64 protein-coding genes, 2 tRNA genes and 2 pseudogenes (1 of these 68 only partly in view) are annotated in these 54772 nt (G+C 68.7%); 44 read left to right on the top strand and 24 right to left on the bottom strand.

The features are described 5' to 3' along the window. The 13 genes from AC1VNH_RS06595 to AC1VNH_RS06535 form a co-directional block, all read left to right on the top strand. Positions 1-732 carry the 3' portion of a TadA family conjugal transfer-associated ATPase gene (locus AC1VNH_RS06595; RefSeq protein WP_483110453.1) on the top strand. 309 nt of this gene lie to the left of the window's left edge, so only the last 732 of its 1041 coding nucleotides appear in the window; its start codon lies beyond the left edge, outside the window; the stop codon is at positions 730-732. Next, positions 723-1604 carry a type II secretion system F family protein gene (locus tag AC1VNH_RS06590; protein ID WP_483110451.1) on the top strand — a complete coding sequence of 294 codons (882 nt, stop codon included), beginning with the start codon at positions 723-725 and terminating at the stop codon, positions 1602-1604. The genes AC1VNH_RS06595 and AC1VNH_RS06590 overlap by 10 nt, the downstream gene beginning before the upstream one ends. Positions 1605-1646: 42 nt before the next feature. Then, the gene (locus AC1VNH_RS06585) at positions 1647-1865 is read left to right on the top strand and encodes a DUF4244 domain-containing protein (RefSeq protein ID WP_483110449.1); all 219 of its coding nucleotides are present in this window, start codon (positions 1647-1649) and stop codon (positions 1863-1865) included. Then, positions 1862-2194 carry a TadE family type IV pilus minor pilin gene (locus AC1VNH_RS06580; protein WP_483110447.1) on the top strand — a complete coding sequence of 111 codons (333 nt, stop codon included), beginning with the start codon at positions 1862-1864 and terminating at the stop codon, positions 2192-2194. The genes AC1VNH_RS06585 and AC1VNH_RS06580 overlap by 4 nt, the downstream gene beginning before the upstream one ends. Next, positions 2194-2529 (top strand): helicase, encoded by a 336-nt coding sequence (locus AC1VNH_RS06575; protein ID WP_243231497.1) that lies wholly within the window; start codon positions 2194-2196, stop codon positions 2527-2529. Before AC1VNH_RS06580 ends, AC1VNH_RS06575 begins: the two co-directional genes overlap by 1 nt. Before the next feature lie 63 nt (positions 2530-2592). Then, positions 2593-5322 (top strand): type I DNA topoisomerase, encoded by a 2730-nt coding sequence (gene topA / locus AC1VNH_RS06570; RefSeq protein WP_483110445.1) that lies wholly within the window; start codon positions 2593-2595, stop codon positions 5320-5322. Continuing rightward, positions 5319-5990 carry a dTMP kinase gene (tmk, locus tag AC1VNH_RS06565; RefSeq protein ID WP_243231494.1) on the top strand — a complete coding sequence of 224 codons (672 nt, stop codon included), beginning with the start codon at positions 5319-5321 and terminating at the stop codon, positions 5988-5990. The genes topA and tmk overlap by 4 nt, the downstream gene beginning before the upstream one ends. Before the next feature lie 9 nt (positions 5991-5999). Further along, positions 6000-7154: a DNA polymerase III subunit delta' gene (locus tag AC1VNH_RS06560; protein WP_483110443.1), complete on the top strand. Its 1155-nt coding sequence runs from the start codon at positions 6000-6002 to the stop codon at positions 7152-7154. Further along, the gene (locus AC1VNH_RS06555) at positions 7151-8695 is read left to right on the top strand and encodes an alpha/beta hydrolase (RefSeq protein WP_483110441.1); all 1545 of its coding nucleotides are present in this window, start codon (positions 7151-7153) and stop codon (positions 8693-8695) included. Before AC1VNH_RS06560 ends, AC1VNH_RS06555 begins: the two co-directional genes overlap by 4 nt. 74 nt (positions 8696-8769) lie before the next feature. Further along, a tRNA-Thr gene (locus AC1VNH_RS06550) sits at positions 8770-8842 on the top strand. A 282-nt stretch (positions 8843-9124) separates the two neighbouring features. Further along, the gene (locus AC1VNH_RS06545) at positions 9125-9520 is read left to right on the top strand and encodes a hypothetical protein (protein WP_483110440.1); all 396 of its coding nucleotides are present in this window, start codon (positions 9125-9127) and stop codon (positions 9518-9520) included. Between the two features lie 61 nt (positions 9521-9581). Further along, positions 9582-11822 (top strand): MMPL family transporter, encoded by a 2241-nt coding sequence (locus tag AC1VNH_RS06540; protein ID WP_483110438.1) that lies wholly within the window; start codon positions 9582-9584, stop codon positions 11820-11822. Further along, a complete protein-coding gene (locus tag AC1VNH_RS06535; protein WP_483110437.1) occupies positions 11819-12394 on the top strand; it encodes an isochorismatase family protein in 576 nt (191 codons plus the stop codon). The genes AC1VNH_RS06540 and AC1VNH_RS06535 overlap by 4 nt, the downstream gene beginning before the upstream one ends. A gap of 13 nt (positions 12395-12407) precedes the next feature. Here the strand turns inward: AC1VNH_RS06535 and AC1VNH_RS06530 are convergent, their stop codons facing one another. Further along, a complete protein-coding gene (locus AC1VNH_RS06530) occupies positions 12408-13070 on the bottom strand; it encodes a hypothetical protein (protein ID WP_483110435.1) in 663 nt (220 codons plus the stop codon). A 298-nt stretch (positions 13071-13368) separates the two neighbouring features. On the opposite strand from AC1VNH_RS06530, the gene AC1VNH_RS06525 reads away from it, so the two are divergent. Then, positions 13369-15339, top strand: a complete 1971-nt coding sequence (locus tag AC1VNH_RS06525; protein WP_483110434.1) for a purple acid phosphatase family protein — start codon at positions 13369-13371, stop codon at positions 15337-15339. Between the two features lie 87 nt (positions 15340-15426). After that, a complete protein-coding gene (locus tag AC1VNH_RS06520) occupies positions 15427-16515 on the top strand; it encodes a WxL protein peptidoglycan domain-containing protein (protein WP_483110432.1) in 1089 nt (362 codons plus the stop codon). Positions 16516-16574: 59 nt separating this feature from the next. Here AC1VNH_RS06520 and AC1VNH_RS06515 read toward each other — a convergent pair whose 3' ends face one another. From AC1VNH_RS06515 to AC1VNH_RS06465, 11 genes are all read right to left on the bottom strand, one after another. Continuing rightward, positions 16575-16919 (bottom strand): hypothetical protein, encoded by a 345-nt coding sequence (locus tag AC1VNH_RS06515; RefSeq protein ID WP_483110431.1) that lies wholly within the window; start codon positions 16917-16919, stop codon positions 16575-16577. Then, positions 16916-18250, bottom strand: coding sequence for a HupE/UreJ family protein (locus AC1VNH_RS06510; RefSeq protein ID WP_483110429.1), 1335 nt, complete (start codon positions 18248-18250; stop codon positions 16916-16918). The genes AC1VNH_RS06515 and AC1VNH_RS06510 overlap by 4 nt, the downstream gene beginning before the upstream one ends. Before the next feature lie 70 nt (positions 18251-18320). Further along, positions 18321-20165, bottom strand: a complete 1845-nt coding sequence (gene nhaA / locus AC1VNH_RS06505) for a Na+/H+ antiporter NhaA (RefSeq protein WP_483110427.1) — start codon at positions 20163-20165, stop codon at positions 18321-18323. Positions 20166-20290: 125 nt separating this feature from the next. Beyond that, a complete protein-coding gene (locus AC1VNH_RS06500; RefSeq protein ID WP_483110425.1) occupies positions 20291-20572 on the bottom strand; it encodes a hypothetical protein in 282 nt (93 codons plus the stop codon). A 31-nt stretch (positions 20573-20603) separates the two neighbouring features. Next, positions 20604-20804 (bottom strand): CDGSH iron-sulfur domain-containing protein, encoded by a 201-nt coding sequence (locus AC1VNH_RS06495; RefSeq protein ID WP_243231480.1) that lies wholly within the window; start codon positions 20802-20804, stop codon positions 20604-20606. Continuing rightward, a complete protein-coding gene (locus tag AC1VNH_RS06490) occupies positions 20801-21820 on the bottom strand; it encodes an iron-containing redox enzyme family protein (protein ID WP_483112701.1) in 1020 nt (339 codons plus the stop codon). Before AC1VNH_RS06490 ends, AC1VNH_RS06495 begins: the two co-directional genes overlap by 4 nt. 118 nt (positions 21821-21938) lie before the next feature. Beyond that, positions 21939-22382 carry a BLUF domain-containing protein gene (locus AC1VNH_RS06485; protein ID WP_483110423.1) on the bottom strand — a complete coding sequence of 148 codons (444 nt, stop codon included), beginning with the start codon at positions 22380-22382 and terminating at the stop codon, positions 21939-21941. A 14-nt stretch (positions 22383-22396) separates the two neighbouring features. Next, positions 22397-22624 (bottom strand): hypothetical protein, encoded by a 228-nt coding sequence (locus AC1VNH_RS06480; protein WP_483110421.1) that lies wholly within the window; start codon positions 22622-22624, stop codon positions 22397-22399. Continuing rightward, complete coding sequence (locus AC1VNH_RS06475; RefSeq protein WP_483110420.1) at positions 22621-22815, bottom strand: hypothetical protein; 195 nt, start codon at positions 22813-22815, stop codon at positions 22621-22623. The genes AC1VNH_RS06480 and AC1VNH_RS06475 overlap by 4 nt, the downstream gene beginning before the upstream one ends. A 129-nt stretch (positions 22816-22944) precedes the next feature. Further along, on the bottom strand, positions 22945-23586 hold the full coding sequence (locus AC1VNH_RS06470) for a zinc ribbon domain-containing protein (RefSeq protein ID WP_483110418.1): 642 nt from the start codon (positions 23584-23586) through the stop codon (positions 22945-22947). A 144-nt stretch (positions 23587-23730) separates the two neighbouring features. Continuing rightward, complete coding sequence (locus AC1VNH_RS06465) at positions 23731-24390, bottom strand: DUF1345 domain-containing protein (protein WP_483110416.1); 660 nt, start codon at positions 24388-24390, stop codon at positions 23731-23733. A gap of 179 nt (positions 24391-24569) precedes the next feature. Between AC1VNH_RS06465 and AC1VNH_RS06460 the strand changes: the two genes are divergently transcribed. After that, entirely contained in the window at positions 24570-25352 is a 783-nt protein-coding gene (locus tag AC1VNH_RS06460) for a hypothetical protein (RefSeq protein WP_483110414.1), read from the top strand. A gap of 13 nt (positions 25353-25365) precedes the next feature. Here the strand turns inward: AC1VNH_RS06460 and AC1VNH_RS06455 are convergent, their stop codons facing one another. Next, a complete protein-coding gene (locus tag AC1VNH_RS06455) occupies positions 25366-25815 on the bottom strand; it encodes a hypothetical protein (RefSeq protein ID WP_483110413.1) in 450 nt (149 codons plus the stop codon). Positions 25816-25892: 77 nt separating this feature from the next. Next, a complete protein-coding gene (locus AC1VNH_RS06450; protein ID WP_483110411.1) occupies positions 25893-26729 on the bottom strand; it encodes an SDR family oxidoreductase in 837 nt (278 codons plus the stop codon). Between the two features lie 83 nt (positions 26730-26812). Here AC1VNH_RS06450 and AC1VNH_RS06445 point away from each other — a divergent pair, with 83 nt between their 5' ends. Beyond that, positions 26813-27463 (top strand): TetR/AcrR family transcriptional regulator, encoded by a 651-nt coding sequence (locus AC1VNH_RS06445; RefSeq protein ID WP_483110410.1) that lies wholly within the window; start codon positions 26813-26815, stop codon positions 27461-27463. A 562-nt stretch (positions 27464-28025) separates the two neighbouring features. On the opposite strand, the pseudogene AC1VNH_RS06440 reads toward AC1VNH_RS06445, so the two are convergent. After that, positions 28026-28412 (bottom strand): annotated as a pseudogene (locus tag AC1VNH_RS06440) (SDR family NAD(P)-dependent oxidoreductase); the annotation flags it as partial. A 77-nt stretch (positions 28413-28489) separates the two neighbouring features. Between AC1VNH_RS06440 and AC1VNH_RS06435 the strand changes: the two are divergent. Beyond that, positions 28490-28960 carry a MarR family winged helix-turn-helix transcriptional regulator gene (locus AC1VNH_RS06435; protein WP_483110408.1) on the top strand — a complete coding sequence of 157 codons (471 nt, stop codon included), beginning with the start codon at positions 28490-28492 and terminating at the stop codon, positions 28958-28960. Between the two features lie 80 nt (positions 28961-29040). Beyond that, positions 29041-31145 (top strand): annotated as a pseudogene (locus AC1VNH_RS06430) (heavy metal translocating P-type ATPase). Between the two features lie 21 nt (positions 31146-31166). Here the strand turns inward: AC1VNH_RS06430 and AC1VNH_RS06425 are convergent. The 3 genes from AC1VNH_RS06425 to AC1VNH_RS06415 form a co-directional block, all read right to left on the bottom strand. Next, entirely contained in the window at positions 31167-31655 is a 489-nt protein-coding gene (locus AC1VNH_RS06425; protein WP_483110407.1) for a YbaK/EbsC family protein, read from the bottom strand. Beyond that, positions 31645-32193 carry a helix-turn-helix domain-containing protein gene (locus AC1VNH_RS06420; protein ID WP_483110406.1) on the bottom strand — a complete coding sequence of 183 codons (549 nt, stop codon included), beginning with the start codon at positions 32191-32193 and terminating at the stop codon, positions 31645-31647. Before AC1VNH_RS06420 ends, AC1VNH_RS06425 begins: the two co-directional genes overlap by 11 nt. Positions 32194-32380: 187 nt before the next feature. After that, on the bottom strand, positions 32381-33019 hold the full coding sequence (locus AC1VNH_RS06415) for a DNA-directed RNA polymerase subunit beta (protein WP_483110405.1): 639 nt from the start codon (positions 33017-33019) through the stop codon (positions 32381-32383). An 89-nt stretch (positions 33020-33108) separates the two neighbouring features. On the opposite strand from AC1VNH_RS06415, the gene AC1VNH_RS06410 reads away from it, so the two are divergent. Continuing rightward, positions 33109-33181: transfer RNA gene (locus tag AC1VNH_RS06410), tRNA-Lys, on the top strand. Here the strand turns inward: AC1VNH_RS06410 and AC1VNH_RS06405 are convergent. Then, positions 33143-33445, bottom strand: coding sequence for a helix-turn-helix domain-containing protein (locus AC1VNH_RS06405; protein ID WP_413816755.1), 303 nt, complete (start codon positions 33443-33445; stop codon positions 33143-33145). The genes AC1VNH_RS06410 and AC1VNH_RS06405 overlap by 39 nt on opposite strands. 122 nt (positions 33446-33567) lie before the next feature. On the opposite strand from AC1VNH_RS06405, the gene AC1VNH_RS06400 reads away from it, so the two are divergent. From AC1VNH_RS06400 to AC1VNH_RS06305, 20 genes are all read left to right on the top strand, one after another. Continuing rightward, positions 33568-33759: a helix-turn-helix domain-containing protein gene (locus AC1VNH_RS06400; protein WP_320432866.1), complete on the top strand. Its 192-nt coding sequence runs from the start codon at positions 33568-33570 to the stop codon at positions 33757-33759. After that, on the top strand, positions 33756-34121 hold the full coding sequence (locus tag AC1VNH_RS06395) for a hypothetical protein (protein ID WP_483110404.1): 366 nt from the start codon (positions 33756-33758) through the stop codon (positions 34119-34121). The genes AC1VNH_RS06400 and AC1VNH_RS06395 overlap by 4 nt, the downstream gene beginning before the upstream one ends. Further along, positions 34118-34393: a hypothetical protein gene (locus tag AC1VNH_RS06390; protein WP_483110403.1), complete on the top strand. Its 276-nt coding sequence runs from the start codon at positions 34118-34120 to the stop codon at positions 34391-34393. The genes AC1VNH_RS06395 and AC1VNH_RS06390 overlap by 4 nt, the downstream gene beginning before the upstream one ends. 95 nt (positions 34394-34488) lie before the next feature. Next, a complete protein-coding gene (locus AC1VNH_RS06385) occupies positions 34489-35817 on the top strand; it encodes a DNA primase family protein (RefSeq protein WP_483110402.1) in 1329 nt (442 codons plus the stop codon). Between the two features lie 235 nt (positions 35818-36052). Next, the gene (locus AC1VNH_RS06380) at positions 36053-36439 is read left to right on the top strand and encodes a hypothetical protein (protein ID WP_483110401.1); all 387 of its coding nucleotides are present in this window, start codon (positions 36053-36055) and stop codon (positions 36437-36439) included. Next, positions 36436-36729 (top strand): hypothetical protein, encoded by a 294-nt coding sequence (locus tag AC1VNH_RS06375; protein ID WP_483110400.1) that lies wholly within the window; start codon positions 36436-36438, stop codon positions 36727-36729. The genes AC1VNH_RS06380 and AC1VNH_RS06375 overlap by 4 nt, the downstream gene beginning before the upstream one ends. A 96-nt stretch (positions 36730-36825) precedes the next feature. Then, positions 36826-38439, top strand: a complete 1614-nt coding sequence (locus tag AC1VNH_RS06370) for a hypothetical protein (protein ID WP_320432860.1) — start codon at positions 36826-36828, stop codon at positions 38437-38439. Further along, positions 38436-38660, top strand: coding sequence for a hypothetical protein (locus tag AC1VNH_RS06365; RefSeq protein WP_320432859.1), 225 nt, complete (start codon positions 38436-38438; stop codon positions 38658-38660). Before AC1VNH_RS06370 ends, AC1VNH_RS06365 begins: the two co-directional genes overlap by 4 nt. A 37-nt stretch (positions 38661-38697) precedes the next feature. After that, positions 38698-39765, top strand: coding sequence for a hypothetical protein (locus AC1VNH_RS06360; protein ID WP_483110399.1), 1068 nt, complete (start codon positions 38698-38700; stop codon positions 39763-39765). 5 nt (positions 39766-39770) lie between these two features. Beyond that, positions 39771-41648: a hypothetical protein gene (locus tag AC1VNH_RS06355; protein ID WP_483110398.1), complete on the top strand. Its 1878-nt coding sequence runs from the start codon at positions 39771-39773 to the stop codon at positions 41646-41648. Between the two features lie 50 nt (positions 41649-41698). After that, on the top strand, positions 41699-42043 hold the full coding sequence (locus AC1VNH_RS06350; RefSeq protein ID WP_483110397.1) for a hypothetical protein: 345 nt from the start codon (positions 41699-41701) through the stop codon (positions 42041-42043). Further along, on the top strand, positions 42033-42413 hold the full coding sequence (locus AC1VNH_RS06345; protein ID WP_483110396.1) for a hypothetical protein: 381 nt from the start codon (positions 42033-42035) through the stop codon (positions 42411-42413). The genes AC1VNH_RS06350 and AC1VNH_RS06345 overlap by 11 nt, the downstream gene beginning before the upstream one ends. A 5-nt stretch (positions 42414-42418) precedes the next feature. Then, positions 42419-42814, top strand: a complete 396-nt coding sequence (locus AC1VNH_RS06340) for a hypothetical protein (protein ID WP_483110395.1) — start codon at positions 42419-42421, stop codon at positions 42812-42814. A 5-nt stretch (positions 42815-42819) separates the two neighbouring features. Continuing rightward, positions 42820-43305 carry a hypothetical protein gene (locus tag AC1VNH_RS06335; protein WP_483110394.1) on the top strand — a complete coding sequence of 162 codons (486 nt, stop codon included), beginning with the start codon at positions 42820-42822 and terminating at the stop codon, positions 43303-43305. 1 nt (position 43306) lies between these two features. Beyond that, the gene (locus AC1VNH_RS06330) at positions 43307-44500 is read left to right on the top strand and encodes a hypothetical protein (protein ID WP_483110393.1); all 1194 of its coding nucleotides are present in this window, start codon (positions 43307-43309) and stop codon (positions 44498-44500) included. Positions 44501-44574: 74 nt separating this feature from the next. Then, positions 44575-44850, top strand: a complete 276-nt coding sequence (locus tag AC1VNH_RS06325) for a hypothetical protein (protein WP_483110392.1) — start codon at positions 44575-44577, stop codon at positions 44848-44850. Next, complete coding sequence (locus tag AC1VNH_RS06320; RefSeq protein ID WP_483110390.1) at positions 44847-46544, top strand: hypothetical protein; 1698 nt, start codon at positions 44847-44849, stop codon at positions 46542-46544. The genes AC1VNH_RS06325 and AC1VNH_RS06320 overlap by 4 nt, the downstream gene beginning before the upstream one ends. Before the next feature lies 1 nt (position 46545). Beyond that, on the top strand, positions 46546-47367 hold the full coding sequence (locus tag AC1VNH_RS06315) for a tail fiber domain-containing protein (protein ID WP_483110388.1): 822 nt from the start codon (positions 46546-46548) through the stop codon (positions 47365-47367). Further along, positions 47354-47926, top strand: coding sequence for a hypothetical protein (locus tag AC1VNH_RS06310; protein WP_483110386.1), 573 nt, complete (start codon positions 47354-47356; stop codon positions 47924-47926). Before AC1VNH_RS06315 ends, AC1VNH_RS06310 begins: the two co-directional genes overlap by 14 nt. A gap of 44 nt (positions 47927-47970) precedes the next feature. Then, a complete protein-coding gene (locus AC1VNH_RS06305) occupies positions 47971-48318 on the top strand; it encodes a hypothetical protein (RefSeq protein WP_483110385.1) in 348 nt (115 codons plus the stop codon). Here AC1VNH_RS06305 and AC1VNH_RS06300 read toward each other — a convergent pair. The 4 genes from AC1VNH_RS06300 to AC1VNH_RS06285 form a co-directional block, all read right to left on the bottom strand. After that, the gene (locus AC1VNH_RS06300; protein WP_483110383.1) at positions 48315-48491 is read right to left on the bottom strand and encodes a hypothetical protein; all 177 of its coding nucleotides are present in this window, start codon (positions 48489-48491) and stop codon (positions 48315-48317) included. The genes AC1VNH_RS06305 and AC1VNH_RS06300 overlap by 4 nt on opposite strands. A 14-nt stretch (positions 48492-48505) precedes the next feature. Further along, positions 48506-49375, bottom strand: a complete 870-nt coding sequence (locus AC1VNH_RS06295) for a tyrosine-type recombinase/integrase (protein WP_483110382.1) — start codon at positions 49373-49375, stop codon at positions 48506-48508. 70 nt (positions 49376-49445) lie between these two features. Next, positions 49446-49694 (bottom strand): hypothetical protein, encoded by a 249-nt coding sequence (locus tag AC1VNH_RS06290; RefSeq protein ID WP_483110381.1) that lies wholly within the window; start codon positions 49692-49694, stop codon positions 49446-49448. A gap of 170 nt (positions 49695-49864) precedes the next feature. Beyond that, on the bottom strand, positions 49865-50206 hold the full coding sequence (locus tag AC1VNH_RS06285) for a hypothetical protein (RefSeq protein WP_483110380.1): 342 nt from the start codon (positions 50204-50206) through the stop codon (positions 49865-49867). Positions 50207-50505: 299 nt separating this feature from the next. Between AC1VNH_RS06285 and AC1VNH_RS06280 the strand changes: the two genes are divergently transcribed. The 3 genes from AC1VNH_RS06280 to AC1VNH_RS06270 all read left to right on the top strand — a co-directional run bounded on the left by AC1VNH_RS06280 (position 50506) and on the right by AC1VNH_RS06270 (position 53123). Further along, positions 50506-50931 carry a hypothetical protein gene (locus AC1VNH_RS06280; protein ID WP_483110378.1) on the top strand — a complete coding sequence of 142 codons (426 nt, stop codon included), beginning with the start codon at positions 50506-50508 and terminating at the stop codon, positions 50929-50931. A 954-nt stretch (positions 50932-51885) separates the two neighbouring features. Then, positions 51886-52710, top strand: coding sequence for a hypothetical protein (locus AC1VNH_RS06275; RefSeq protein WP_483110377.1), 825 nt, complete (start codon positions 51886-51888; stop codon positions 52708-52710). After that, positions 52707-53123 (top strand): GntR family transcriptional regulator, encoded by a 417-nt coding sequence (locus AC1VNH_RS06270; RefSeq protein ID WP_483110375.1) that lies wholly within the window; start codon positions 52707-52709, stop codon positions 53121-53123. The genes AC1VNH_RS06275 and AC1VNH_RS06270 overlap by 4 nt, the downstream gene beginning before the upstream one ends. Before the next feature lie 72 nt (positions 53124-53195). Here the strand turns inward: AC1VNH_RS06270 and AC1VNH_RS06265 are convergent, their stop codons facing one another. Continuing rightward, on the bottom strand, positions 53196-53591 hold the full coding sequence (locus AC1VNH_RS06265; protein ID WP_483110374.1) for a hypothetical protein: 396 nt from the start codon (positions 53589-53591) through the stop codon (positions 53196-53198). Positions 53592-53790: 199 nt separating this feature from the next. Here AC1VNH_RS06265 and AC1VNH_RS06260 point away from each other — a divergent pair, with 199 nt between their 5' ends. Continuing rightward, a complete protein-coding gene (locus AC1VNH_RS06260) occupies positions 53791-54675 on the top strand; it encodes an aminodeoxychorismate lyase (RefSeq protein WP_483110372.1) in 885 nt (294 codons plus the stop codon). The last annotated feature ends 97 nt before the right edge of the window (positions 54676-54772 follow it).

Raw genomic sequence — 54772 nt, 5'->3', positions numbered from 1 at the left:
GCGACGCCGTGCGTCGATGTGCGCCTCGACGGCGGCGTCCGGGTTCACGCCGTGCTGCCGCCCGTCAGCGCGGACGGCACGACGATCTCCATCCGCGTGCCGCGGCGTCAGCTGGGATCCTTGGCGGCCCTGCGCGAGGCGGGGATGCTCGATGCTCGGAGTGAGCGGGCGCTGCAACAGCTCGTCGTCGCCCGCGAGAACCTGTTGGTGACGGGAGCAGCCGGCAGCGGCAAGACCACTCTCCTGGCGGCGTTGCTCTCGTCCGCACCCGAGCGCGAGCGGATCGTGACCATCGAGGACGTGGCGGAGCTCCGCATCCGTCATCCGCATCACGTCCGTCTCGAGGCGCGCCAGGCCAACCTCGAGGGTGCGGGTGGCATCGATCTCACCCGCCTGGTGCGCGAGGCGCTGCGGATGCGGCCGGACCGACTCGTGGTCGGCGAGTGCCGCGGCGCCGAGGTGCGCGAGTTGCTGACGGCGTTGAACACCGGGCACGACGGCGGAGCGGGCACTCTGCACGCCAACGGCATCGATGACGTGCCGGCGCGGCTGGAGGCGCTGGGCGCGCTCGCGGGGCTCGACGACACCGCGCTCGCGCGCCAGGTGGTCAGCGCGATCGGTGTGGTCGTCCACGTCGCCCGCGACGCAGACGGCGCGCGGGGCGTCGCAGGCATGGCGCGTCCGGTCCTGGTCGACGGGCGGCTGGGGATGGAGGAGGTCCCATGGGGCTGATCGCACGTCGTCGACCCGCTCCCGACGGTGTGGGGGACGCGGCCCAGCGCCTGTCGGTGCTGCTGCGCACGGGTATCTCGCCGGCGTCCGCCTGGGGGTTCCTGGCTTCCGCGGGGGATGCGGACGCGGTCGCGATCCACGCGGCGCACACGCAGGGGCAGCCGCTCCCGGGTGCGATCGCCGCCCGCGGTGACCGGTGGCGGCCACTGGCCGCGACCTGGCGGGTGGCCACCGCCGTCGGCGCTCCGCTCGCCGAGAGCCTCCGGGCGGTCGCCGCCGCCGTCCGCGACGCGCAGGAGTGCCGCGACGAGGTGCGCGTCGCCCTCGCCGAGCCGGCGGCCACCGCCCGGCTCATGGCCTGGTTGCCGCTCGTCTCCATCGGTCTGGGCGTGGCGCTGGGGTTCGACACGATCGGCGTCCTCACCGGCAGTCCCATCGGAATCGGATGCCTCATCGCGGGCATCTCCTTGATGATCGTGGCGCGCGTCTGGACCGGTGCGCTCACCCGCCGCGCGACACCCGCTCCCGCGATGCCGGGGCTGCACGCCGAGCTCGTCGCGATCGCGCTCTCCGGCGGAGTGTCGATCGAGCGCGCCCGGGCGCTGGCCGATCCGGAGGTCGACGCACCGGACCCGGGGCTCGACGCGCTGCTGCAGCTCTCGCGCTCCGCCGGGGTCCCCGCCGTCGAGCTCCTGCGTGCGGGCGCGTCCCTCGCCCGCCACCGCGCTCGCACGGACGGCCGGATGCGGGCGGCCGGGCTCGGCGCCGCCCTCCTGCTGCCGCTGGGGGTCTGCATCCTGCCCGCCTTCCTGCTGCTGGGGGTCGCGCCGATGCTCATGAGCGTGCTCGGCGCATCCGCACTCCCGCTGTGACCGCGTGCCCACCCGCCGGTGCCCATAAGAGAGGAGCAACACATGACCCCCACCACCGACGCCCGACGGCGCCTGCCGACGCTCACCCGCCGCCGTGCGGCCGAGCTGTTCGGCGACGACTCGGGAGCGGCGACGGCCGAGTACGCGATCGCGACGATGGCCGCCGTCGCCTTCGCGGGACTTCTCGTCATCATCATGAGATCCGATGAGGTGCGGGGGATCCTGGAGGATCTCGTGCGCCGCGCTCTCACGGTCGAATGAGATCCCGGCTCGGCGATCGCGGCTCGGCCGCGGCGGAGTTCGCGGTCGCCGTGCCGGCGGTGCTGCTCGTGCTGGCCCTCGGTGTCGGCGGGCTCGCCACCGCAGCCGCTCAGGTGCGCCTGCAGGATGCTGCGGCGGATGCGGCGCGGCTCGCGGCGCGGGGTGAGGACGCCGCGCGGGCGCTCGGGGTCCTCGCCCACGCCGCGCCGGGCGCGAGCGGCACGATCGGGGAGGAGGGCGACCTCGTGTGCGTGACCGCATCGGTTCCTGCGCCGCTGCCCGCGATCTCGCTCAGCGCCCGCTCGTGCGCCCTGTCGGGCGGACGCTGATGCCCGGCACGGCGGCGACGGTGGGCACGATCGGCGCGCTCGCAGCTCTCGTCGCGGGCCTCAGCGTCGTCGGCGCGGCGAGCGTGCATGCGCAACGACTGTCGGCGGCGACGGATGCGGCGGCGCTCGCCGCGGCGGACGCCGCATCCGGTGCCGTGACGGGCGTTCCGTGCGAGCGCGCCGCCCAGCTGGCAGCCACCGCATCCGCGGAGGTCGTATCCTGCGAGGTGGAGGGTCTCATCGCGACCGTGCGCCTCAGCAGCGCCTTCGGTCCGTTCCCCGCCCAGGCCGCAGCCCGCGCGGGTCCCGCGCCCGAGCCGCGCGACGACGGGTGAACCGGCCCTCCAGCCGACCACCGTCCCGAGGTGTGTATGGTGACAGCGACGAAAGGACCACCGTTGGCAAAGGGTTCTCAGACCACGACGAAGAGCGGCAAGACGCTCGTGATCGTCGAGTCGCCGACCAAGATGACCTCGATCCAGGGCTACCTGGGTGATGACTACGAGGTGCTCAGCTCCGTGGGGCACATCCGCGACCTCGCGAGCAAGAAGGACATTCCGGCCGAGAAGAAGGCCGCGTACGGCAAGTACTCGATCGACGTCGACAACGGCTTCGACCCCTTCTACGTGGTCAACGACCGCAAGACCAAGACCGTCGCCGAACTCAAGCGGGCGGTGAAGGATGCGAGCCAGGTCCTGCTCGCCACCGATGAAGACCGCGAAGGCGAGGCCATCGCGTGGCACTTGCTCGAGGTGCTCAAGCCCAAGGTCCCCGTCAAGCGCATGGTGTTCCACGAGATCACCAAGGACGCCATCCGCGCGGCCGCTGAGAACACGCGCGAGCTCGATCTGGCCCTCGTGGACGCCCAGGAGACGCGTCGCGTGCTCGACCGGCTCTACGGCTGGGACGTCTCGCCCGTGCTGTGGCGCAAGGTCGGCAGCGGTCGTGAGGGCGCTGCCCTGAGCGCCGGTCGCGTGCAGTCGGCGGCCACGCGTCTCGTCGTCGACCGCGAGCGCGAGCGCATGTCGTTCGTCTCGGCGAGCTACTGGGACATCGAGACGCTCGCCGTCAAGGGCGACCAGTCCTTCACCGCGCGCCTTGCCCGCATCGACGGCGCACCGCTCGCGCGCGGCACCGACTTCGACGACAAAGGCCAGCTGAAGAAGGCGGTCGTCGTCCTCACCGAGGACGACGTGCGCGCACTGGCTGCGGCCATCGAGGGCGTCGGCACGGCGCACGTCTCCGCACTCGAATCGAAGCCGGGGACCCGCAGTCCCCGCGCGCCCTTCACGACCTCGACCCTGCAGCAGGAGGCCGGCCGCAAGCTCTCGATGAGCGCGAAGCACACGATGAGTGTCGCTCAGCGCCTCTACGAGAAGGGGTACATCACCTATATGCGCACCGACTCGACCTCGCTCTCGAAGCAGGCGGTCGAAGCGGCGCGCGAGCAGGCCGTGAGCCTGTACGGCGATCGCGCCGTGCCCGCCAACCCGCGCGTCTACGCGAGCAAGAGCAAGAACGCGCAGGAGGCGCACGAGGCCATCCGCCCCTCCGGCGAACACTTCCGCACCCCCGCATCCGTCGCCTCCCACCTCGACCGCGACGAGCAGCGCGTGTACGACCTGATCTGGAAGCGCACCGTCGCGAGCCAGATGGCCGACGCCAAGTACGAGACCACCACGGTGACCCTGTCGCTGACGGCGGATCAGAAGGCGCTCGAGTTCACCGCATCCGGCACCGTCTACACCTTCAAGGGCTTCCTGGAGGCCTACGAGGAGGGCCGCGACGAGAAGCGCGCCGACGCCGACAAGGCCGACGACCAGTCGCTGCCGGCGATGAGCGTCGGCGACGAGCTGGCCACGCGCGAGGTGGAGCCCAAGGGCCACGCGACCTCGCCGAAGCCGCGCTACACCGAGGCGAGCCTCGTGAAGGCGCTGGAGGAGAAGGGCATCGGCCGTCCCTCCACCTTCGCCAGCATCATCGACGTGATCCTCGACCGCGGATACGTCTCCAAGCGCGGTCAGGCGCTCGTGCCGAGCTGGCTGGCCTTCAGCGTCGTGCGCCTGCTCGAGCAGCACTTCTCCGACCTCGTCGACTACGACTTCACGGCGGCCCTCGAGGACGACCTCGACGCGATCGCCCGCGGCGAGCAGCGGCGCGAACAGTGGCTGCGGGAGTTCTACTTCGGTTCCGAGAATCACGTCGGACTCCGCCACATCGTCGACAACCTCGGTGACATCGATGCACGTGAGCTCAATGCGACCCGGATCACCGACACCGCGACGCTCCGCTTCGGCAAGTACGGTCCCTACCTCGAGGTGGTCGACCCGGCAGACCCCGAGGCCAAGCCCCGGATCATCAACATCCCCGAGGATCTGGCGCCCGACGAGCTGACCGCCCAGAAGGCGCAGGAACTCGTCGACGCCCCGATCGCCGGCGACCGTGTGCTGGGCGAGAATCCCGACAACGGCAAGCTCATCGTGGTCAAGGACGGTCGCTTCGGTCCCTACGTGCAGGAGGTCGACCCCGTCGACCCGGATGCGGTGGACGAGGCGACGGGCGAGGTCGCCGAAGCGCCCAAGAAGCGCGGCGCCAAGAAGGAGCCCGCGCCCAAGCCCCGCACCGCCTCGCTCTTCAAGAGCATGTCGGTCGACACCGTCGATCTCGACACGGCTCTCAAACTGCTCGAGCTGCCCCGTGTCGTGGGCGTCGACCCGGCGACCGAGGAGGAGATCACCGCCCAGAACGGCCGCTACGGTCCGTACCTGAAGAAGGGCACCGATTCCCGTTCGCTCGACTCCGAACAGCAGATCTTCGACATCACGCTCGAGGAGGCGCTCGAGCGCTACGCGCAGCCCAAGTACGGTGCCCGTCGCGCATCCAGCGCCCTCAAGGAGTTCGACGCGGACCCGGTCAGCGGCAAGCCGATCAAGATCAAGGACGGTCGCTTCGGCGCCTACGTCACTGACGGCGAGACCAACGCGACCATCCCGCGCGGCGAGACGGTCGACGACGTCGACTTCGAGCGGGCCAAGCAGCTGCTCGCCGACAAGCGCGCCAAGGGCCCCGCACCCAAGCGCACGTCGGCGCGCAAGACGACCACCCGCAAGACGCCCGCGAAGAAGTGACCGTCACGACGCCGTCGGGTCTGTGGATCACCTTCGAGGGTGGCGACGGCTCGGGAAAGACCACGCAGGCGAGCCTGCTCGAGCAGTGGCTGCGTGAGTCCGGCCGCACGGTCGTGCGCACGCGCGAGCCCGGCGGCACCGAGGTCGGTGTCCTGGTGCGTGACATCGTGCTGCATCACCGAGGCGACGTGGCGGCGCGGGCCGAGGCGCTGCTCTACGCGGCGGATCGCGCGCAGCACGTCGAGACGCTCGTGCGGCCCGCGCTGGCCCGGGGCGAGATCGTCGTGCAGGACCGCTACCTCGACTCGTCGGTCGCCTACCAGGGCGCCGGGCGCGTGCTGGATGCGGGGGAGATTCGTCAGCTGTCGCTGTGGGCCACCGGAGGCGCTCTCCCGGACGTGACCGTGCTGTTGGATCTCGACCCCGCATCCGCGCGCTCCCGCCTCGATGCGGCCGACAAGCCGTTCGATCGCTTGGAGGCGGAGAAGGACGAGTTCCACGCGCGGGTGCGCGCCGCCTTCCTCGATCTGGCCGCGGGCGAGCCGCAGCGTTTCCTCGTGATCGATGCGACCGCGGGCGTCGATGAGATCGCCGCCGTCATCCGCGAGCGCGTCGCAAGCCTGCTGCCTCCTGTGGACGCTGACGGGAGCGTCGACGGCCGCGGATAGGCTGGGCGCATGCACACCGCCGCGTCCTCTCTCCCCTGGGAAGACGTGTGGGGGCAGGACGACGCGGTGCAGCTGCTGCAGGCGGCCGCATCCGATCCCGCGCAGCTCACGCACGCGTGGTTGATCACGGGCCCTCCCGGCTCCGGCCGTTCGACGCTGGCCTACGGGTTCGCGGCGGCGCTCATCGCCGAGCCGGGCGACGACGCGGCCGTGCGCCAGGTTCTCGCTCGCAGCCATCCCGACCTCACGGCGCTTCGCACGGAGCAGGTCGTCATCCGCATCGAGGAGGCGCGTCAGCTCGTCGAGCGCGCGTATTACTCGCCCTCGCTGGGCCGGTATCGCGTGATCGTCGTCGAAGACGCCGACCGCATGGCCGAGCGCACCTCCAACGTGCTGCTCAAGGCGCTCGAGGAGCCGCCCGAGCGCACGATCTGGGTGCTGTGCGCGCCGAGCGACGCCGATCTGCTGCCCACCATCCGTTCGCGCGTGCGCACGGTGCGGCTGCGCGAGCCGGACGTGTCGGACGTCGCCCGTCTGATCGCCCAGCGCACCGGCGTCGACGAGGCGGTCGCCGAGCAGGCCGCCCGGCACGCGCAGCGCCACATCGGCATGGCTCAGCGTCTGGCGACGGACGCCGACGCCCGCCGTCGACGCGACGAGACGCTGCGCAGCGCCCTGGCCGTGCGGGGGGTCGGCGACGCGGTCGATGCGGCCGCCCGCATCGTGCAGGTCGCCACCGATGACGCGAAGGCCCTCACGGTCGAGCGCGACGAGGCGGAACGGGCGTCGCTGCTGCGCACCGTCGGGCTCGCCGAGGGTGCCGCAGTGCCGCCCGCCGTGCGATCTCAGCTCAACGCCCTGGCCGACGAGCAGAAGCGCCGCGCGACGCGCAGCCTCCGCGACGGCATCGACCGCGTCCTCACCGATCTGCAGTCGCTGTTCCGCGACGTCGTGATGGTGCAGTTCGGCCGCACCGATGGCCTCATCAACACCGAGATGTCCGACGACCTGCACGCCCTCGCGGCGGCGTGGGAGCCGGACCGCACTCTCCTCGTCCTCGACGAGATCGCCCTGACCCGCCGGAACCTCGAGCGCAACGCGGCCCCCGCGCTGGCACTCGAGAGTCTGCTGGTCGCCGTCGCCACCGGAAGGAGCTCGTCGTGAGCGCCGCCCCCCGCATCCGTCGCCTGATCGCCGTGACAGGTGTCGTCGTCACCCTCGCCGCCCTCGCCGGGTGCGCATTCAAGGTCGACGTCGCTCCCTCGCCGACTCGCAGCGCAGAGCCCGACACGACCGGCATCTCCGAGGAACTGCTGCCGTTCTACGGGCAGGAGCTCTCGTGGAACTCCTGCGGCACCGGACTCGACTGCACCACGGTCACGGCGCCGCTGGACTGGAACGACCCGTCGGCCGGCGAGATCGACCTCGCTGTCGTGCGTCACCTCGCCACCGACGGAGAGCCCCTCGGCTCGCTGCTGACGAACCCCGGCGGCCCCGGCGCCAGCGGTGTCGCCCTCATCCGCGACTCGCTCTCGTTCGCCGTGGGCGACGCCCTCCAAAGCGACTACGACGTCATCGGCTTCGACCCGCGCGGTGTCGGCGAGTCGAGTGCGGTGCGCTGCTTCGACGCCCCCGACATGGACCGCTATCTGTTCGACATCCCCACCGGCACCCGCGGGTCCGCGGAGTGGAACAGTCAGCTCGAGGCCCGCAACGCGACCTTCGCCCAGGCGTGCGAGGCGAACAGCGACGGCATCCTGCAGTTCATCACCACGGAGCAGTCCGCACGTGACATGGATCTGCTGCGCGGCGTGCTGGGCGACGAGAAGCTCAACTACCTCGGCTACTCGTACGGCACGTTCCTCGGCGCGACGTATGCGCAGCTGTTCCCGGAGCGTGTGGGCCGCCTCGTCCTCGACGGCGCGATCGATCCTCAGACCTCCCAGCTGGATGTGTCGACGACGCAGGGCATCGGGTTCGAGTCGGCGCTGCGCGCGTATATGGCGTCGTGCCTCCAGGGTTCGGACTGTCCCTTCACCGGGACGGTCGACGACGGCATGGCGGATCTGAGCACGTTGCTCGCGAGCGCCGATCGCAATCCGCTTTCCAACGCGGACGGCCGCCGCATGGGCGCCGACTCGATGATGACCGCGATCATCGCTGCGCTGTACTCGCAGGACAGCTGGTCGTACCTGACGACGGCGCTCTCCGACGCGCTGCAGGGCGACCCGTCGGTTGCGTTCCAGCTCGCCGACTTCTACTACAACCGCAGCGGTGGCGCCTACAGTGACAACTCCACCGAAGCCTTCATCGCCTACAACTGCATGGACTACCCGGACGACGCCACACCGGAGCAGGAGGCCGCGTCGAAGGCCCTGCTCGCGGAGCGTGCGCCGACCGTGGCCCCGTACTGGTCGAGCGACGTCGACTCGTGCGCCGCGTGGCCGTTCCCGCCGAGCGGTGAGCGCAAGGCGCTGACCGCTCAGGGGGCCGCTCCCATCGTGGTCATCGGGACGACGAACGACCCCGCCACCCCCTACGACTGGTCGGTCGCGCTGGCCGATCAGCTCGCCTCCGGCGTGCTGATCACCCGGGTCGGCGAGGGGCACACCGGCTACAACAAGGGCAACACCTGCGTCGACGACGCGGTGGAGGCGTACTTCGTCGACGGCACGGTGCCGCAGGACGGCCTGCGCTGCGAGTGAGCGGCTCCCGAGCGTTCGCGGCGGCCCGTTCGAGCATGTAAGATCGTTGCTTGTGCATCGCGGAAGCGACGCGCGCCGCCTTAGCTCAGACGGCAGAGCGATTCACTCGTAATGAATAGGTCAAGGGTTCGATTCCCTTAGGCGGCTCAGCACGAGAAGAGGGGTCCCGGAAGGGGCCCCTCTTTTGTTTTCTCCGCCCGTCCTGCATCCGCCGGCCCACCCGCATCCGCTCCGGGACCGCATCCGCCCCGCGAGACTGCACTTACGGCACGAGATCACTGTGTTTACCCGTGATCTCGTGCGAAGATGGGCCCACGCGCCCCGAGGCTCCGCGTCCGCGCAGCGGGCGTGGAGGGGGCGTGGGGACAGTTTCGCGGGATTGGAGCGGGCGGGGATGGGGAGCGTGGCGGGAGGGGGTGGGATGATCGGATGGTGGGTCACACCGTCGATGTGCTGCTGGAGACGTTCACCTGGGTCGGCTTCCTCGGTGCGATGGCCATCGGAGTCGTCTGGCTGATCCTGCTGCTGGTCGACGGCACGTGGACAGCCGCGCACGCGGTCATCGAGCCCGGCGAGAGCGGACGCGTCGCGCACTGGTTCACGGCTGAGGGCGGGGTCGGGCGTGCCGCTCTCAGCGACGCAGATGAAGCGCACGTCGCGGGCGCAGACGAGGCGGACATCTACTACCGCCCCGGCTCGGACGATCGGATGCGGTTCGTCGCGCGGTCTCCGCTCGTACGGCTCACCGGATGGTTCACCGTGGGCTTCCTCGCCGTCGGCACCCTCGCGCTCGCCCTGTCGCTGGTGAGCATGTTCCTGGAGTGAGCGGTTGCGGCGCGAGAAGACGGACTGGCGCAGAGGCCATATAGCTAGATAAGCTAGCGACATGGCCGCATCCTCGACTCCGACCCGACCCTCGCGCTGGCTCCGGGTGGGAATCCCCGCGCTGCTCGTACTCATCTGGCTCGTGGTGGGCTCGATCGGCGGTCCGTACTTCGGCAAGGTCGACGAGGTCTCCACCAACGACCAGTCGACGTTTCTGCCGCAGAGCGCGGCCTCCACGCAGGTCAACGAGCGGCTTCCCGATTTCCTCGCCGGCGACAGCATCCCCGCCGTCGTGGTGTTCTCGGCAGACCAGAAGCTCAGCGACGGGCAGCTCGCCGAGCTGCAGACGGTGGCCGACGACATCGCGCAGACGCCGGGGGTCCTCGACGGCATCTCGCCGCCGATCGTGTCCGACGACGGTCTCGCGGCCCAGATCTTCGTGCCCATCGACGCCTCGGGCGAGGTGCCCGAGGCTGTCGAGGCGGTCCGCGACGTCGTCGCGTCGCAGGCGCCCTCCGGCGTCGAAGGATGGGTGACCGGTCCCGCCGGATTCACCGCGGACCTCGTCGAGGGCTTCCTCGGCATCGACGGGCTGCTGCTGGGCGTCGCGCTCATCGCCGTGTTCGTGATCCTCGTCATCGTCTACCGCTCGCCCCTTCTGCCCGTTCTCGTGCTGCTCACGAGCGTCTTCGCGTTGTGTGTGGCACTGCTGACGGTGTGGTGGCTCGCCAAAGCCGGAATCTTCGTGCTGAACGGCCAGGTGCAGGGCATCCTGTTCATCCTCGTCATCGGCGCCGCCACCGACTACGCCCTGCTCTTCGTCGCGAGATATCGCGAGGCGGTGGCCGAGGGGCAGAAGAGATGGCCGGCGACCCTCCAGGCCTGGCGCGGCGCGTTCGAGCCCATCCTCGCCTCCGGCGGAACCGTCGTCGCGGGACTGCTCTGCCTGCTGCTCTCGGACCTCGCCAGCAACCGCGCTCTCGGCCCGATCGCGGCCATCGGCATCGCATTCGCGATGCTCTCCGCACTCACGTTCCTGCCCGCGCTGCTCGCGCTCGTGGGGCGTGCCGCCTTCTGGCCCTTCATTCCGAAGCACCCTGCCGCGGTGCCGTCGGACGACCCGAACGCGCCCGTGTCAGGCCTGTGGCCGCGAGTCGCGCGATTCGTCACGCGGCGTGCTCGTCCGGTGTGGATCATCAGCACCGTCGTCCTCCTCGTGGGCGCCGCGGGCGTCACGCAGCTCAAGGCCGACGGCGTGCCCTCCAGCGACCTCGTGCTCGGGTACTCGCAGGCGCGTGACGGCCAGGACGTGCTCGCGGAGCACTTCCCGGCCGGCTCCGGCAGCCCGGTCTACGTCGTGGTCTCCGAGGCGGATGCGGCCGCCGCCGTCACGGCGACGTCGGATGCCGAGGGCATCGACAGCGTGGCGATCGCCGCTGCAGACTCGCCGACGGGTCAGGCTTCGGTGAGCGTCTCGCAAGGCGCGCTCGAGCTCGCCGCGGTCGGCCCGCCCGGGACTCCCGCGCCTTCGGCCACCACGGTCGACGGCGACGTGCTGCTGATCGCGACGCTCGCGGATGCGGCCGACTCCGCCGCGGCCGACGATGCCGTCGTGGCGCTGCGCGACACCCTCGACAACGATCTCGGGGAAGGTGCGGCGCTCGTCGGCGGGCAGACCGCCATCGACGTCGACACGAACGCCACCTCGATCCGCGACCGCACGGTCATCATCCCGGTCATCCTCGCGGTCGTCTTCGTGATCCTCATGCTTCTGCTGCGGTCCGTGCTGGCACCCGTCCTGCTGATCGCGAGCACGGTGATCTCGTTCGGGACGGCGATGGGAGTGAGCGCGCTCGTGTTCAATCACGTGTTCGACTTCCCCGGAGCAGACCCCGCGGTGCCGCTGTACGGCTTCGTGTTCCTCGTCGCGCTCGGCATCGACTACAACATCTTCCTCATGTCGCGCGTGCGGGAGGAATCGCTGCGCCACGGCACCCGCGCGGGCATCGTGCGCGGCCTCGTATCGACCGGAGGGGTGATCACCTCGGCCGGCCTCGTGCTCGCGGCGACGTTCGCCGCCCTCGGCGTCATCCCGATCCTGTTCCTCGCGCAGTTGGCGTTCATCGTCGCGTTCGGCGTGCTGCTGGACACCTTCGTCGTCCGCTCGCTCCTGGTGCCCGCGCTCGCCTCCGACATCGGACGCGCGGTGTGGTGGCCGTCCAAGCTGTGGCGTGCGGGGCCTGAGACGAAGGACGCGGCACCGATGACGCGCGCCGAGTACCGGCGTACGCTCGGATCATGACCAAGGCGCTGTTCATCGTCGACGTCCAGAACGACTTCACCGAGCGCGGTGCGCTCGGGGTGGCTGGGGGTGACGCGGTCGCCGAGCGGATCTCCGCCTACCTCGCGGAGCACGCGGGTGACTACGGCCTCATCGTCGCGTCCCGGGACTGGCACGATGCCGAGGGCGACAACGGCGGGCACTTCGCCGCAGAGCCCGACTTCATCGACACGTGGCCGCCGCACTGCGTGGCGGGCACGTTCGGCGCCGAGTACGACGAGGTCTTCGACACGTCCGCCGTGACACACCACCTCAAGAAGGGGCAGGGAGAGCCCGCCTACTCGCTTTTCGAGGGACGCACCGACGACGGTCGTACGGCGACCGAGCTGCTCGAGGATCACGGCATCCTCGACATCGACGTGGTCGGTCTCGCCACCGACTACTGCGTGCGCGCGTCGGCCCTGGACGCCATCGCCGCCGGCCGGCACGTGCGTGTGTTCACCGACCTCGTCGCCGGCGTGCACGCCGAGTCGAGTGAGAGGGCCCTCGCGGAGATCGCGCACGCCGGCGCAGAGGTCACTGCGTCGCGCTGAGCCCCCACGGAGCTCAGGAGATCCAGAGGACGACTCCGGTCATTCCTGTCAGCACGGCTGCGACGCCCGCACGGATGGCGTCGTCGCAGCGCTCGGGGGTGAACGACGCCTCGTCGAAGTGGGTGGCCGATCCCATGCCCTCGCCGCGGAATCCCGCACCGGTCCAGTCGACGGCGGTCACGTTCTCGGTGGGCTCGGCGAGTTCTGCTCCGAGGACGAGGAAGGGGACGTCGAGGTGGTTCGGCGTCACCATCGCCATTGCGTCGATGAGGCCCTCGCCCGCCGCGACGATGAGCTCGGGGCTCATGTCCATCGCGTGCACGATGCCCGTGATCGCGTCGCCGCCGGCATCCACCGTCCGCAGGTCGACGTCCTCGTCGGCCGCCCATGCGGCTACGGCGTCGCGGAGCGCCTGCGTCGTCGTGTCGTCGCCGCTTGTCAGGAGCACGACGCGGTAGCCCGGTGCGGGGTGCACGTCGTCCCATGATCCCAGGCGCGGGTCCACCGTCGCCTCCGGCGTCGGCGCGACCTCGGGAGTGAAGCCCGGCGCGGGCGAGCCCAGCACTCCGATCGCCTCGCGCGGCACGTCCCAGCCGGCGCCGGCGCATCCGGCGAGCACGAGCGCCAGCGCGAGGCCGGTCGCGCCGAGGGCGAGGGATGCGGAGCGTTGCGGCACAGAGAGTCCTTGCAGAAGAGAGGGAGGGACGACACCAGAATGCCGGTTGCCGAGGCCGCCACTTCGCCCTCGCGCCCCGGTTCGCGCATTGTTCCTCGGATCTGCCGCCGTCGTTCACCGTCTGAGCGCACCGGCGGGACACGTCGTGATCCTCATCTGTTCGCCCGACAGCTGATTCGTACGCCATCGATCGTTCACTCTCAGGAAAGCTCGGCGGGCCAGCTTGCTTCCAGGCGCCGGGATCCGTGCGCCTGCCTGGTTGACCCACATCCACTTCCTCTCCAGAAACGGAAGACTCATGCTCCTTGCAGCACCCTCGCGACCCACGGGTCGCGCGGCCCTGTGGGCCTCGGCGGCGGCGGTCGGCGCCGCGCTGATGCTCAGCGGCGCCCTCGTCGCCCCTGCGGCGCACGCCGACGACCCGGCGGGCTACACCGGCATCGTGCTGGGCGTCGCCTCCAACGAGACGCAGCGCACGGTGTCCTGGTACACCTCTGCCGACACGTCGCAGGTCGTGCAGTTGGCGCCCACCTCCGCCGTCGTGAACGGTCAGTTCGTCGCCTCCGTGACGACCTTCGCCGCCACGGGGGCGGCCAACATCTCGACCACGGGCTACAACCGCCACGCCGTGCTGTCGGGACTGCAGGAGAACACGCAGTACTCGTACCGCGTGGGCTCCGACGGCAACTGGTCGCCGACCTACTCGTTCAAGACGCAGTCCTTCGAGGGCGACTTCGACTTCCTGTTCTTCGGCGACCCCCAGATCGGTTCCTCGGGCAACGTCGCGAAGGACGGCGCCGGCTGGGCCGACACCATGAACGTCGCGCTGACCGCCAACCCGAACGCGGAGCTGCTGGTCTCCGGCGGTGACCAGGTCGAGACGGCCAACACCGAGCCGCAATGGGACGCGTTCCTCGCTCCCGACCAGCTGCGCCAGTACCCCTGGGCCGCGACGATCGGCAACCACGACGTCGGCGGCAAGGCGTACGAGCAGCACTTCTACACGCCCAACACCGATTACTCCTCGGCGTACTACAAGGATCCGACGAAGACGGCGACCACGTCCGGCGGCGACTACTGGTACATCTACAAGGACGTGCTGTTCATCGACCTGAACAGCAACAGCTACGACTCGGCGAACGGCGGCGGTGACGCGGCCCACGTGCAGTACGTGACGGATGTGGTGAACCAGCACGGCGCCGACGCGAAGTACACCGTGCTCGTGTACCACCACTCGATCTACTCCGCCGCCGATCACGCGAAGGACGCCGACAACAAGGTGCGCCGCGTGGACTTCCCGACCACCTTCTCCAAGCTCGGCGTCGACCTCGTGCTCCAGGGTCACGACCACGTCTACACGCGCAGCTACGAGATCAAGAACGGCGAGAAGGCCAACCCGGCCGAGCAGCCCGGACAGAACGACGTCTTCGTCGGGGAGGGCGGCGTCATCTACATGACAGCGAACTCGGCATCGGGCTCGAAGTACTACGACATCACCGCGCCCGACAACAGCGGCACCACCGGAGCAGGCAACGGCCCCGACCCGCTGAAGCCGAGCGATTACTGGTACAACTCCGTGCAGAACCAGGAGCACGTGCGCAGCTACGTCAAGGTGCAGGTGCGCGCCGACCAGCTCGTCGTCGAGGGCATCCGCTCGGGCACCTGCGACGCTCCCAATGCCGCGGTGGAGCAGGGCAAGGTCAGCTGGTGCGGTACGCCGGGGTCGAGCACGGCGGTCGACAGCGTCGGGTCCCTGATCGACTCGGTCACCATCCACCCCTTCCACGGTGACGGGCAGGACATCCAGGTCGATGTTCCCAACCAGGCTCCCGGCGAGTTCGGCTGGACGATCGACGGACAGAACGGTCTCGTAGACCTCGGTACCGCCCAGGAGAAGGGCGACTACTTCGAGGCGACGGGTGAGATCAACCCGATCAGCGTCACCGACACGCGCTCCTCGCTGGCGCCGTGGTCGCTCACCTCGGTGCTCGGCGACTTCACGGACGGCGACAAGACGTTCTCCGGCCGCTACCTGGGCTGGACGCCGAAGGTCGTCACCGACGGCGCCGGGGCCACTGCCGGTGCAACCGTCTCCTCGGGCTACGACACCGGTGACGGTCTGGCCGTCAGCCGCGTGCTCGGCTCTGCCGCGCAGGGACACACGAAGGGATCGGCTCTGCTGGGTGCAGCGCTCGACCTCAAACTCCCGACCGACACGGCAAAGGGCAGCTACCGCGCGACTCTGACCCTCACCGCGCTCGCCGGCTGACACCCGCGGCACCTTCCGTCCGTGGGAGGGGGCGCCTGCCCCCTCCCACGGACATCCCCGTTGCGCCCCACGACCCGAAGGATCTCCGTGAACCCTCGCTCCACCCCTCCGCATCCTCGACTCATCGCGCTGAGCTCCGCGGTGCTCGCCGCGCTCACCGTCCTCGCCTTCGCGGCACCCGTTCAGGCCGCCGAGGGCGATGACGTCACCTGGACCGTCCGGACCGCCTCCAACAACCTGGGCTCGGAGCGGACGAACTACAGCTACACGGTCGATCCGGGCGGGTCGGTCTCGGACGCCGTCACGATCGCGAACCACGGTGACGAGGCGCTGGATCTCAAGGTCTACGCCGCCGACGGCTCGACTTCCGACGAGGGCCAGCTGTCCCTGCTCGTCGCGGGGGAGTCTTCCCATGCGATCGGCGCGTGGATCGCGCCCCAGCAGGCGACCGTGACGGTGGCGGCCGGTGAGACGGTCACCGTCCCGTTCACCCTCTCCGTCCCCGAGAACGCCACGCCCGGCGACTATGCCGGCGGCGTGGTCACCTCGCTCAGTGCGCCGGACGCGCAGAACGGCGTCACGGTCGATCGGAGACTGGGAATCCGCGTCAACCTGCGGGTGGGTGGCGAGCTCGTGCCCTCCCTGGCGGTCGAGAACATGTCTGTGGCCTGGAACGGCGGGCTCAACCCCTTCGCCGGCGGTGACGCCACCGTGACGTACACCCTGCACAACACCGGCAACGCGACGATCGCCGCGCAGCCGACGGCGCGCGTCAGCGGGATCTTCGACCTCTTCGGAATGGACGCCGCGGCGGCACAGGACGTGCCCGCGCTCCTTCCCGGGGAGTCATGGACCCAGACCCTTTCCGTTCCTGGTGTCCCTCCCGTGCTCGCGCTCATCGCCGGTGTGCACGTGGTGCCCGTCGTGACCGATGCGTCGGGCTCGACGACTCCGCTCGAGACGGTGACGGGCCAGACGATCGGCGCCGCCATCCCGTGGACGCTGCTCGTGATCGTGCTGCTCGTGGCGGCCGCGGTCTTCCTGCTGCTGCGCTCGCGGCGCCGGCGCAGCGAAGCCGCGCAGCAGCGTGCCGATGCGCGCGTGGAGGATGCGGTCGCCCGCGCTCTCGCAGAAGAGCGCGCCAAGGCCGCAGCCGGCGCCGCATCGGTTGACTGAGCGCGACACGACGAGACGCCCCCGGAAGGATCCGGGGGCGTCTCGTCGTGTCGCGGCGCTCAGGCGCGGCGGCGGTGGCGAGCGACCAGGGCTGTACCCACGCCCGTGACGGTCAACCCGCCGAACAGCCACGGAAGAAGCTCCTGCAGATCGCCGCCGGTCGCCGGCAGCGCGTCGGTGGGCTGCTGCGGCGGCGTAGGAGTGGGCGACGGGGACGCGGCCCCGGCATGCTCGGGGATCTCGACGGTGATCACCATCGACCCGCTGGGAGCGTCCGCGGCATCCGGGTCGTCCTCGGCGGCGTGCGCGGCCCATGCGCCCGTTGCCACGAGGAGGGTTGAGACGGTCAGGGCGACGAAGCCTCGGCCCAGCGCCGCCCGTCGGCACTGCCGCGGCGAGGTCATCGTTCCACCTCGATCCGTCGCGAGGATGCGGTGGTGCGCGTGAAGTACCAGAGCGCCGCGACGAGAGCCACTAGCAGCAGGTACGACACGACGGGGGAACTGGCGATCCCGGTGAACACCGGCTGCAGCACCGAGTCCTGGTCGGTCAGAATCCCGCCGATCCATGCGGCGGCGGCCACGATCGCGGCGATCGCGACGGCGGTGCGGAAGCCGGCGAACGCGCGCGCGTGGGAGAGCCAGATGAGCAGGGGGAGCACGAGCACGGCGGCGATGAGCTGCGCGAGTTCCACACCGACGTTGAAGCCGACGATGGCGGCGAGGGTCTCGCCGAATCCGAGGTTGAGCTCGAGGATCGTCGTGGCGAACGCCGTGCCGTGCACGAGCCCGAACACTCCCGCGATGAGCAGCTCCCCTCGTGGGAGCAGCGGCTTCATCGCGTGCGTGGCAGCGACGGCGATGGAGACGGCGACGAGGATCTCCACCGGCTTCTCGGGGAAGGAGATGAGCCCGAGCGAGACGAGAGCGAGGGTGATCAGGTGTCCGACGGTGAACGCCGTGATCGTCAGCGCCGCCCTGCCCACGGTCTTCTTGACGGGGATCGGCTGCTGCCAGCGCCACCCCCGCCGAGCCCGTGTCGCGAGCGAGGGGGCGACGATCAGCAATGTCGTGAGGAACAGCAGGTGATCGGTCCCCTCGGCGATGTGCAGCATCCCGAGACGGATCACCGCGAGCAGTCCGTGCAGCGGGTCGGTGTCGCTGCGCTCCCACGTGAGGTGGGTGACGCCGCCGCCCAGCACGCCGATCACCTGCGGGTCGCCCTCGTTGATCTGGCCGTCGTCCCAGTCACTGATCAACGCGACGTAGACCTGATGTGAGGGGACGACGTCGATGATGAAGTCGTCGGTGAACTCCAGCGCACCCTGCAGCGTGCGGTCCGCGGTGAAGCGCAACGTCGTCTCGATCGCATCCTCGTCGTTCACCGTCGCGAAGGTCGGTTCCTCGAGCACGGAGGCGGTCAGAGCGCCCTGCTCGTCGGAGATATGCACGCGGTGGAGCAGGAACGTCATGAGGTTGTCGGAGATCGCGTCGAGCTCCGACTGCTCGGTGGCGATGTCATAGCCCGTGGCCGCCACGAAGCCGGCCTTCTGGATCTGCATCTTCACATCCACCGCATCCTGCCGGACCGTGAGGAACACGCCCGTCGACCCCGTGGGATGCGCTGCCGCGCGCTGCGTCGGCAGGAGGACGAGAACGAGAACCAGCAGGATGGCCGCGAGCGCGATGATCGTCAGGCGGGTCTCCGCCGCACGACGGACGACGGTAGTAGGCACACGCGCACCCTAGGGGCGGCGGGCAAACGGCTGTCGAACGGGTGGCAACCGCTCGGAGCGGGAGCTCGAGTTACGGGTGTGGCTCGATGACACGACCGCGGGAGGCCTCCAGCGCCCGGATGAGGGAGGCAGAGTCCCACGGGCCGACATGGCGGATCCCGCCGATGAAGAACGTGGGCGTCGAGTGCAGGTCCATGAGCTCCGCGTCCAGGCGGTCGTCCTGGATGTGGCGCAGGACGGCGGGAGAGCGCAGGTCGTCGGCGAAGCGATCAGTGTCCAGACCCAGCTCGTCGGCGTAGCGGATCAGATCCGAGAGCTCCAGCTGATCCTGATGGGCGAACATCTTGCGCGTCATCTCGTAGAAGTGGCCCTGCGCCGCCGCGGCCTCCGATGCCTGCGCCGCCTGCTGGGCGTGCGGATGCGGGGCGTCGAGCGGCAGGTGCCGCCAGACCCACCGCACCTGGTCGCCCAGCGCGGCGAAGACCTCGTCGATGGAGCCGGTCGCGCGGCCGCAGAACGGGCACTCGAAGTCGCCGTACTCGACGATCGTCAGCGGTGCGTCCTTCGGTCCCTTGATGTGATCGCGCGCGGGGTCGACGGGGCGGTTCAGGTACTTGCCGACGGCGACGGGCGGACGCACGCGGTCGCCGATCGAGATGATCGCCCATCCGGCGAGGAACGCGAGGACGGATGCGGTGAGCACTCCGACGCGGGCGAGATCCTGCGTGTGCGGGTCGTCGATCGCGATGGGCACGAGGAAGAGCGCGATCGTGAATCCGATGCCCGAAAGGGCCCCGCCGCCGGCGATCCGTGTCATCCCGAGACCGGGGGCGAGAACGCCCTTGCCCGTCGCGCGTAGCAGCCAGGTCGCGCCCGTGATGCCGACGAACTTGCCGGCGACGAGCGCGACGATGATGCCCCAGGTCAACGGCGAGGTGAAGGCTTCCTTCAGCGTCGCAGGGTCGAGGTGGACGCCCGCGTTCGCCAGCGCGAACAGGGGCAGCACTCCGAAGGAGATGTAGGGGCGCCATCCCGCATCCACGCGTTCGTTGATCGAGAGCGAGTCGCGGAGGCTGCGCTGCACCGCGGCCGCGTACACGGTGTTGGGGGACTCGCGGAAGGCGCGGGTGAGCTCAGCCGTGCGTTCGACATCGCTGCGCCGGGGTGGGAAGACCGGGATGAGCAGGGCGATGGCGACGCCGGCGAGGGTCGCGTGCACGCCCGACAGCAGCACGATGATCCAGAGGGCGATGCCGAGGGCGGCGTAGGAGAAACCGCGACCGTAGGGCAGGAAGCGCACCAGGGCGATCAGCCCCATGAGGACTGTGGCCACCACGAGAGCTGCGAGGTTGAGGCTGTCGGAGTAGAAGACGCCGATGACCAGCAGCGCCCCAATGTCGTCGACGACGGCGAGGGTCAGCAGGAACGCCCGCAGGCGTGCGGGGAACTTCGGGCCGATGATGGCGAGGGCCCCGAGCAGAAACGCCGTGTCGGTGGAGATCACGACGCCCCACGCGTGTGTCTCGTCGGTGCCGAGGGTGAAGAGGATGAAGATCCCCGCGGGTACCACGAGCCCCGCGACCGCCGCCGCGATCGGCAGCGTGGCGCGAGCGCGGTCAGTGAGTTCGCCGATGGTCAGTTCGCGCTTGACCTCGAGTCCGACGAGGAAGAAGAACAGCGTCATCAGCCCGTCGTTGACGAGCGCGTGGAGGTTCGAGTCGATCTGCACATCGCCCACGGCGATCGTGATGGGCGTCTCCCAGAAGTGCTCGTAGCCGGCACCCCAGGGGCTGTTCGCCCAGATGATGGCCAGAGCGGTGGCGATCAGCATCAGGGCGGCCGACAGGCGGTCCGGGGCGATCGGTCGGCGCTTCTTCTTGGTGGGGCCGCTGCGCTGCAGTTCGACGCTGGTCATCGGGCTCCTCCCGGGCGCGGATGCGGGATCACGGGCGAACGCCCAGGAGGAAGTCTGCCGCATCCGGGGCCGGGCGGGGCGAGCGAGAGTGGCCCCGCCCGACCCACCCTGACGGATCGTCTCCGTCAGCGCTGCATCGGACGCCAGGACTCCAGGAACGCCGAGACCGTGAGCGTCTCCAGCTCCAGCTCGATCTTGCCGAACAGATGCGACGCCAGATTGGCGTCGGTGGGGATGCGGAGCACGAGCGCTTGGGTGTCGAGTCGGCGGACCTCGACGTCGTACATGTTGAGCACACCGGAACCGAGCAGGGCGTCGACTCCCGCACGTACCCAGTTCGAGGGGCGCGGCACGAGCGCGGCGCTCAGGTAGTCGGCGGCGACCTCGTCGTCGGATGCGGTGTCCATACACCCCATCTTCTCGTGACGGGCACCGTCATCACTCGTCCGTGTGGAAGCCCGCTGCCTTGTGCGTGCCGTCGCAGAACGGTTTGATGCTCGACAGGCCGCACCGACACAAGGCGACGGTGCGGCGGCGGCGCTCGACCGGGTTGCCCGCCGCGTCCACGATCCGCGCTTCGCCGCGCACGAGTAGCGGTCCGTCGGGATAGGCGGTGATCGTCACGGGTTCGTCGCTCATGCGGCACCGCCACGCAGTGAGGAGACGCCGCTGGTGAACGCGTCGTACATGTGCTGCGCGACCCAGCCGTCGACGGCCAGGCACGCGGCGGCGCCGAACATGATGTCGGCGAGCAGATCGGGTCGATCCTCCGCGAGGGCTCCCGCGAGATCCCGGCCGGCGATCTGCTCGTGCACGGCGTCGGCTTCGACGTGCTCGTCGAAGTAGTCCGTCACGTCATCCCCGTAGCCGAGTCGGCGCAGACCGTCGCCGTAGAGGTGATTGGGGATGGAGGACGTCATCTCGAAGGCGGCCAGGTGGCCCACGATGGCGCCGAGCAGGCGACGGTTCAACCCGAACATCGACATCGTGTTGTGCGAGGCCAGGGTCACAGCGGGCACATCGTCGACGTAGGCGCCGTAGCGATCGTCGAGCCCGGCGGCGCGGATGGTGCGCGCGAAGATCTCGGCGTGCACACGATCGGCTCGGCCCCCGCCGTACTCGTCGGACTGGATCTCGACGAGCGCCGCTTTCGCACGGCCGCGCAGCCGGGGGATCGCCCACGAGTGAGGGTCGGCTTCGCGCAGCGTGTAGATCGTGCGCTGGATAAGGAACTCCCGCGCCTGCTCCTCGGTCGCCTTGCGAGCGAGGTAGCGGGACAAGCTCGGGCCGCTGTCATCGGAGGTCAGCGCGAAGAGCGCCTGTGCGACATCGGCGGCGTGGGGAGCCGGGAGGGCGGGCACGGCGACCTCCCGACGTAAGGCGGCTTCGAACGCGGATTCGAGCAGCTGCCGCACGGTGAGCAGCTCCGCATCCCACTCCAGTGCGGCGTCGAGGCCGTCGAGCGAGCCGTAGGCGTTCGCGTAGAGGCAGAAGAGCGTGAGTTGGATGTCGTCGTCCCGGGCGATGTCCGGCGTCATCGCCAGGGCACGCTCGGCCAGCCCGGTCAGATCGTCGTCTGCCGCAGCGGTCGACAGGCGCAGCGCGACGGCCTCGCTCAGCGGGCCGCGAGCGGCGAAAGGCAGACCGGGCAGCATCGCCCGGGGGATGGCGGTCAGTGACACGAGTGCTCCGATCGTTCGGGGGAACGTCTGCATCTCACCCGTTCCCGCGCCGGGGCGAAGGGGGCTTGACACATCGGAGCGTGCGGCGCGGTTAGTCCCTCTGATGCCGGCTGCGCACCCGGAACCACAGAGTGAGCTCGCCGATCGCGCGCAGCACATTGTCGGGGTCGTCCCGGTCGCCGAGGTCGTCGAACGTGTCGCGGAAGCCCTCCGGAGCCGGATGCGAGGGCGGCGAGATGGGCTCGTATCCCATGCTCCACTCCGAGAACCGCCGCTCGCCGATCTCCTCGTCCCGCACGATCCGCACGTCGGCATGCCGCGGGTCGGCCTGGATGACCCGCATCAGGTCGCGCACCGCGGTATCTGGGCCCTCGAGGATCTGGATGAAATGTCCGGCCCGATACAGGAGCATGCCGGTGATCCCGCGGCGATCGTTCGAGTCCCGGCTGGTGGCGAGCAGCTGTTCCAGGTCGGGATCGGTGAAGGGGGCGCGCGCGTGACTGGTATAGACGACGGAGATCAATGGGTCGGTCACGGTGGTGGACTCCTTCAGCGCCGGACAGGATGCGGGCGCGGCGGTTGCGCGATGAGGGCGTTCATCGCGTGCGTGATCACGGCGAAGCGCCCCGCAGGGCGCGAATGCATGTCGAAGGCTGCGAAGGCGCCGTCGCTCTGTCGCTCGATGTAGCCCAGGAACTCGCCCCGCCTGCTGCCGACGTGGAAGCCGTCTTCGACACGCGCCCAGACGACGCCCGCCGCGTTCGGGTCCGTCGTCATGATGCGGCCGCGCCGTCCTGGCGGTGTGCCGCCCAGATCGCCTCGACGGCGTCCCGGTGCGAGCTGTGGAGGTACAGCGAACGGTAGCTCAGCGAGAAGCTGTCGGGGGTGATGGCGTCGGTGTAGTGCACGACGATGGCGCTGTCGAGTCCGAGCAGTCGCTCCACCTCCGCGTTCACGCGCTCAGGCACGTTCGTGCCGCTCTCGCATCGAGGCGGCGGACGTCGGGATACGTGCCGTCATGCCACGAACGTACGGGATGTGACCTGGCGATCGGCGGGGGTTGCGCGAAAGGAAGAGATCGCCTCGCCGACGCGGGGTCAGGCGGTGAGGCTCGTTCCGCATTCCGCGCAGAAGCGGGACGTGCCGGGGTTCTCCGCGCGGCAACCGGTGCACACACGGACACTCACCAGTGAGGCCCCGCACTCGCCGCAGAACTTGCCGCCGTGCGACTGCGCGCCGCACGAGGGGCAGCGTGGCTGAGCCTGGCGGCCGAGGTCTACCCCGCCGACCAGATCCACAGTCTCCAGCCGCTGGCGCATCTGCTGACGTCGAGCCTCCGCCTGCAGCTGCGCGAGTTCCTCGGTGAGGGCGGGGGAGCAGCGCACGCACTGCCCGACCTGATCGTTCCAGCACACGTCGCCGCACACCCAGTCGCTGCAGCCGCGGCACTGGTGGAACCGCGGGCCGATCTCTGCCGTGGCGGCGCGCAGCGCCTCATCCTTGGCGGGGGAGTTCGTGCTGCGATCGAGCAAGTTCTCGGCCATGGAGGTGAATTGCGACAGCTGCCCGCCGAACAGATTGCCGAGCCCGCGGGCGATCTTCTGGCCGGCCGCTCGAGGGTCGCGCCGGAACGCGGAATGGTAGCCGTTGCCGCAGCGCTCGCAGCGGAACTCGAACTGGTAGCCGTCGGCGTTGGAAAGGTCACTGAAGTTGTCGGTGAACGGCACGTGTTCAGACATGTCACTCCTGAGGAGAGTCGGTCGGGTCCGAGGGGGAATCGGATGCCTCGTGCCGGTGCGCCCGGGCGCGATCTGCGTCCTGATCAGACGATAACACCGTGGATTCGGGGTCTAGAACGGCTGTGGATCACCGCATCCGCTCGGTCAGTGGGCGAGGCTGGAGACGAGGTTGATGGTCGCGGCGACGACCACGACGCCCAGCAGGAACGACAGGAGCGCGTGACGAAGCGCCTCGCGTCGGATGGTGCTGCTGGTGATGGTCGTGTCCGATACCTGGTACGTCATGCCGAGCGTGAAGGCGAGATAGGCGAAGTCGCGGTAGGCAGGGGGATCCTGCTGGTTGAAGTCGATGCCGCCGTGCTGCGCGTAGTACAGCGCGGCGTAACGGAGGCTGAAGAGCACGTGGATGAGGAACCACGACGCTGCCACGGTGACCACCGCGATGCCGGCCAACTCGAGCCGGGCGGAGTTCGAAGTCACGGTGCCGGCCTCGACCAGCACGAGCGCGATAGCGCCGAAGCTTGCGAGGCTGGCCAGCACGAGCAGGGTCTGCGCGGTCGTCTGGGTCGGATCCTCGCGGGTCGCGTGCTGCTCGGTCTGGGCGGCATCCAGACGCAGAATGCCGAGCCACACCCACAGAGAGAAGGTGCCGGCCCCCGCGATCCAGCCGATGGCGGGTGCGTAGATCCATGAGGCCGTCAGCCCCACGGCGACGGTGACGATGACGAACACGCCGAACAGGACCGTCACCCGCCAGCCGGCGCGGTGGCGGCGCGAGGAGAAGTCCGTGGCCGGGGTGCTCACACGCGGGCCGTTCGCTCTTGCATACCCGGATCGTACGGCGTGCGCGGGGTGGGTTGCCCTGGATGCGCGTCCAGGGCGTGATGCGGGTCGCGTCTGCTCGCTTGCGATGGAAGCGGGCGCACGACACACTGGTGCCGATCCGCCGTGTCGGCTGAGGGGGCAGTGTGCACGATGTGGGTATGAGGGCACGCCTGGCCGCGATGGTGCCTTATCTCGTCACGGTCGCGTGCGTCGCTGCGGGCGCAACGGTCGCGTGTCTGGCGATGGTTCTGTTCCTGCAGTCGGTCTTCGGAGCCACTCTCGGTCTCGACGCCTTGCTGAGCGCCCTCCCCACTGCGGCCATCGGGGGCGCGCTGACCGCGCTCTTCGTGACGCTGTTCACTGTGCCGTTGTGTCTGTCGATGCGGCGTCGGAGGGTGCTGTTCGTCGTGCTGAGCGGCGCCGGTCCGCTCGTGGGCTGGCCGGTCGTCGGCGCCATCGCGGCGCGTGACGCGGGTCTGCCGTACTCGACTGTGGCGGAGACGGTGGGTGGGGTATCGTCGGCCGTCGCCGTGTTGGTTGCGGTGATTGCGGTCCTCGCGCTCGGCGAGCGCGAACGAGCCGAATCCGGGTCGGCGCAGACGGCCCCCGCTGCGCAGGACGTCTTCGACGAGCTCGCGCATCTGCAGGGTGACGAAGTGCCGCCGCCGACGACCGCGCGCCCCCGGCCGGTCGTGCGCGTTGTGCTCACCGTCGTCGGTGTCGCGAGCGCGACCGGGGGTCTCGTCCTTGCAGCGCACGGTGCCGCGTACCTTCTCGGGCAGACCGCGTTTCTTCCGTGGGGGATCCGCATCGTCGGGCTGGACTACGCCCGGCTGATGGTCCCTTCGGTACTGAGTCTGGTCGGCGGGGTGCTGCTCGCGTTCGTCGGGTGCGGGGTGCTGGTGGCCTCGTTCAACCTGGGGCGGATTCGCCGCCGCTGACGCCGTCCTCGGGTCACGCCCAGCGCGGAGTGTGTGCTCTCGCTCGCGCATCTGCGACGGCTCGCGCATCTACGGGGAGCTCTACGTGGACGCCGAACTCCGGCCAGCGAAACACGAGCCCATCGACGACCGCGCCTGTGGCGACGGGCGTGTACAGAAGCAGGTCGCATTTGTGTTCGCTGCCCCCGCCGCTCACCGTTGTGAACGGCTCTGCCTGCGCCGTCTCGCTCAGCGCGAGTGTCGGGATGCGGCCGTCGCGTGGCGCATTCGGGGCGGCGAGAAGCCTGTCTCGGAGATCGATGCCCGGAGCGCTGCACACCATGAGCCGCGCTTCGAGTCCTTCCGGGAATGCTCGGATGCTGACCACGACGAGAAGCCTGTCGTCGTCGACGAGCACGATGTCGTCGGCTCCGGGCACACGTGCGCTGATCAGCCCTGTCGGAGGGTAGAGGCGTTGCTGCATGCGAACCACTCAATCATCCGCGGCGCGGCGCGTCCTCGGAATTCGCGCGAGCGCGGAGAGGGAACCGAGGCGCAGGCTCAGCGGAAGAGACGCTTGTTGTCTTCGACCCATCGACGGAAGGTGCGGGACGGCTTACCGGTGATGCGTGTGTACTCGTCGGACACACTGGGGCGGGCGCCGACCGCCTCGCGCCAGTCCTTGATGATCTGGCGCACCCAGACCACCGGAACATGATGTGAGAGCATCGCAGCCGACTCCGCTTCCGTCTGCTCGGTCACCGAGAGCGGCCGTCCGATGACGTCGCCGATGGTCTCGATCTGCTCGCGCAGCGTGAGGCGCTCGGGGCCGCTGAGCGACGGCGCCTGCCCGATTAGAGTGTCTGAGGTCATGGCGATCACAGCGACATCGGCGATGTCCTGTTCGTGGATGGGGGCCTGCACCGCATCCGGGTAGGGGAGCGGGACCGCGCCGTCGCTCTTGATGCTCCAGCTCCACCGCGCCGCATTGCTGGCGAAGCCGCCGGGTCGGAGGAACGTGTAGGCGAGTCCCGACTCTTCCACCGCTCGCTCGACACGAAGGAAGCGGCCGCCATTGAAGTCCTCCGCCGCGCCCGGCAGCGTTACGGCGCTGGAGGACAGCAGCACCACGTGTCGCACGCCGGCGGCGGCAAGCGTGTCCAGCAGCGGCGTCGGCGCAGCGAGGTCTGCGTAGAGGAACACCCGATCGACGTTCACGAGAGCGTCTGCGAAGGATGCGGGGTCATCGAGATCTGCGGCGAAGGTCTGCACGGATGTCGGCAGAGCGAGCTTCTCGGGCGAACGACTGGTTGCGCGGACCTCCGTCCCGCGCTCGAGGAGTCCTTCGACCACCGCGCCGCCGACCGCGCCGCTCGCGCCCACCACCAGAACCGACATCGCCCACTCCTCTCGATTACGAACGCTGTTCGCGAACAGTATTCGTTACGAACGGCGTTCGTGTCAACTGCTACTCTTGGCGTATGGCTTCGACAGAGGACGCGCCGTCCCGCCGCGGGAGATCCGCTAAGCCTCCGCTATCGCGGCAGGCGATTCTGGATGCGGCGAAGGATCTTGTGCAGGCCGGTGGCGTAGATGCGCTGACTCTTCGACAGGTCGCGGATCGCGTCGAGACGGGCCCCGCATCTCTGTATGCATACTTCGCCAACCGTGACGTGCTGCTCGAGCACCTTCTCGACGCGGCATACGGCGAGGTGGCACTCGTCGAGATCGCGACAGGTGGATGGAAGCAGGCGCTCGCCGCCACGATCGGCAACACCATCGATGCGCTTGGCCGCTATCCGGGACTCGGGGCCGTCGCGCTCGGGACCATTCCGACGCTGCCGGGTGCGCTCCGGCTCGCCGAGCACGAGCTGGCTCTGATGGAGGTGGGAGGTGTGCCCGGCGATCGTGCCGCGCTGGCGGTGGACCTCATTGCCCAGTTCGCGGCATCCACCGCGGTCGAGCGTGCCGTGCGTCGCGAGGATGCTGGTGGTGCCGCGCAGCGGGGGCGCGTCCGGGCTGCATACGAGGAAGCCGATCCCGACCGGTTCCCCCGCGTGACGCGATCCGCGGCGCTGCTGACCGGTCCGGGGAAGAGTCTCGACGCGCCTTCGCGATCGACCTCATCGTGAACGGGATCGAGCGCTCCGACTGAGGGCTTGCGTGCCGTGTGTGCACCCGTGGTGACAGCCGTCGCAGTGGGGCGTGCTCACTCGCTGTCGAGCAGTCGCTCCGTCTCGGCCCAGAGCCGTGCCTGCCATTGCGGATCGTCGCCAGGTGCCGTCGGCGGGATGGTTCTCCTTCCCGGACCGTGTAGTAGCCGCCGGTCTTCCCATCGAAGGCCGGGTCGATCGCCAGCGCGGTGATGAGCGCGGCGCCCCGGCGGGGATCGCCCACGCGGAGCGTCTTCAGGAGTCTCGCCAGAGCTGGAGCGAAGGCGAGCTCGCGGCCGAGTCCCGTCACATTGAAGCCGGGGTCGACCACGTTCGCCGTCACGCCCGAGCCTTCGAGGCGGCGGGCCAGCTCGAGGGTGAACATGATGTCCAGAAGCTTGCTCTTGCCGTAGAGGGGGGAGGAGCCGCGGGCGGTGAAGGTCCTGGTGTCGGTGAGATCGTCGGGCAGGACGAGCCTGCCGTGCCGTCGAGAAGCCTCGGACCCGACGTTCACGATCCGGGCCCCCGGCGTCGCGCGAAGCCGCGGAAGCAGCGCCCGGGTCAGCACCCAGGGCGCCAAGTAGTTCACTGCGACCATCTCGGGGTACCCCTCATCCGTGACGCGCTGTTCGAATGCGTGGATGCCCGCGTTGTTGATGAGGATGTCGACGCGGTCATGACGTCGAGCGATCTCGGTGCCTGCGCGCGCGACATCGTCGGTACGGGCAAGGTCGACGAGAACGACGTCGACGACGGCGTCGGGGGCGGCCTCGATGATCATCGATCGGGTCTGCTCGGCGCGAGTGGCGCTTCTGGCGGTCATCACGATATGAGCGCCGTGTGAGGCGAGCTGGACGGCGGTCAGTTGACCGAGCCCGCTTGTTGCTCCGGTGATGACGGCGACGGGGGTTCTCGAGGGTGAGGACATGACGGGCTGCTCATTCTTCTGTGCGCGCGAGGCGGATATCGTGGGGATATACCAACCGTATCTGAAATGATGGAAATATGCCCACTAATCAACGAGCTGTCGATGCTGGCGGCGACCGCGGTGCCGTCGAGTTGCAGTTGGGGGCGGAGCTCAACGCTCTCCTGAGTGCGTCTCGGGCCTTGACGGAGCGGTCGGCAGCGGCGTTTCATCCCGACCTGCAGCCGGCCGCCTTCCATGTGGCTCGTTGGCTCTACGCCTACGGCCCCGCCAAGCCGAGCGCGGTCGCGGAGGCGGTGGCGATGGACAGAAGTTCCACAAGCTCGCTCATCGGCCGGATGAAGGCGCTCGGGCTCGTGGACAGCGCGCCCGACCCCGATGATCGCCGGGCCGTTCGCGTCTCACTCACCCCGGATGGCAGGGCTCAGGTCGCCCGTGCGCTGGAGGTGCGCGGTGAGGACTTCTTCGCGCGGACGGCGAGCTGGTCGCTCGAGGATCTCTGCACCTTCGTCTCATTGCTCCACAGCTTCAATCGCCCCGCCGACGAATAGCGAGGATCGGCGGTCGCCCTTCAACATACCCCAGGGGGGTATTCTGTCTCCGCGGACATCATTCGTCGAGGGAGGGCAGGATGTCACACGATCACATGGCGCACCACGCCGATGAGGCGGGCCACCACAACCACGACCAGCACGCCGGTATGGCTCAAGACGGGCACGCCGGTCACGCCGGTCACGCCGGTCACGGCGACCATGTCGCTCGTTTCCGTCGGCTCTTCTGGATCATGCTCGTGATCGCGGTGCCGGTCGTGGCCTTCTCGAGCATGTTCTCGATGCTGCTGGGCTACCCCCTTCCCGATGGCGCGTGGGTCGGATGGGTCTCGCCGCTGCTGGGCGCGGTCATGTACTTCTGGGGAGGATGGCCGTTCCTCACCGGCGCGGTCTCCGAACTGCGAATGCTTCGACCCGGGATGATGCTGCTGATCGCACTCGCCATCACGGTCGCGTTCGTCGCGTCGTTGGGCGCGAGCGTCGGGTTGCTCGATCACGAGCTCGACTTCTGGTGGAGCTGGCGCTTCTGATCGTCATCATGCTGCTCGGTCACTGGATCGAGATGCGCTCGCTCGCGCAGACCACGTCGGCACTCGACTCGCTGGCAGCGCTGCTTCCGGACGAAGCCGAGATCGTCGATGCGAGCGGCACGCGAACGGTCGCCGCCTCCGATGTCGTGGTCGGCGACGTCGTGCTGGTTCGCCCGGGCGGACGTGTCCCGGCCGATGGCCGCGTCATCACCGGTTCGGCCAGCATGGACGAGTCGATGATCACGGGGGAGTCTCGGGCGGTGACCCGAGCCGAAGGCGCGGCGGTCGTGGCGGGAACCATTGCGACCGACTCATCCATCCGGGTCGAGATCACCGCGGTCGGCGACGGTACGACTCTTGCCGGCATCCAGCGTCTCGTCTCCGAAGCGCAGAACTCGTCGTCGCGGGCGCAGCGGATCGCGGATCGAGCCGCGGCCTGGTTGTTCTGGTTCGCACTCGGTGCTGCGGTCATCACGGCTGCGGTGTGGACCCTGGTCGGACTGCCCGATGAGGCGGTGGTACGCACGATCACCGTCCTTGTCATCGCCTGCCCGCACGCGCTCGGACTCGCCATTCCGCTCGTCGTCTCGATCGCGACGGAGCGCGCGGCCCGCGGTGGCGTCCTGATCAAAGATCGGCTCGCACTCGAGCGGATGCGCACCGTCGACACCGTGCTGTTCGACAAGACCGGCACGCTCACGAAGGGGGAGCCGACCGTCACCGGCATCGAGGCCGCAGGTCAACTGACGCCGGACGACGTGCTCGCCCTCGCGGCCGCCGCGGAGGTCGAATCCGAGCATCCGCTCGCCCGTGCCATCGTCGCCTCTGCTCGCGAGCGTGGCGCACGCATCCCGAGCGCGTCGGATGTCACGTCATCTCCCGCGGTCGGCGTCACGGCCACGGTCGACGGCAGGACGATCCGGGTGGGCGGGCCGAATCTCCTCAGCGAAGAGGACGCGCGGGAGCTGCCCGTCGCCGATGTCTGGCGCGAGGAGGGGGCCATCATCCTGCACGTGCTCGCCGACGGGGAGGTCGTTGGGGCGTTGCGTCTCGCTGATGCCGTGCGTGAGGAGTCCCGTCAGGCGATCGAGGCGCTGCATGCGCTGCGGCGCGAGGTCGTGATGATCACCGGCGATGCGGAGGCGGTGGCGAATTCCGTGGCCCGGGAGCTCGGTATCGATCGCGTCTTCGCGGGGGTCCGTCCCGAGGACAAGGCCGACAGGGTGAGAGATCTCCAGGCAGAAGGGCGGATCGTCGCGATGGTCGGCGATGGCGTCAATGACGCACCGGCGCTCGCGCAGGCCGACGTCGGCATCGCGATCGGCGCCGGAACCGACGTGGCGATCGCTTCGGCGGGCGTCATCCTCGCCGGCTCGGATCCGCGTTCGGTGCTGTCGGTCATCCAGCTCTCGCGCGCGACGTACCGGAAGATGACGCAGAATCTCTGGTGGGCGGCGGGGTACAACCTGCTGTCGGTGCCGTTGGCGGCGGGGGTGCTGGCACCACTCGGATTCGTGCTGCCGATGTCGGTCGGGGCCATCCTGATGTCGGCGTCGACCGTGGTGGTCGCGGTCAACGCCCAGCTTCTGCGTCGTCTGGATCTGCGGCCGGAGACGAGCACCCGCGAGGCGCTCGGTGAGGTCGCTCGGGCGTAGGCGCGGTGGGATCCCCGCCGATCAGTCCTCGGCTACCCGCACAGGGGTGCCGCGGGTGAGCACCGTCAGCTGTTCGAACGTCAGCGGCATGACCGTGTGGGGCGTGCCGCCCGCGGCCCAGATCGTCTCGTAGCTGGCCAAGGCGGTGTCGATCACGGTTCGGATCGGAGCGGGATGCCCCACCGGTGCCACGCCACCGATGGCCTGCCCGGTGATCGCGCGCACCTGCTTCGCCGAGGCCATGACGATCGTCGCCGCTGCCAGCTGAGCCGCCAGGATGTCGGTGTCGACGCGATGGCGACCGCTGGTCATCACCAGTACCGGTTCGTCGTCGGCCAGGAACAGGAGGCTGCTCGCGATCGCTCCGACCTCGCATCCGAGTGCTGCGGCCGCGTCGGCGGCCGTGCGAGTGGAGTCGGGCAGTTCGCGCACCTGCGAGGCGATTCCCGCATCTCTGAGATGCTGCTGAACGATCCGGCTCCGTTCGGGCAGGTGCTGGTCATCGGTCATGGGGGAGGTGTCCTTCCTCGGAGGCGGTGTGCGGTGGGTAGTGCATGAGCAGGATGACGTCGGCGGCGTCGTCGAGCGCCTGGAATCGATGCGGCGCATCCCCCGGGTAGCGGATGCTCTCGCCGGCACCCACCTCCTGCTCGCTGCCCGTGGGCCCGACGAGGACCCGGCCCCGGATGACGGTGACCGTCTCCTCGACGCCGTGAGCGTGAGCGCGGGACTCCTGGCGGTCGGTCGTGAGGGTTGCGCGGTAGGCCTCGATCAGGGTCGAGCCGACCGTCCATCTGTCGAGCAGGGTGGCGGACACGGAGGCCCCGGTGACCGGTTGGGCGTGCGCGCCGCCGGTGAGGAGGGCGCCCAGGGGTGCGTCGAGCGCGGTCATCAGTGCGAACAGCGTGTCGAGACGTGCACCTCGGCGCTCATTCTCCAGCTCGGAGATCGTGCCCTTGCCGATCCCGCTCACGCGAGCGAGCTCGGAGAGCGACATGCCGCGCTCCTCGCGGAGTCGTCGCAGTCGCACGCCGACCGAGTCGTCCATGTCACACCCCCGTTCTGAAAACAGAACGATACGGATGCGGGAGTGTGTGCGCAAGCCCGAGGCCCAGGCCTGGCCGTGGATGGCTGCTCGCGGCCATCCCGGCAACGAGACTGCACTTCCGCCACGAGATCACGGGTGAACACCGTGATCTCGTGCGCGGAATGCAGTCTCGCGGTGAGGGGCGGGCTCAGGTGAGGTTGTCGCGGCGCCAGAGCGAGGCGGATGCGGTGAGGTCCTCCGCGTAGGTGGTGAGACGAAGGGCCCGCGTGGTGAACGAGGACGCCCGCTCCGGCTCACTCGTCTCGTGATCATCGGCGAGCTGCACCGCCCCCGCGGCCGTCACGCGGCAGAACGCCGCGGCGCGCTCGAGTGCGACGGCGAAGTCGCCCTCGAAGAGCCCGCGCAGGATCATGTCGATCAGCGCCACCAACTCCTCGGGGCCTGCCGGTGCCGGCGCGCCCGCGACCAGGTCATCGATCGATGAGAGCGCAGTGCGGCCACGCTCGTACAGGAGCGCCGCGGTGCGCGGGTCGTCGTGGATCATCGCCTGGAGCAGGTAGAGACGCCAGAGCGCGCCCGGCAGCGAGCGCGCAGGCGCACGCGACCACAACTCGGCGACGTCGTCGATGCCGTGCTCGGTCGCGAAGGACACCAACCGGTCGACGACCTCCGCATCCGGATCCGCACGCACACGGGCGAGGAGAGCGGCAGCCGTCGAGTGCGCGATGCGCGACACTTCGGCGGGATCGTCGCCCGAGAACAGGCGGTCGAACAGTTCGGCAGGACGCCGAATGGGCTTGTGGAAGGGCCGCTGCTCGTCAGTCATCCCCTCAAGGGTACCCGCGCCCTCCCACCCGTCCATGGGCAGCGGATGCGGCGAACGCAGGGCTCGCGAAACAGTAGGCTGGAGGTCACGGGCCTCTAGCTCAGTCGGTAGAGCATCGGACTTTTAATCCGCGGGTCGAGGGTTCGAGCCCCTCGGGGCCCACTCCATGCCCCCGCCGGGACCATCCGGACGGGGGCTTTCGTCTGCCCACCCGAGAAACCATGTCCGCGGGACGCCGGACATGTGCTCGAGCTTGACGGCGACGGCCGGCAGATCCGCCGGCTGGTTCCGGCCGCTCTCCCACGCGGCGTACGCCGGCGAGCCGACGCCGAGCTGCGCAGCCATGTCGCCCTGCGTGAGGCCAAGCTCACGACGGACCTTGCGGAGGCGCTCGCCAAAGGTCCACTGCGGGATGCGGCGAGCCATGTGGATGACGTTGGTCGACATGGCACCAGACACTATCTGCACGCATCAATACCTGTCAACGGCTATTAATACCTGCACGCTGAGTTGACAGGTTTAGATACCTATGCGTACCGTCAAGCCTCATGGAGAGTACGGATACTTACCTCGCGATCGGCGAAGTCGCTGCCGCGTTCGGTGTCACCGTCCCCACTGTGCGCAACTGGGAGAGCGCCGGCAAGCTCCGCGCAATCCGAACCCCTGGCAATCAGCGCAGATTCGCCGCCTCGCAGATAGAAGCTCTGCTCGCGGGTGAGCCCTGGGAGCCGGCGCAGTGATGCCGCCGTGGGCGCTCGCGACGCCGATCGGCCTCGAGAGGTTCCGCGAGGCGTCGTCGATCGGGTTCTCGGCCGCGTGGGACTTCCTGTCGCCGAAGCTCGCACGGGCGCAAGCGGATGCCGACTGGTGGTTCTACGTCGCGAACAACCCCGAGCAGGCACGCGCTGAGCACCAGGCGCAGATCGCCGGCATCCTCGCGCAGATGGACGACGCGCGCGCTCAAGCGCGCAGCGACGTCGAGCGTCGAGTGCTCGACCGCCTCGAGCGGACCGACCCGATGGAGTATCGCCGGCTGGCGTGGCTCCGACTGACCGATCGGGCCGCGTTCCGCGCGGTCCTCAACACCCACCTGGGGGCATGATGACTGATCCCGAGATCCGCGCGGCCGTCTACCGCGAGCTGACCGGCGCGCTCGACACGCTCAACCGCGTTCCCGAGCAGCTCCGACAAGGCGACGTCGCGGCGGCGAACCTGCTGTTGGACGACGTGCGCGCCTACCTCGGCGCGATCGCGCTGCTGTGCTCAGACGAGCCCGACGCGGCCGGCTATGCCGAGCTGCTCAAGCGCACGCTGACCGGCCCGACCGCCGCGGCCGAGGCTGCGTTCATCGAGAGGCACGGCGATGCGTCCTGACCTGAATCCCGACTACATCGACCCCGCGATCGGTATCCCGTTCGCGCTGGCGTTGTTCGCCTACTGGGGGTATCTGATCCTCCGCGATCGTCGACGTGGCTAAGGGCAAGCCGAAGCCGCCGAAGCTCTCGCAGTTCCTCGACGGCGGCGATCCTCCGCGCCTCGACGCGACCCTGCTCGCCGACTACGTTGCGCACGAGCCCACGCAGCTCGGCCGCGGCGCTGACGGCGAGATGTACGAGTACCGCGACGGGATCTTCGTACGCGACAGCGACGTGATTACCAGGCGCACGGCTTTCGCCCTCGGCAAGCGCTGGTCCTCGAGCGTCAATGGCCAGGTCACGGCCCACATGCTCAACGTCGACATGCCGGTGGTCGGTCTGCCTGATCTCCCGCACGGCTACCTCGATTACATCGTGCTCGAGAACGGGATCTACTGGTGGGCGGTCGACCAGCTCGACGCGCACTCGGCCGCGCTCGGCGCTACCACCAAGCTCCCGATCGTCTATGACCCGATCGCGATCCCGCACGCCTTCAATGAGTGGCTGCACCAGGTGCTCGGCGACGACCTCGAGATGCATCGGCACGTGTGGGAGCTGCTCGGCTACCTGCTCATGACGGGCAACCCGTTGCAGAAGATCTTCCTGCTGTTCGGTGAGGGCGGTAACGGCAAGGGCACGCTGCTGCGCCTGATCCGCACCATGCTCGGCCGAGAGAATTACTCGAGCATGAGCATGCACCAGCTCGTCGACGACCGATTCGCGACGTCGGGCCTGTACGGCAAGGTCGCGAATATCTCGGGAGATCTCTCGAGCAAGTTCCTGTCCGACCCGCAGATCCTCAAGGAGATCACGGGTGGCGACTCGATCGCCGCATCCCGCAAGTTCGGCCACTCGTTCGAGTTCGTGCCCTACGCGGTCCCGATCTTCGCGAGCAACGAGTACTTCCGCACCTCCGACAACTCGATCGGCTGGCGCCGGCGGTGGGAGGTCATCGAGTTCACGCGTCGCGTCGACACGCTCGGCGGGTTCGATGAGCGCCTGCTGTTCGATGACATTCCGGGGATCTTCAACCTCGCGATGGACGGCCTGCGCCGCCTCATGACGCGCGGCAAGTTCGCGCCGCCCGGTGAGGCCGTCGAGGCCACGAACCGCCTGCACGACGCCGCCGACCCGTTCATGCTGTGGCTCGACGACGACGAGGGCGTGTTCCGCGACGACCCGCAGGCCATGGCCGCGTGTGCAGACGTCTACCGCAAGTACGCCAACTGGTGCCGCCGCAACGGCTACAGCGCGCTCGCATCCGGCCCGTTCGGGCAGCGCCTCAAGCAGATCGGCGTCACCCGCACCCGCACCCGTCACGGCGCCTCCCGCACCTGGTGCTACGTCGGCATCGACGTGCAGCTCGGCCTCAGCGATGCATGAGGTCCAGGTGGTCCAGGCGGCGCCGCTCGAGGCGGCGATCGCGTGCCCCGCACCCCCGCACCCCCGGAAGAACGACCCTCCGGGGCGGTCCCTGGCGGGGTGGTCCAGGCATAGGTCCAGGCAAGGTCCACCCTGTGGTCCAGCCTCGATCCCAGTCGAGAGAAGGGAAGGTCCAGGAGGTCCACCCACTCTCTCAACCTTTACGCACAAGAGAGAGAAGAGAAAGAGAGTAGCAATGAGCCTGGACCACCTGGACCAACCCATGAAGCTCAGGGACTTGGACAACCGCGACGAGGACGGCTCGCCGTTCGTGGTCATCGGTGACCTGGTGACCATAGTGACCTACCTCGACGGACCGGTGCGCGGCGACCTGACCGACCCGAATGTCGGCGGCGACGACCTCGACTCTGCGATCAACCGTCTCGCAGACCACGACCTCGACGGAGCCAACGCGATCCTCAACGGACGGTTCTGCGTCTATGTCGAGGCACTGGATCGGTATGAAGACTTCTGCCCGACGTGCGACGCGCCTAACCCGACCCACACGCCCGAGTGCGCGGTCGTGCACAGCACCATCACGGGTGAGCTGCTGGACAGTTCGACCGATTCGGTCGCGTCGTGACGGCGAAGCACTCCGACTCCGAGTACCGGCGTAACGCTCGGCTGGTCCGCCAACAGGTGCAGCTCGCGCACCGCCGCGGCGAGGACGTCGCGTGCGGTCGCTGCCCTCGTCCGATCGAACCGGGCGAGCGCTTCGACGTCGGCCACGTCGACGAGCACGGCGGGCATGGCATCGACAACCTGCGGGCCGAGCACATCGGATGCAACCGCCGCCACGGTGGCCGGCTCGGCGCCGCGATCACGAACGCGGGCCGCGGCGCGCGCCGTTCCGATCGGCTGCTGCGGTGGTGATCCGCGAGGGGGAGCGGCTTCTTTTGGTGGCGCTGTCGCACCCCCGCCTTCGGCTCCAACAGCGACCCCTCCCCCTGAACCGAGAGGCCCACGGCCATGACTGACCCGACTCTGACCGACCTGCAAGACGAGGCCACGTGGCTCGAGTGGCGCGAGGGGGTGTTGGGGGATCGGCCTTTCATCCGTCTTGACCGGCTCGCGACGACCGAGCAGTCGCGGGCCGAGTTCCTCGAGGGGGCGCGGCTGCTGCGCCTGGACAAGCTCACCCGTGCCGGCGACGGCGGGCACGGTCCGACGCCGATCCAGCTCGTGATCGCGGACCTGCTCGAGGCCGCGGGGCAGGACGGCAAGCTGTTCGTGGGGATCGGGGAACCGCGCCGCACGACCAAGACGACGAGCGTGCAGTGCGTGCTCGTTGGGCGGTGCCGACTGCGCGAGGACTACCAGGTGGGCTGGACGATGCTCACGACCGGCGCGAAGGCGGGCGAGCGGTTCCGCAAGGACATCGTGAACCCGGTGGTTCGGATCTACCCCGACCCGCGTACGCGCCCGTTCCTGATCAACGTTGGCAAGGGCACCGAGCACATCGACTTCCGCAACGGCTCGTTCCTCAACGTCTACACGCCGAACGGCGCCGGGTTCCGATCTGGCGGGTTCGATGTGGCGTTCGTCGACGAAGGGGCGGAGGGCGACCCCGAGCTGGTGGCCGACATCAACTCGGCAGTGATCCCCACGATGGACACCAAGATCGGCGCGCAGTTCATCGTCGCCGGGACGGGCGGGAAGTACCGCACCGGGAACCTGCTGCACTCCACGCTCACCGACCCTGAGGCCGCAGTGGCGTGGCATGGCATCCCGGAGACGACTCCGCCCGAGCAGGTGTCGACGTGGGAGCCGACCGAGGAAAACCCCGGCGGGCGGATGCGCGAGCTGATCGAGCTCACGCACCCCGGCGTCGGCTACACGACGCCGCTCGAGTCTGTGCGGCGCTCGTTCAACAAGCAGTCGCTCGAGGAGTTCCTGCGCGAGTACGGCCTACAGTTCGGGCTCGAGGGCGCGACCGATCGCGCCGTCCCGGCCGCGTGGTGGGAGCGCGCGGGCGTGCACGATGACCTGCCCGAGCCGCCGCCGCGGTTCTGCGCGTTCCTCAAGGTCCACCACGACGGCACATACGCGTCGCTCGGCGTCGCGTTCGAGTACTCGGGCGCGACGGATCTCGTCACCGACGCGTTCGCGCTCGACGGCGAGGAGCCGCCGACGCGTCGCGCGATCGCGCTGTGGCACCACCAGGAGGGGACGCGCGGGCTCGAGCGGGAGGTGCTGCAACGCATCCGCCGCCGCCGCATCCCGCTCGTCGTCGACAACCATGGCCACACCGCGGCGATCGCCGACAAGCTCGAGAAGACGATCCCTAAGCCGAAGATCATCCGCACTCGCCCCGCCGACGTCCCGCGCGCCGCGGTCGAACTCATGCAGGCACTCGAGCAGGGCACCGTCGTGCAGTTCAACCAGCCGATCCTCACGGCGTCCGTCGATCTCGTGGTGAAGCAGGCGTTCGGCCAGTTCGGGACGTGGCGTTTCGGGGCGCCCAAGACGAAGCCCGACCACGATACGACACCGGTCGAGGCCGTGGCCGGCGCGCTGCGATTCCTCGACGATCTGCCTCGCGCTATCTCGCCGAGCGACGTCACCGATTGGGGTACCGAGTGAGCAAGAAAGACGCGCTGCTGTTCCTGGACGCGACGACGATCAGCGTCGTCGTCGGGTGCCGGGACTGCGGGCACTGGCGAGCGTTCGCGTGGTCAAAGCTCGAGGGGTGGGCAGTCGCCGCGGCGCACGAGGCGCGCGTCCACCCCGACGAACGCGCGGCGCAGAAAGCCCTTCACATGGCCCTGAAACGACACCGGGACACGCCGACTCCTCCCGAATGATTTTCGGCTGTGGACGACCCCCGAGAAGGTCGTCCACGTGGGGATCTTCGGACGCAACATAGCCAAGGCTTACGGCCCGTCGTCGGCGCCGATCGCGATCTCGTCGCCCTACTCGCCGCAGGATCAGCTCGTCACGTTCGCGATCAACGATGAGCTGGGCGGGCTGCTGAAAGACAGGGCGCTCATGACCCGCGACATCGCGCTGCGGGTGCCGGGTGTGAAGCGCGCGCACGGCGTGCACGTGACGCAGTTCGCCGAGATCCCTTTCTTCCAGATGGACAACGCCGCCCGAACCGCGGACCAGCCACGGTGGCTGACGACGAGCGACACCAGCGAGGCGCCCTACCAGCGGATGTTCGGTCTCGGTTCGGACCTGTTCTTCAACGGGTGGGGATGCCTCGGGTTCACCGCCGACATGTCGGACTGCATGCGGATCCCGTTCGGCATGTGGTCGCTCAACGATGAGGGCGTCGCCGTCGCCGACGAGCGGTTCATCCCCGCCGCGTACCGTGCCCGCGTCGTGTCGTTCCAGGCTGGCGCGGGCGAGAACGGGCTGCTCAACGACGGCGCCGACACCCTGCGCGAGGCCCGGTCGATCGAGGAGGCCTACATGGACCGCCTCGCGAATCCCGTCCCGCTGACCGTGCTCGGCATCCCCCGCGACGTCTGGGAGTCCTGGACGGTCGACGAACGCAAGTCATACCGGCAGCAGTGGATCGACGGGCGCCAATCGAAGAACGGCGCCGTCGCCACGAAGGTGTCCGAGTGGCCGGTGGAAATGCCCGGCGCCGCTCCCGTCGACCTGTACGAGACGGGCCGAAACGCGGTGCGGCTCGACATTGCGAACCACACGAGCACACCGGCCGCGCTGCTCGAGGGATCGAAGCAGGGCGGCAGCGGCACCGAGATGAACTACAACGGCGTCGAGAACGGCGCCACCCGTAGCGACCTGTGGGACTTCGGCCTCGCCAAGCGCTGGGTGCTCGCGTTCGAGGCGCGCATGTCCCTCGACGACGTGAGCCCGCCCGGCCTGTCGATCCGCGGCGATCGCTCGTTCGCAGTCGCCACCCCGACCCCACCGACCAACCCCACGAGCGAGGACTGATCCACATGGACCTGATCGAATACGAAGGTGGCGAGATCCTCGCCAGCCTCGAGGACCGCACCATCACCGGCCTGCTGCTGCCGTACAACGAGCTGGGCCAGACCAACGCCGGCCGCTTCATGGTCGAGGCCGGCACCTTCCCCGAACTGCCCGCCGATCCTGCCGTCATCGGCATTAACACCGACCACGAACGCTCGCAGCCTGTCGGTCGCGCGACGCGCGTCTGGGAGGAGCCCACCGCCGGGATCATGGCGACGTTCGCGATCGCCCGCACCCCCGAAGGGGACGCGGCTCTCGCCGACGCGATCAGCCCGACCGGAAAGCGCAAGCGTCTGTCGGCGGAGTTCCACACCGCGATCAAGGCGGGCAAGGCCGTCCCCGGCACCGGACGCCTGTGGGGTGCGGCGCTCGTCGGGATGGGCGCGTTCCCGTCCGCGATGGTGCTCGCCGCTGATCGCAGCAGCGAGTACTCGAGCGAGTTCACCGACGAGGACGGCGTGACGTGGATCCGCAAGGAGACGAGCGAGACGACCACGACCGAGACCGAGAACGGCACCGAGACCACCACCGTGACGACCGTCACGGAGGAAAGCACCCAGCAGGAAGAACAGGAAGAACCCATGGGCGACACCACAGCCACCGTCGAGGCGCAGGTGCGCCCCGCTACCCCCACCGCATCCGGCGCGCCTGCTGCGCGCACCGCCGCGGTCAACCTCACGCACCAGGTGCTCGCCGCCGTGCACGCGCTTAAGACGAACCCGCTCGACGGCGCCGCGCAGCAGGTGCTTGCCGCGATCGCCGACGTCAAGATGAGCGGCACGGGTGCGCTGCCCGGGACCGGCGTGCTGCGCGAGAACTGGCTCGGTCAGCTCTACCAGGGCATCGAGTACGTGCGGCAGTTCCTGCCGCTCGGCAACACCGGCACCGACATCAGCGCCGCCGGCAAGCGCGGGTTCCGCGTGTTCCGCGGCACCGCGGCGTCGCCGCTCGGCCCGCAGGACGGATCGTGGGCGGGCAACAAGACCGCGATCAACGGCTACCCGGGCGGTTCCGACACCATCGGTTCGCTGCTCTACCGGTTCGCGGTCGGCAACGACATCGACCGGTCGCTGTTTGACCTGCCTGGTGGCGTCGAGGTCGTCGAGGCGTTCCTGCGCCTCATCATCGAGGATCACCTGTTCTGGTCCGACCGGATCGCCCGTGAGGCATGGGTGTCGGCGGCTGGTAACCCGGTCAACCCGAACACCGCCGCGTACCCGACGAACTACCCGCCCGCGCTCGGCCAGCTCATCCAGGGCATCCTCGCCGTCAAGAAGCGCAAGGGCGACCAGCGCTCCGACGTCCCCACGTTCGCGATCGCGAACGACCGCGCGTTCGAGCAGCTCGCGTACGCCGCGGGCGGCGAGCAGAACCTGCCTGCATTCGTCAGCATCGCCATGTCGACCAACCGTGAAGGCACGGTCGACGGCACGGTCCAGATCGTCAACGGCGACACCGGCACGTCCGGCTCGCCGTCCGTGATCGTCGGCACCGGCAACGCGATCGACTTCGACGAGCTCGCGGGCGGGCCGCTCGTCATCGACGCGGTCGACCTCGCCAAGGGTGGCATCGACAAGGCCGCGCACGGATACCTCCAGGTGTTCTCCAAGCGCCCCGAAGCCGTCGTGCACGTCGGCGCGAAGGATGCCTGGACCGCGACAACCCCCGAGCCCGTCGGCTCGATCGTGTCGCTCGGCGTGGGTGTGGTGCAGGCGATCCTCCCGACCACGCAGATCGCGGGTGCCGCGTTCGTCGGTACCACGGGCTCCGCGGCCCCGACTCTGCCCAGCGCTGTCGGCGGCACCGTCACGGACGGCACCGTCAACTGGCGACGCATCGCCTGACCCCCGCCCCTCACGGCATCGAACAAAGGAACCGAACGGGAGCGTAGACGATGATCACCACGTGGTACATCGCCGCCGAAAGCGGCGACGAGTACGACCGCCTGCTGAACGCATGGGAGGACGCGCCGTTCGAGCAGCTCGAGCTGCTCGACATGCTGCTCGAGGTCGCCAAGGAACAGGTCATCGCCTACGCTCCCGCCCTCGCCGAGGGAGAGCCTCTCCCCGCTCGCTACGTGCTCGGGCAGCTCGAGCAGGCCAAGAACCTGTGGGCTGCCGGAACCGTGTCCAGCGACGGCAACATCGGCGACGGCGGATACTCGTTCACCCCCCGACCAATGGACAAGACCGTGCGCGGCATCATCCGCCCGCGGGACGGGAGACCCAGTGTCCTCTAGCCGCGATCGCCTCTCCGGGATCATCACGCCCCTGCTGCCCGAGGCGTGGCGAAAGGTCGAGAAGTTCACGGTCAAGAACCTCGGCACGCTCGCTGGGCCGCGCGTGTTCATCGACTACACCTCGATCAGCCACGAGGGCATGCCCGAGGGGCAGCTCGTCGACGGATTCGAGGTCGCGCTGATCTCGCATCTCAAGGACTACGCGAAGGCCGAGGATGCCCTCGACGAGGCCGTGCGGGCGTTCGTCCGCAACCTCGACGTCTCCAACGACGTCGCGTGGTCGACCGCGACGAAGCGCGCGTTCGGCGACGCCGAATATCTGGGCTGGACGGTCATCGTCCAGCTACTCACCCCGAGCACTGAGGAGTAATCACCATGGCCGAAATCGCGAACGCCGCGTTCTTCCCCAAGGGGACGATCATGATTGGCACAGACGGCTACAAGGCCGCGATCGAATCCGCGGTACTCACCCCCACCACGGCCACGACCGTCATCCGCGACGTCGGCGGCGGCATCACGGCTGTTGCCGACGATCCGGTGTGGAGTCTTGCCCTGGGCGTGGTGCAGGATCTCAAGACCACCGGCTCGCTCTCGCAGTTCTTGATCGCCAACGCGGGTACCAAGAAGCCGATCGTGTACACCCCGGCGGCGGGCGGCAAGGGCTTCACCATCACCGCACTGATCCTCGCCGCTGCGGTCGGCGGCGCCGGCGGCCAGGTCGCGAAGTCCACGATCACGCTGCCCTGCGACGGCCAGCCCGTCATCGCCTGACGCCCGTGCGGATCTCGCTGCTGATCGACTCCCCGCTGAGCGTGCTCATGCACGCGATGCGGGGGCTCGACAGCGCCGTGCGTCGCGAGATCGCCAGTCGCACGAAGGGCGTTGCAGAGCCGGTGTGGCTCGAGGAGCTGCGAGGCCGCGCGGCCACACGTCGACAGTCGCGCCTCGCGGACTCGGGTCGCGTCGGCGTGACGCAGCAGAACGTGTTCCTGCGGGCAGGCCTGGTCGGCAAGCTCTCGAGCGGCACTCCGGTATCGGCGATCGCGAAGGCCACCGAGTTCGGTGTGAACGCCGAGAAGCTCATCGACACCCGCTCCCGCAAGGGCAACCGCTACAAGCGCCGCATCGGCCCGACGTTCGGCCCGACCCGCCGTTCGGGGTATGTCGCCTATCCCGCCGCGCGATCCGTCATCCGTCGCATCGCGTCGCTTTGGGTGCAGACCGCGCGCCGCACCATCCACGAAGAGATAGAGAGGATCTGACGTGGCGCGTAACCCCGTCGAGATCGCGATCGCATCCGAGACAGGCGCATTCCGCAAGGGCATGCAATCCGGCGTGATCGAACCGCTCGAGGACGCGATCAAGAAACTCCGCGACCTCGGCGACGCTGACGGCGCCGAGCAACTCGAGCGCGCGCTCAAAGACGCGCAGCGCCAGACCGAGAAGTTTCAGACCAGCATCGAGCGCACCTCTCGCACCATCGAGCAAGAGTTCCGCGACAGCTACCGCAGAGCAAAGAAATCGAGCGACGACGCCACCGACGCCATGCGCAAGGGCATGGACGAGGTTGGCGACGAAGCCGCATCCACTGCGAAAGAATCGGCGGCATCGTTCGATGGATCAGCCGACTCGATCGTTGATGCTTTTCAGGAGATCGCAGCGAATGCGTTCGCCGGATTCGGCCCCGCGGGCATGCTCGCGGGGCTCGCAGCGGCGGCGGGTATCGGTCTCGCGGTCGCCGGGTTTGAGCAGGTAGGTGAGGCCGAAGAGGAGTCGCGGTCGCGGGCGGCGGCGTGGGCCTCGGCCTTCGTCGAGGCGGGGCAGGACATCGTTTCCTCGGCGTACATCGTCGGCGAGGTGCAGTCGATCATCACTGACCCTGAAAAGTACAAGCGCGCCGAGGAAAACCAACGCAACTGGGGCGTCTCGATGTCGACCGTGATGCTCGCGATGGCCGGCGACGCCGTTGCGCTAGAGCTCGCGCAGGACGGCGTGAATCGGAAGATGGATGACTATGCCGCTCAGGAGAGCAAGGTGAGCGAGGCGGCACTGAATCTGCGCAACCAGTGGGAGGCCGGCAAGCAGTCCCTCGCCACCCTGAACGGCGAAATGGAGACCGGGCGTCAACAGTTCCGGTACCAATCCGATGCTCTGCTCGATCTGATCGGACGCAGCGACGATGCCGCCGTGTCGATCGACGAGGTGGGTAACAAGGTCGTCGAGTTGCCAGGCGGTGCCGAGATCTTCATCGACGCCAAGACGGGGCAGGCCACGCAGGATCTGAGTCGATTCAAGGGCGACTTCGACGGTGCTGTCGATCACATGAACGGGCGCGAGGCCGTGCTGCGTGTGCGCGTCGATACCTCGAGCTGGGACAACTGGAAACCCGGCGATAAGGTCGGCGGCGTCAAGACGGCGATCCGCCCCGGCAGTGGCGGGGGTACCGCATGGTTCTGATCACGAGCGCGTCAGGCTCGAGCATGCCGCACGCGCTTCAGCGCTACGACTCGTCTCGGGCGTCCGGGAATATCGTGCACAAGATCCTCGGCCGCGAGGATCCCGACGTGACCATGCGGCCGGCGCAGCTCCGACGCGGCACGCTCGAGCTGGTCTATCTCGACGGGGCCTCCGCCATCGCGGCGGAGGAACTGCACTCGCAAGGCGAGATCCTTGTGCTTGCCCACGACGTCGACGGGATCTCAATGAGCTACGTCGTCGACGAGGACAGCGAGATTCGTCGCCGCCAGGACGAAACGGCCCGCTCGGTGTGGATCGTGACGGTTCCTTTCCAGCAGGTGTCGGCATGACGATCTCGGCTCACGTCTACGCGGTGACGCTGCAGCCGGGAACGCTGCTCGGTTTCAAGGGCGGGCAGATCGTGCTTGACGTGTCGACGGCACCGCATGTCCAGGGCGAGGTGCGTGTGTCGGTGCCGTCGTTGTCGGTGCTCGCGGCGCTGGACCCGCGCTTGTCGCCCGCGCCGCGCGTGACGGTGCAGGCGACGGTGACAACGCCCTGGGGTGTGGTGTCGCGGACGTTCGACCTCACGCTCCGGGATCGTGCGGTGCGTCACGTGGCGGGCGAAGTGGTGCTGTCGCTATCGAGCGATGAGGGACTGTTGGAGGACTACGCGCCTCTCGCTGACGACCTGGCCCCCTACGCTCTCGCGTCGTCGCTTCGCGCCGTGGTGAACTACGCCCTGGGTAAGGCGATCCCCGGCGCGGCGTTGGAGGCGAGCCCCGCCGCCGATGCGGACGTGACGCCGTATGCCGATTCGGTGAACCTGATCACCGACCCGTCGAACCAGGGCGACGGATCGATCTTCACCGCCCAGAACGCGGTCCTCGACAAGAACGACACGTCGTGGGCGGCGCACGGCACCCGCAGCATCAACGTCTACAACCCGTCCTCGACGGACTCGAGTATCCGTGTGGGGCCGCAGGCGGCGGGAACGCTCGCGTTCGGTGTGCAGCCGGGGCGTAGCTACGTGTTCTCGGCGACGGGCCGCGTCAAGCAGGCGCTCTCGGGTGCGACCGATGCGCACGCACGGGAGTTGACGGTATCGAACGCGGGCGGCGTGTTCGCGAACTCCGCGAAGCTGCCCACGACGGTCGGTGTCGCAACGCGCGTGTTCGTGCGGTTCACGGTTCCCGAGGGCGAGAGCACGGTCTACTTCCGTTCCTGGCACGGCCACGCCGTCGGTCAGATCCAGTGGGATGCGTGGCGGCTGTCTGAGGACACGGGCGACCCCGCCGACGCGGCCTTCTACGACGGCTCCATCCCCGCGACGACCGGCTACAGCTACGCGTGGACGGGTGCCGCGAACGCGAGCACGAGCAAGCGCACCGCGCTCGTAGAGCGGTCGATCGACCTCATGCGGTGGAAGGCGGGAACTGACGCGCTCGCGTTCCTCGCGCCGATCGTGCAGGCCGCGGGACGACGGCTCGTGTGTGACGAGCAGCGGCGCTGGACGCTGCGCGATGAGGACTACGAAGCATCCGGCGCGCTGTCGATCATGCACGCGATCAACCTCATCGACGCCGCGGACACCATGACCCGCGAGAGCGACCTGTGGTTCGACGCGTGCATCGTCGTCTACACCTGGACGGCGCAAGACGGCTCCACGCAGACCGCGGCCGACAGCTACGCCCTGACGGCCACCCCGACGCGCGTGGTGCGGTTCGAGCGGGCCGCGCCCTACCCCGGCCCCGGATTCGCTCAGTACGCCGTCAGGCGGGCGCAGGGCCGCGGACGCGAGGTGTCGGCCACGACCGTCGCGGACTGGAACGCGCGCGCTGAGCAGCCGATCCAGATCGTGCTGGACGGCGCGCCGACGCAGATCGGCAGGACCAGTCGCGTCGTGTTCGACCTCGACCGCGACGAAATGACCGTCACGACCCGCACGACCGACACCCCGCCCTCAGCGTGGGCGCTCATCCCGACCGGACAACGCTGGATCGACTCGCCCGCGGGCGCGTCCTGGACCTCGGAGGCAATCTGACATGGCAAACGGAGACGACGCCGTAGCGGCAGGCATGGACAAGGTGCTCAGCACCTCCGACCGCCGACTCGGCTACGACGAGATCAACAAGACCCGCGACTACATCGCCCAACGCACCAACGCCGTTACCCCCGTCGCAAAGGGCGGCACCGGGGCGAACAATGCCGGTGCCGCGCGCACGAACCTCGACGTGCCCAAAGTGAGCGATGTGCTCGCGTGGCTGCTGAACAAGGTGAACAACCCCAACGGCGGCACCAACGCGGTCGCGATCTACTGGGAGAGCGGGCGGCTACGCATGGCCGTGGACGGCGTCTATCAGGGCGCGATCGCCAACACCGACGACCTCGCGAGTGCGGGCGCGGACAAGGTGAGCAAGGCGGGCGACACCATGACCGGCCCGCTCGTGCTCCAAAGCGCCGCCGCCGTCACCAGCGGATACGTCGCCCTCTACCGCAACGGGGACGGTCGGCTCGGCGTGAGCCCGTCCGCGGCCCGGTTCAAGAAGAACATCCGCGATCACGGCTACACGCTCGATGACCTTCTCCGCATCCGCGTCGTGGACTACCAGCTCCGCGCGGCGATGTTCGCCGACGACGACCCGCGCCGCGCCGACCCGCCTACCGAGGTCGGAGTGATCGCCGAAGACCTCATCGACGCGGGCCTGCCCGAGTTCGTCGTGTTCGACACCGACAACCAGCCTCTCAGCGTCCACTACGAGCGCCTCGCGCTCGTCGCGATCGGAGCGCTGCAAGACCTCGCCCACCAACTTGACGGACTCGCCGCCCGTATCGACCGACTGGAGGCCCGCGATGCAGATCACTGACATCGGCCACGGGCAATGGCTCGACGCGCCCGCAGCCGCCGCGCTCGGACGCGCACGGCGACAACTCGGCTGGGAGTTCATCCCGAGCAGCGCAGGACGGTACGGGTGGGAACAGCAGGACCTCATCGACAGGTTCCTCGCGGGTGACCCGAACATCTTCCGCCCCGCCGCCGTCGGCACCAGCCCCCACGAAGCGGGCAACGCGATCGACTACGGCGCCTGGTGGCGCGTCGAAGCGGTGCTCAACGAGCACGGCTTCTACAGGCCCCTGCCGAAGACCGACCCCGTCCACTTCGTTTACTACCCCAAACGCGACACGCACGCCAACGACCCCGAACCCACGACCGAGAAGGAGAACGAAATGAAGTACGTCCAGGTGAAGGACGACCGCGGCAACTTCGCCATGGTCGGCCCCGATGGCGTCGGTCGCATCCTCAACGGCGCCGCACTCCGCGGCGCGCAGAAGATCGCCAAAGCCGCCAACGGCGGCGATCTGCCCGAGGTCGAACTCTCCGGCGAAGAGTGGGACGCCGCCTCGCTCAGCGCGTTCCAGAAATGACCACCACCACACGCCGCGCACTCCGCGCCGCACGAGAGGAACCCATGTCCAACAACAACGACAGCTCCGGTCTGTCCAAGAACCTCGCCTTCGCGGCCGTCGCGATCATCGTCGTGCTCGGCGTCATCGGCGTGGTGCTGCTGCACCTGTTCCGGCCCGACGCATCGGCGACGTTCATCCAGACGATCGCCACCTTCGCCGGCATCCTCACGACCACGATCACGTTGCTCTACGGCCTCGGCAAGGTGCAGGAACGCGTCGAGGTCGTGCAGAAGCAGACGAACGGAACGCTCTCCGAGCTGCGTGCGCAACTCGCAGAGAAGGACGCCGAGATCGCGCAGCACCAGGCCGAAAAGGTCGAGCTCGCGCGCCAGGTGCCGCCCGCGATTTAGTCGGTCGCGGCCGGCGGCTTCGGGCGGCCGGCCGCGACCTTGGCCTGGAACAGGCGGTCCTCGTGCAGCGCGTTCTTGATCGCGGACTTGATGACGAAGTAGAGGAGCGTCAACCCAACGATGCTGGCGATGATCCATCCGATGATCGTGAATACGATCGCGTCCGTTTCCATGTCGCTGAGCTTACTCAGGCGGCGAGCTTGCGCCGTCCGCTCGAGCGCGGCACGTCGATGCTCGGTAGCTTCGCCGCGGCCGCCGCGAGTTGCTCCTCGTCGACGAGCGTGTAGATCTGCGTCGACTGGATCGTGGCGTGCCCGAGCAGCTCCTGCACCGAGCGGATATCGGCGCCGTTGCGCAGCAGCTGCGTCGCGTAGGAGTGCCGCAGCGAGTGGCCGGTGAGTCGATCGCCGCGGATGCCGGCGCGATCGCGCGCCTGGCGCAGTAGATCGGATACCGACCGCCAGTGGACGTACGGAGCCGGGTTCGTGCCTCGAGCGGGGAACCAATAGCCGGCGCGCGGCATCCGGTCCAGCTCGGGCACGAGCAGCTCCGGGATCGGCACGTGACGCACGACGTCCCCTTTGCCGTCGACGCGGATCGTCATGGTGTCGCGGTCGACGTCGCGGCCGTGCATCTTCGCGATCTCGTGCGCACGCATGCCGGCGCCGTAGCCGAGCAGGATCATCACGCGCGTCCGGCGGTACGCGCCGGTCGACAGCATCCGTTCGATCTGCTCGAGCGTGAACGGCCGCGGCCGGCGCCGCGGGACCTTAACCTTCGGTAGTCGCAAGGAAGGGTCGTCGGTTCGGTGGCCGCGCTCGAGCATCCAGCCGAAGAACGCCCGGAAATCGGATCGCTCTCGCTGCATCGACGACGCTGCGACGCCGCGTGCGACGTACTCGAGCAGGGCCTGGTCTGTCACCTCGAGCGGCGATATGGTGCCCGTGGCGCGCTCGAGGCGCCGCAGCAGTTGCACCCGGTTATCGATCGTCCGCTCGGATCTCCGAGCGCCCCGCATCTCGATCGTGAACAGCGCGATCGCCGTCGTCCAGTTCATCGTGACCCCCTCACTCTCACGACGCTATGAACGACAGCGCGCGCGGATCGTCGACCGACCCGCCAGAGAATCACTCGCGAGTCTCGTGCGTGTCGTTCACGGCCGCTGTGGTGACGGCGAGCCAGAGGAGGATCGATCGCAGGTCGCTCACGCTGACGTCGCGGCCTCTCTCGAACTCCCGCAGCTTGTATGCGGAGACGCCGATCATCTGCTGCGAGGCAGACGTGATACTGAGGCCCGCAGCCGTGCGGGCAGCCCTGACCGTGGCGGGCGTGTCGGCAATCACATCGAGCAGCAAGACCCAGAAGTGGGCGCTCATGCCACGAGTCCGAGTGCGCTCAGGTGTCGTGAACCGGCGCCCCGATAATCCGCGGGTCGTGGGTTCGAGCCCCACGGGGCCCACCACATCCGCACTATTCGAACAAACGACCTGAAGATAAACGTCGCTTGCCGTTTCATCGAGAGCGTCAGCCGATTGGCTGGTGCTCTTCAGTGGGTCCGCCTTGTATTCCGCTGCGGCCTTCTCGAGTCGCGCGACGGGCTCGTGTAGTTCTCCGTGGCCACGACTCCGCGTTCTTCATCGTCGATGTGGAGCGATGGCCACATGGCATCCACGATCATGCGCTTCACTCGCTCACCAGCGACGAGATAGCAGGCGTGAGGGTTGGACAGCAGATCGAGATAGGCCAAGGCGACGTCGACTCGCTGGCTTGCTTCCTCGTCTGAACGCTGAAGCCTGTCGACCACGGCTCGACGCTCGACCGTGATGGCGCGAAGGCGCTCCTGGACGGCGTTCGCGGCGAGTTCTCCATCGGCGGCGACATCGATCAAGTTCGCCTCCTAACCTCGACTTTGCGCAGCCTCGTTGTCAGCCGAGACCGCGCTTCGCGCTCTGCGGTCTGCTGGACGTCACTCGCGCGCTTGATCTGCTTCGACGAATCCGAGCGGTAACTGGCGCGCTTTGACGGCCCTCACGACTGCCTGCTCCACGTCCTGCAGGGCAGGTCGCAGACCGAGTGTTGACGCCCTCGGCAGAAGTAGTAAAAATCTGGACGCACATCCGCCTGCAGCGAGCCGTCGCCAGGCGTCTACCGCTGCCTCTTCCCCTGATACTGCAAGAGGAGGTCCGCATGAGCGACGACGAACTGGCGCGCATCAGATCAATGACTCAGGACGAGTTGTGGTCTGCCAGTGGCAGATCCGACCTGACCGTCGAGGCCTGTGAGGCGATCATAGAGGTGGGCAATGAAGACGTCCTCGCCGGCCTCGCTGGAAACTTCGACGCGCCCGAAGCAGCGCTCGGAATACTCGCTGAACGCGACGACCACGTGGGCGTCATCGCGAGAGAGAACCCCAACGCGCCCGCGGATGCGAAGGACCACGCTCCCATCGGTAACCTCGGAAACTCGGCCATTGTGCGCTACATCGAACAGCGTGCCGCGTCTCCGACGCAAGCCCAGGCGCTGGCAGACGCATATGAGCGCGCGCCCCACCCGGGCGGACCTGCCCTCGGAGACGTCTGGAAAGAGATTGTCAGTCACCACAGGCAGATCTGATGGACGGCTGCCCGAAAGCTGCGGAGAGTCGCCGCATGGATAGGTTCATGGGCGTCGACCCGGAAGGGCCCAGCGCAGTCGGCTTGCTGCGTCGTCGAGGGCGTCAACCATCCGCCTTCTCGAAGGGCAGGTTGCGATGTGGCCTTTACATCCTCGTCATGGGGAGCCGACATCCACGCTATGGGTTTTGAACAGCGACGGACCTGGGGGGGCGAGTTGCGCGAGAGGAGCTCGACTCCAGCTGTCTCGTCGACTCGAAGGAGCGGTGGTTGCATCGTCCTGGTGCGCGTTTCTTCTCACCTCGACTACTGGTTCCGGCGCGGATCGCGGATCCCCGGAGTGCAGTCAGGGGACGACGATCAACGGTTGCGGTATCTCCTTCGAGGTGCCCTCGTGGCGCCTGCTGAGGTGGGTGGCTCTTCGTGTCTGCGCTCGACTGAACGCAGCTTTCGGTAGTGGTGGCGCCGTTCAAAGATCGAACCAAGGCGGTGTCAGCACTCAACGCTGTCACGCACGGCTCGTAGTTCCACTTCGTACGGGAAGTCCGGCAGTGGTGTGGTCGAGTGGGCCAGGGCCGTCCCAATCATGTGCTGTTGCCGCTCCCGTCCGCCTCCGCGACGCGAGGACGACATCGGAGGGGTGTTGACCCGGGAGACGCCGGGTAACGCACACTTGTGCTCCTGCGACGACACAAGTTGTGATAGACAGGTGGCACAAGAGAGATTGGATGCGTGATGCCCCCGACCAGCGCGAACATGTTCGACCCGACTCAGCTGATCGGGGCCGCTCTCGCAACCCCCGGTCTCCTTCATCCTGGCGCTGGTGCTCGCGGGAGGCGTCGGCCTCTTCGCAGGGGGTCGTGTTCGTGGAGTGAGCCGGCAGCCGGCAGCCGAACCGCGATCGGTTCGGGCGAGGTATGTTTCCGAGCAACGTGCAGTCGGGGTCGTCGCGGTCATGATGATCGCGTTGTTCTTCGCTGACTACGTGCTCCGCGGCTACATCCTCACCGGTGCCGATCGGCTTCACTGGTGGCGGTTCGCCACCCCGATCGCATGCGCCGCCATCGGCATCGGCGTCGTCATTGCCCTCATCGTGATTCGGGGGACGACGCCGGCGGAGGCTGCCGTCGTCTCCGCTGAGCGCCGCAGTTGGGAGAGCTTCAGCTCGCGGTTCGCGCTCATCGGCCTGGGGTTCATCGGCCTCATCCTCACCGCGACGACCGTCTCGGCCGGTCTCGCTTCGTCGCCCGACGGGCGGGGACAGTACACCTGGCTGGTCATCCCGGTTCCCAATGAAGGCACGATCGACCCGATTCGTCTGCCGTTCTACGGGTGGACCTACGGAGTCCCGGTTCTCGTCAGCTTGGGCGTCCTCCTCGTCGTTGCCTGGATTGCGCTCGATCGCAACGCGGCTCGTCCTTATCTGCGTGCGGAAACCGTCGTCGCCGAACGGTCAGCACGCCGCGAGAGCGCGCGCAACGTCACGCGCGTCACCGCGGCGGCGATGCTCCTCACGCTCGCCGGAGCCTGGCGATTCATCGCGAGGGCAGGATCCGGGTCCCAGCTCACCGTCATGGGCCAGAACGACGACAACCCCTACGATGCCACCTGGCGATACGCCGAGTTCGCGGTCGCCGCGGGCTGGGGCGCCCCGCTCCTGGAGGTCGTGGGCTTCACGCTGCTGCTCCTGGTCGCAGGCGCTGGCCTGCGACGACGGCGGGTGACCCGCGACCTGCCTGAAGCCGCCGTACTCGCCACGACGGCGGAGACAACACGATGACTGCTCGCTCGGCAGTCACGGCGACGGACGAGAACAGCTCAGCGATCGAGATCTACCGGCAGCTTCGCGGGCTCATCGTCTCGGGCCAGTTGGGCGCGAATGAGCGGCTTCCCACCGTTCGTCAAACCGCTGCAGACCTCAAGGTCGCGCAAGGAACCGCGGCGAAGGCCTACAAGATGCTCGAGCAGGACGGGCTCGTCGTCAGCCGGACCGCGGCCGGGACCCGCGTGGCAGATTCTGCGGCGGTGCTGCCGCGATCGGTGATCAAGAAGCTCCGCGAGCTCGTCGAGGAAGCTGCCGCGACGAACACGGATCCCCACGACGTCATCGACGTACTCCGGGTGGTCTTGCAGACCCGTTCCGAGGTAGCAGAGCGCCAGGGTGAGCCCGTGAAGCTGGACCAGAACGCATGACCCGTCGCCAGCCCGGCATCAGTTCAGGTCCTGGCGCCTACCGCGTGAGGAACGCCGCATGTGACGGCAGAGCTAGCTGCGGTGCGGGACGACCCACGTACGGAACTCATCCCACGCGAGACTGCGACCACCGGAGTGGTAACGGAAGAAGAACGCGTACTCTCCGGCGTCGTCCGCTCTGCCGTCGTCGCTGATCTGCCGCGGTAGTCCGGCCCACCAGAGCGACTGCACGGTCGCTCGGGGCGGCCGCGACACCCCGTCGATCTCGATCACGGCGAACAGTCGCCCCGTACTGTCTTCCAGGGTCCAGGCGACGCGGCCCGCGACAGACGCGAGGTAGAACTCCTCGACAGCACGGACGATCACTTCGCCGAGCGTTGCGTCGTCCGGCATCTGCCAGGTCTCGGCGTGGCTCTGGACATCGTCTCCCATCGCGACGGAGTCGCGGTCGACCTTGATCGTCAGCACGGGACCAGGCTAGCGATCCCGTCGGCTCGCTGGGCTGGCAGGAGCGCACCCGGAAAAAGTAAGTGCCAGGCCGCAGAAACGCCTCTCGGCGCAAGGCCGCTCGCAGCGGCAGAAGTTGGAGCCCGGGGTTACTGCGGCCCGGCTGTTCCAGTGTAACGGAGCCTCGCCGTGCAGTATTCCGCCCGCGTAGGCTCGGGGAATGGCCTGGCGATACGCACTCCTGCTCGCACCCGCCGCATCCGAGGACGCGCGCACCGACTTCTCCGGCACCTTCACGCCGATCGATCCGTCGGCACCGGCGCTGAGTGTGGGCGAGCTCAGCACGCAGCGCGGTGACGGCATCTTCGAGTCGATCGGGGTCGTGGACGGCCACGCTCAGGAGGTATCCGCGCACCTCGAGCGACTCGCGCACTCGGCGCGGCTGTGCGATCTTCCCGTGCCGAACCTCGTGCAGTGGGAGCAGGCCGTGGCGGCGGCCGCAGCCGAGTGCCCGGCGGGGGAGTGCGTCATCAAGCTCATCCTGAGCCGCGGGGTCGAGCACGGCCCGACGCCGACCGCGTGGGTCACGGTCGCCGAGGCGCCGGACAACACCCGTGCGCGCCGTGACGGCATCCGGGTCGTCCTGCTCGACCGCGGCTACGACAGCGGCGCTCCTGAGCGAGCGCCGTGGCTCCTGCTCGGCGCGAAGACCCTGTCGTACGCGACCAACATGGCGGCGATCCGCGAGGCCCACCGGCGCGACGCGGACGACGCGGTCTTCGTCACGAGCGACGGCGTGCTGCTCGAGGGCCCCACGTCCTCGCTCGTGCTGCGCCAGGGCGATCGCTTCGTGACCCCCGCGCCGGGCGCCGGCATCCTGCACGGCACGACGCAGCTCAGCCTCTTCGCACACCTCGCCGAGCGAGGTTTCGAGACCGACTACGCCACCCTCGGCGTCGATGCGCTGCGCGAAGCGGATGCGGCCTGGCTCGTCTCCAGCGTGCGTCTCGCCGCCGGCATCACCTCGGTCGACGCGGCGCCGCTGGCGTACGACGCGAGCTTCACCGCGGAGCTCAACGCTTACCTGCTCTCGCCGCGCGACTGACCCGCATCCGGAGCCCGGCGCTCGGTCCTGCCGGCGCGGGGGCCACACTTTTCCGCACCCGCGACAGTGATCAACTGTGGCGGATGCGGAGAAGTGG

Source organism: Microbacterium sp. KU4F (assembly GCF_056868075.1).
The sequence above is the reverse complement of the archived record's forward strand: the minus strand, read 5'-3'. Positions and strand labels throughout refer to the sequence as shown.

Coding starts and splice junctions, on each gene's coding strand:
- AC1VNH_RS06515 (WP_483110431.1), bottom strand. CDS start 16,919: ATGACCTCGCCGCGGCAGTGCCGACGGGCGGCGCTGGGCCGAGGCTTC.
- AC1VNH_RS06500 (WP_483110425.1), bottom strand. CDS start 20,572: ATGGACACCGCATCCGACGACGAGGTCGCCGCCGACTACCTGAGCGCC.
- AC1VNH_RS06300 (WP_483110383.1), bottom strand. CDS start 48,491: ATGGAAACGGACGCGATCGTATTCACGATCATCGGATGGATCATCGCC.
- AC1VNH_RS06305 (WP_483110385.1), top strand. CDS start 47,971: ATGTCCAACAACAACGACAGCTCCGGTCTGTCCAAGAACCTCGCCTTC.
- AC1VNH_RS06400 (WP_320432866.1), top strand. CDS start 33,568: ATGGAGAGTACGGATACTTACCTCGCGATCGGCGAAGTCGCTGCCGCG.
- AC1VNH_RS06455 (WP_483110413.1), bottom strand. CDS start 25,815: ATGCAGCAACGCCTCTACCCTCCGACAGGGCTGATCAGCGCACGTGTG.
- AC1VNH_RS06560 (WP_483110443.1), top strand. CDS start 6,000: ATGCACACCGCCGCGTCCTCTCTCCCCTGGGAAGACGTGTGGGGGCAG.
- AC1VNH_RS06370 (WP_320432860.1), top strand. CDS start 36,826: ATGACTGACCCGACTCTGACCGACCTGCAAGACGAGGCCACGTGGCTC.
- AC1VNH_RS06585 (WP_483110449.1), top strand. CDS start 1,647: ATGACCCCCACCACCGACGCCCGACGGCGCCTGCCGACGCTCACCCGC.
- AC1VNH_RS06470 (WP_483110418.1), bottom strand. CDS start 23,586: ATGTCTGAACACGTGCCGTTCACCGACAACTTCAGTGACCTTTCCAAC.
- AC1VNH_RS06275 (WP_483110377.1), top strand. CDS start 51,886: ATGATGATCGCGTTGTTCTTCGCTGACTACGTGCTCCGCGGCTACATC.
- AC1VNH_RS06415 (WP_483110405.1), bottom strand. CDS start 33,019: ATGACTGACGAGCAGCGGCCCTTCCACAAGCCCATTCGGCGTCCTGCC.
- AC1VNH_RS06490 (WP_483112701.1), bottom strand. CDS start 21,820: ATGCTGCCCGGTCTGCCTTTCGCCGCTCGCGGCCCGCTGAGCGAGGCC.
- AC1VNH_RS06260 (WP_483110372.1), top strand. CDS start 53,791: ATGGCCTGGCGATACGCACTCCTGCTCGCACCCGCCGCATCCGAGGAC.
- nhaA (WP_483110427.1), bottom strand. CDS start 20,165: ATGACCAGCGTCGAACTGCAGCGCAGCGGCCCCACCAAGAAGAAGCGC.
- AC1VNH_RS06545 (WP_483110440.1), top strand. CDS start 9,125: ATGGTGGGTCACACCGTCGATGTGCTGCTGGAGACGTTCACCTGGGTC.
- AC1VNH_RS06435 (WP_483110408.1), top strand. CDS start 28,490: ATGCCCACTAATCAACGAGCTGTCGATGCTGGCGGCGACCGCGGTGCC.
- AC1VNH_RS06390 (WP_483110403.1), top strand. CDS start 34,118: ATGATGACTGATCCCGAGATCCGCGCGGCCGTCTACCGCGAGCTGACC.
- AC1VNH_RS06450 (WP_483110411.1), bottom strand. CDS start 26,729: ATGTCGGTTCTGGTGGTGGGCGCGAGCGGCGCGGTCGGCGGCGCGGTG.
- AC1VNH_RS06320 (WP_483110390.1), top strand. CDS start 44,847: ATGACGATCTCGGCTCACGTCTACGCGGTGACGCTGCAGCCGGGAACG.
- AC1VNH_RS06540 (WP_483110438.1), top strand. CDS start 9,582: ATGGCCGCATCCTCGACTCCGACCCGACCCTCGCGCTGGCTCCGGGTG.
- AC1VNH_RS06355 (WP_483110398.1), top strand. CDS start 39,771: ATGGACCTGATCGAATACGAAGGTGGCGAGATCCTCGCCAGCCTCGAG.
- AC1VNH_RS06270 (WP_483110375.1), top strand. CDS start 52,707: ATGACTGCTCGCTCGGCAGTCACGGCGACGGACGAGAACAGCTCAGCG.
- AC1VNH_RS06445 (WP_483110410.1), top strand. CDS start 26,813: ATGGCTTCGACAGAGGACGCGCCGTCCCGCCGCGGGAGATCCGCTAAG.
- AC1VNH_RS06310 (WP_483110386.1), top strand. CDS start 47,354: ATGCAGATCACTGACATCGGCCACGGGCAATGGCTCGACGCGCCCGCA.
- AC1VNH_RS06315 (WP_483110388.1), top strand. CDS start 46,546: ATGGCAAACGGAGACGACGCCGTAGCGGCAGGCATGGACAAGGTGCTC.
- AC1VNH_RS06460 (WP_483110414.1), top strand. CDS start 24,570: ATGAGGGCACGCCTGGCCGCGATGGTGCCTTATCTCGTCACGGTCGCG.
- AC1VNH_RS06405 (WP_413816755.1), bottom strand. CDS start 33,445: ATGGCTCGCCGCATCCCGCAGTGGACCTTTGGCGAGCGCCTCCGCAAG.
- AC1VNH_RS06590 (WP_483110451.1), top strand. CDS start 723: ATGGGGCTGATCGCACGTCGTCGACCCGCTCCCGACGGTGTGGGGGAC.
- AC1VNH_RS06480 (WP_483110421.1), bottom strand. CDS start 22,624: ATGACGACGGACCCGAACGCGGCGGGCGTCGTCTGGGCGCGTGTCGAA.
- AC1VNH_RS06380 (WP_483110401.1), top strand. CDS start 36,053: ATGAGCCTGGACCACCTGGACCAACCCATGAAGCTCAGGGACTTGGAC.
- AC1VNH_RS06295 (WP_483110382.1), bottom strand. CDS start 49,375: ATGAACTGGACGACGGCGATCGCGCTGTTCACGATCGAGATGCGGGGC.
- AC1VNH_RS06290 (WP_483110381.1), bottom strand. CDS start 49,694: ATGAGCGCCCACTTCTGGGTCTTGCTGCTCGATGTGATTGCCGACACG.
- AC1VNH_RS06280 (WP_483110378.1), top strand. CDS start 50,506: ATGAGCGACGACGAACTGGCGCGCATCAGATCAATGACTCAGGACGAG.
- AC1VNH_RS06495 (WP_243231480.1), bottom strand. CDS start 20,804: ATGAGCGACGAACCCGTGACGATCACCGCCTATCCCGACGGACCGCTA.
- AC1VNH_RS06350 (WP_483110397.1), top strand. CDS start 41,699: ATGATCACCACGTGGTACATCGCCGCCGAAAGCGGCGACGAGTACGAC.
- AC1VNH_RS06525 (WP_483110434.1), top strand. CDS start 13,369: ATGCTCCTTGCAGCACCCTCGCGACCCACGGGTCGCGCGGCCCTGTGG.
- AC1VNH_RS06425 (WP_483110407.1), bottom strand. CDS start 31,655: ATGACCGATGACCAGCACCTGCCCGAACGGAGCCGGATCGTTCAGCAG.
- AC1VNH_RS06535 (WP_483110437.1), top strand. CDS start 11,819: ATGACCAAGGCGCTGTTCATCGTCGACGTCCAGAACGACTTCACCGAG.
- AC1VNH_RS06340 (WP_483110395.1), top strand. CDS start 42,419: ATGGCCGAAATCGCGAACGCCGCGTTCTTCCCCAAGGGGACGATCATG.
- AC1VNH_RS06580 (WP_483110447.1), top strand. CDS start 1,862: ATGAGATCCCGGCTCGGCGATCGCGGCTCGGCCGCGGCGGAGTTCGCG.
- AC1VNH_RS06575 (WP_243231497.1), top strand. CDS start 2,194: ATGCCCGGCACGGCGGCGACGGTGGGCACGATCGGCGCGCTCGCAGCT.
- AC1VNH_RS06420 (WP_483110406.1), bottom strand. CDS start 32,193: ATGGACGACTCGGTCGGCGTGCGACTGCGACGACTCCGCGAGGAGCGC.